General features: G+C 70.8%; 43 protein-coding genes and 1 pseudogene (1 of these 44 cut by a window edge). 32 read left to right on the forward strand and 12 right to left on the reverse strand.

Annotated elements, in window-relative coordinates:
• From ACWED2_RS26645 to ACWED2_RS26705, 13 genes are all read left to right on the forward strand, one after another.
• Window positions 1-60, forward strand: partial view of a hypothetical protein gene (locus tag ACWED2_RS26645; RefSeq protein WP_449693213.1) — the end only. It extends 207 nt beyond the left edge of the window; 60 of the gene's 267 nt are visible here — the last part of the coding sequence; the start codon falls outside the window, past its left edge; its stop codon occupies window positions 58-60.
• Window positions 41-292 carry an AMED_5909 family protein gene (locus ACWED2_RS26650; RefSeq protein WP_449693214.1) on the forward strand — a complete coding sequence of 84 codons (252 nt, stop codon included), beginning with the start codon at window positions 41-43 and terminating at the stop codon, window positions 290-292. Before ACWED2_RS26645 ends, ACWED2_RS26650 begins: the two co-directional genes overlap by 20 nt.
• Before the next feature lie 335 nt (window positions 293-627).
• On the forward strand, window positions 628-2,181 hold the full coding sequence (locus ACWED2_RS26655; RefSeq protein WP_449693215.1) for an FtsK/SpoIIIE domain-containing protein: 1,554 nt from the start codon (window positions 628-630) through the stop codon (window positions 2,179-2,181).
• Entirely contained in the window at window positions 2,178-2,564 is a 387-nt protein-coding gene (locus ACWED2_RS26660) for a hypothetical protein (protein ID WP_449693216.1), read from the forward strand. Before ACWED2_RS26655 ends, ACWED2_RS26660 begins: the two co-directional genes overlap by 4 nt.
• Window positions 2,564-4,168 carry a replication initiator gene (locus ACWED2_RS26665; protein WP_449693217.1) on the forward strand — a complete coding sequence of 535 codons (1,605 nt, stop codon included), beginning with the start codon at window positions 2,564-2,566 and terminating at the stop codon, window positions 4,166-4,168. The genes ACWED2_RS26660 and ACWED2_RS26665 overlap by 1 nt, the downstream gene beginning before the upstream one ends.
• Before the next feature lie 12 nt (window positions 4,169-4,180).
• Window positions 4,181-4,372, forward strand: coding sequence for a helix-turn-helix transcriptional regulator (locus ACWED2_RS26670; protein ID WP_449693218.1), 192 nt, complete (start codon window positions 4,181-4,183; stop codon window positions 4,370-4,372).
• Complete coding sequence (locus ACWED2_RS26675) at window positions 4,372-5,631, forward strand: tyrosine-type recombinase/integrase (RefSeq protein WP_449693219.1); 1,260 nt, start codon at window positions 4,372-4,374, stop codon at window positions 5,629-5,631. Before ACWED2_RS26670 ends, ACWED2_RS26675 begins: the two co-directional genes overlap by 1 nt.
• A 72-nt stretch (window positions 5,632-5,703) precedes the next feature.
• Window positions 5,704-6,066, forward strand: a complete 363-nt coding sequence (locus tag ACWED2_RS26680; RefSeq protein ID WP_449693221.1) for a hypothetical protein — start codon at window positions 5,704-5,706, stop codon at window positions 6,064-6,066.
• 59 nt (window positions 6,067-6,125) lie between these two features.
• On the forward strand, window positions 6,126-6,731 hold the full coding sequence (locus tag ACWED2_RS26685) for a histidine phosphatase family protein (RefSeq protein ID WP_449693222.1): 606 nt from the start codon (window positions 6,126-6,128) through the stop codon (window positions 6,729-6,731).
• Between the two features lie 73 nt (window positions 6,732-6,804).
• Window positions 6,805-7,386 (forward strand): transglutaminase-like domain-containing protein, encoded by a 582-nt coding sequence (locus ACWED2_RS26690; RefSeq protein WP_449693255.1) that lies wholly within the window; start codon window positions 6,805-6,807, stop codon window positions 7,384-7,386.
• A gap of 182 nt (window positions 7,387-7,568) precedes the next feature.
• The gene (locus ACWED2_RS26695; RefSeq protein ID WP_449693223.1) at window positions 7,569-8,582 is read left to right on the forward strand and encodes a hypothetical protein; all 1,014 of its coding nucleotides are present in this window, start codon (window positions 7,569-7,571) and stop codon (window positions 8,580-8,582) included.
• A 2-nt stretch (window positions 8,583-8,584) separates the two neighbouring features.
• The gene (locus tag ACWED2_RS26700; protein WP_449693224.1) at window positions 8,585-9,223 is read left to right on the forward strand and encodes a hypothetical protein; all 639 of its coding nucleotides are present in this window, start codon (window positions 8,585-8,587) and stop codon (window positions 9,221-9,223) included.
• Between the two features lie 73 nt (window positions 9,224-9,296).
• Window positions 9,297-9,950: an HD family phosphohydrolase gene (locus tag ACWED2_RS26705; RefSeq protein WP_449693225.1), complete on the forward strand. Its 654-nt coding sequence runs from the start codon at window positions 9,297-9,299 to the stop codon at window positions 9,948-9,950.
• On the opposite strand, the gene ACWED2_RS26710 is transcribed toward ACWED2_RS26705, so the two are convergent.
• On the reverse strand, window positions 9,947-10,597 hold the full coding sequence (locus ACWED2_RS26710) for a class II aldolase/adducin family protein (RefSeq protein ID WP_449693226.1): 651 nt from the start codon (window positions 10,595-10,597) through the stop codon (window positions 9,947-9,949). The two genes, ACWED2_RS26705 and ACWED2_RS26710, sit on opposite strands and share 4 nt — an antisense overlap.
• Before the next feature lie 635 nt (window positions 10,598-11,232).
• Window positions 11,233-12,204 (reverse strand): hypothetical protein, encoded by a 972-nt coding sequence (locus tag ACWED2_RS26715; protein WP_449693227.1) that lies wholly within the window; start codon window positions 12,202-12,204, stop codon window positions 11,233-11,235.
• 341 nt (window positions 12,205-12,545) lie between these two features.
• On the opposite strand from ACWED2_RS26715, the gene ACWED2_RS26720 reads away from it, so the two are divergent.
• Window positions 12,546-13,718 carry a DUF445 domain-containing protein gene (locus ACWED2_RS26720; protein WP_449693256.1) on the forward strand — a complete coding sequence of 391 codons (1,173 nt, stop codon included), beginning with the start codon at window positions 12,546-12,548 and terminating at the stop codon, window positions 13,716-13,718.
• A gap of 41 nt (window positions 13,719-13,759) precedes the next feature.
• Here the strand turns inward: ACWED2_RS26720 and ACWED2_RS26725 are convergent, their stop codons facing one another.
• On the reverse strand, window positions 13,760-14,140 hold the full coding sequence (locus ACWED2_RS26725; protein WP_449693228.1) for a hypothetical protein: 381 nt from the start codon (window positions 14,138-14,140) through the stop codon (window positions 13,760-13,762).
• 108 nt (window positions 14,141-14,248) lie between these two features.
• Between ACWED2_RS26725 and ACWED2_RS26730 the strand changes: the two genes are divergently transcribed.
• On the forward strand, window positions 14,249-16,966 hold the full coding sequence (locus ACWED2_RS26730) for a BTAD domain-containing putative transcriptional regulator (protein ID WP_449693229.1): 2,718 nt from the start codon (window positions 14,249-14,251) through the stop codon (window positions 16,964-16,966).
• A gap of 40 nt (window positions 16,967-17,006) precedes the next feature.
• Window positions 17,007-18,215 carry a DUF445 domain-containing protein gene (locus tag ACWED2_RS26735; RefSeq protein ID WP_449693230.1) on the forward strand — a complete coding sequence of 403 codons (1,209 nt, stop codon included), beginning with the start codon at window positions 17,007-17,009 and terminating at the stop codon, window positions 18,213-18,215.
• Here ACWED2_RS26735 and ACWED2_RS26740 read toward each other — a convergent pair.
• Window positions 18,212-18,874, reverse strand: a complete 663-nt coding sequence (locus ACWED2_RS26740) for an NADPH-dependent F420 reductase (protein ID WP_449693231.1) — start codon at window positions 18,872-18,874, stop codon at window positions 18,212-18,214. The genes ACWED2_RS26735 and ACWED2_RS26740 overlap by 4 nt on opposite strands.
• A 60-nt stretch (window positions 18,875-18,934) precedes the next feature.
• Here ACWED2_RS26740 and ACWED2_RS26745 point away from each other — a divergent pair, with 60 nt between their 5' ends.
• The gene (locus tag ACWED2_RS26745) at window positions 18,935-19,273 is read left to right on the forward strand and encodes a winged helix-turn-helix transcriptional regulator (RefSeq protein ID WP_449693232.1); all 339 of its coding nucleotides are present in this window, start codon (window positions 18,935-18,937) and stop codon (window positions 19,271-19,273) included.
• Between the two features lie 11 nt (window positions 19,274-19,284).
• On the opposite strand, the gene ACWED2_RS26750 is transcribed toward ACWED2_RS26745, so the two are convergent.
• The 3 genes from ACWED2_RS26750 to ACWED2_RS26760 are packed head-to-tail and all read right to left on the reverse strand — an operon-like array spanning window position 19,285 to window position 21,923.
• Window positions 19,285-20,160: a metal ABC transporter permease gene (locus tag ACWED2_RS26750; RefSeq protein WP_449693233.1), complete on the reverse strand. Its 876-nt coding sequence runs from the start codon at window positions 20,158-20,160 to the stop codon at window positions 19,285-19,287.
• A 3-nt stretch (window positions 20,161-20,163) separates the two neighbouring features.
• Window positions 20,164-21,009, reverse strand: coding sequence for a metal ABC transporter ATP-binding protein (locus ACWED2_RS26755; protein WP_449693234.1), 846 nt, complete (start codon window positions 21,007-21,009; stop codon window positions 20,164-20,166).
• 2 nt (window positions 21,010-21,011) lie between these two features.
• On the reverse strand, window positions 21,012-21,923 hold the full coding sequence (locus ACWED2_RS26760; protein ID WP_449693235.1) for a metal ABC transporter solute-binding protein, Zn/Mn family: 912 nt from the start codon (window positions 21,921-21,923) through the stop codon (window positions 21,012-21,014).
• A 190-nt stretch (window positions 21,924-22,113) separates the two neighbouring features.
• Between ACWED2_RS26760 and ACWED2_RS26765 the strand changes: the two genes are divergently transcribed.
• The 5 genes from ACWED2_RS26765 (at window position 22,114) to ACWED2_RS26785 (ending at window position 26,688) form a co-directional block, all read left to right on the forward strand.
• Window positions 22,114-23,214, forward strand: a complete 1,101-nt coding sequence (locus tag ACWED2_RS26765; RefSeq protein ID WP_449693236.1) for a LacI family DNA-binding transcriptional regulator — start codon at window positions 22,114-22,116, stop codon at window positions 23,212-23,214.
• 100 nt (window positions 23,215-23,314) lie between these two features.
• On the forward strand, window positions 23,315-23,806 hold the full coding sequence (locus tag ACWED2_RS26770; protein WP_449693237.1) for a beta-class carbonic anhydrase: 492 nt from the start codon (window positions 23,315-23,317) through the stop codon (window positions 23,804-23,806).
• 41 nt (window positions 23,807-23,847) lie between these two features.
• Window positions 23,848-24,783, forward strand: coding sequence for a glycosyltransferase (locus ACWED2_RS26775; protein ID WP_449693238.1), 936 nt, complete (start codon window positions 23,848-23,850; stop codon window positions 24,781-24,783).
• 9 nt (window positions 24,784-24,792) lie between these two features.
• Window positions 24,793-25,668, forward strand: a complete 876-nt coding sequence (locus ACWED2_RS26780) for an A/G-specific adenine glycosylase (RefSeq protein ID WP_449693239.1) — start codon at window positions 24,793-24,795, stop codon at window positions 25,666-25,668.
• Between the two features lie 63 nt (window positions 25,669-25,731).
• Complete coding sequence (locus ACWED2_RS26785) at window positions 25,732-26,688, forward strand: peptidoglycan recognition protein family protein (protein WP_449693240.1); 957 nt, start codon at window positions 25,732-25,734, stop codon at window positions 26,686-26,688.
• Window positions 26,689-26,754: 66 nt separating this feature from the next.
• Here the strand turns inward: ACWED2_RS26785 and ACWED2_RS26790 are convergent, their stop codons facing one another.
• A complete protein-coding gene (locus tag ACWED2_RS26790; protein WP_449693241.1) occupies window positions 26,755-27,501 on the reverse strand; it encodes an alpha/beta fold hydrolase in 747 nt (248 codons plus the stop codon).
• A gap of 75 nt (window positions 27,502-27,576) precedes the next feature.
• On the opposite strand from ACWED2_RS26790, the gene ACWED2_RS26795 reads away from it, so the two are divergent.
• The 3 genes from ACWED2_RS26795 (at window position 27,577) to ACWED2_RS26805 (ending at window position 30,153) form a co-directional block, all read left to right on the forward strand.
• Window positions 27,577-28,983, forward strand: coding sequence for a M1 family metallopeptidase (locus ACWED2_RS26795; RefSeq protein ID WP_449693242.1), 1,407 nt, complete (start codon window positions 27,577-27,579; stop codon window positions 28,981-28,983).
• A gap of 68 nt (window positions 28,984-29,051) precedes the next feature.
• Window positions 29,052-29,363, forward strand: a complete 312-nt coding sequence (locus tag ACWED2_RS26800) for an antibiotic biosynthesis monooxygenase family protein (protein ID WP_091318834.1) — start codon at window positions 29,052-29,054, stop codon at window positions 29,361-29,363.
• Window positions 29,356-30,153 (forward strand): SIR2 family NAD-dependent protein deacylase, encoded by a 798-nt coding sequence (locus ACWED2_RS26805; protein WP_449693243.1) that lies wholly within the window; start codon window positions 29,356-29,358, stop codon window positions 30,151-30,153. Before ACWED2_RS26800 ends, ACWED2_RS26805 begins: the two co-directional genes overlap by 8 nt.
• Here the strand turns inward: ACWED2_RS26805 and ACWED2_RS26810 are convergent, their stop codons facing one another.
• Window positions 30,154-31,170, reverse strand: coding sequence for an endonuclease/exonuclease/phosphatase family protein (locus tag ACWED2_RS26810; protein WP_449693244.1), 1,017 nt, complete (start codon window positions 31,168-31,170; stop codon window positions 30,154-30,156). It abuts the gene before it with no gap.
• Between the two features lie 105 nt (window positions 31,171-31,275).
• Between ACWED2_RS26810 and ACWED2_RS26815 the strand changes: the two genes are divergently transcribed.
• Window positions 31,276-32,259 carry an ATP-binding cassette domain-containing protein gene (locus ACWED2_RS26815; protein WP_449693245.1) on the forward strand — a complete coding sequence of 328 codons (984 nt, stop codon included), beginning with the start codon at window positions 31,276-31,278 and terminating at the stop codon, window positions 32,257-32,259.
• On the forward strand, window positions 32,256-33,062 hold the full coding sequence (locus tag ACWED2_RS26820; protein ID WP_449693246.1) for an ABC transporter permease: 807 nt from the start codon (window positions 32,256-32,258) through the stop codon (window positions 33,060-33,062). The genes ACWED2_RS26815 and ACWED2_RS26820 overlap by 4 nt, the downstream gene beginning before the upstream one ends.
• 111 nt (window positions 33,063-33,173) lie before the next feature.
• Here the strand turns inward: ACWED2_RS26820 and ACWED2_RS26825 are convergent, their stop codons facing one another.
• A complete protein-coding gene (locus ACWED2_RS26825; RefSeq protein WP_449693247.1) occupies window positions 33,174-36,332 on the reverse strand; it encodes a BTAD domain-containing putative transcriptional regulator in 3,159 nt (1,052 codons plus the stop codon).
• A 148-nt stretch (window positions 36,333-36,480) separates the two neighbouring features.
• Between ACWED2_RS26825 and ACWED2_RS26830 the strand changes: the two genes are divergently transcribed.
• From ACWED2_RS26830 to ACWED2_RS26850, 5 genes are all read left to right on the forward strand, one after another.
• Complete coding sequence (locus ACWED2_RS26830) at window positions 36,481-37,914, forward strand: M1 family metallopeptidase (protein WP_449693248.1); 1,434 nt, start codon at window positions 36,481-36,483, stop codon at window positions 37,912-37,914.
• A gap of 86 nt (window positions 37,915-38,000) precedes the next feature.
• Window positions 38,001-38,642 carry a pyroglutamyl-peptidase I gene (gene pcp / locus ACWED2_RS26835; protein WP_449693249.1) on the forward strand — a complete coding sequence of 214 codons (642 nt, stop codon included), beginning with the start codon at window positions 38,001-38,003 and terminating at the stop codon, window positions 38,640-38,642.
• A gap of 139 nt (window positions 38,643-38,781) precedes the next feature.
• Window positions 38,782-39,165, forward strand: coding sequence for a hypothetical protein (locus ACWED2_RS26840; protein ID WP_449693257.1), 384 nt, complete (start codon window positions 38,782-38,784; stop codon window positions 39,163-39,165).
• Window position 39,166: 1 nt separating this feature from the next.
• A complete protein-coding gene (locus ACWED2_RS26845; protein ID WP_449693250.1) occupies window positions 39,167-40,225 on the forward strand; it encodes a hypothetical protein in 1,059 nt (352 codons plus the stop codon).
• Complete coding sequence (locus ACWED2_RS26850; RefSeq protein ID WP_449693251.1) at window positions 40,218-40,679, forward strand: YbaB/EbfC family nucleoid-associated protein; 462 nt, start codon at window positions 40,218-40,220, stop codon at window positions 40,677-40,679. The genes ACWED2_RS26845 and ACWED2_RS26850 overlap by 8 nt, the downstream gene beginning before the upstream one ends.
• A gap of 1 nt (window position 40,680) precedes the next feature.
• Here the strand turns inward: ACWED2_RS26850 and ACWED2_RS26855 are convergent, their stop codons facing one another.
• Together ACWED2_RS26855 and ACWED2_RS26860 are read right to left on the reverse strand one after the other, a co-directional pair.
• Complete coding sequence (locus ACWED2_RS26855) at window positions 40,681-42,402, reverse strand: Hsp70 family protein (RefSeq protein WP_449693252.1); 1,722 nt, start codon at window positions 42,400-42,402, stop codon at window positions 40,681-40,683.
• 105 nt (window positions 42,403-42,507) lie between these two features.
• A pseudogene (locus ACWED2_RS26860) lies at window positions 42,508-42,900 on the reverse strand (NDP-hexose 4-ketoreductase); the annotation flags it as partial.

A 42,900-nucleotide genomic window follows, 5' to 3' on the forward strand; every position in this document is an offset into this window, starting at 1 on the left:
GACGACCTGGCGGCACTGCTGGAAGCCCGCGCGGGGAGGCATGAGAGTGCGGAGGGGTGAGCCGAAGACGCTGCGGGATGCCCACGAGGTCGTGATGGACCGCCGGCCACCCAACGACGCGAACCCGTCGGTGTGGCTGGCGTTCCGTCTCGGCAACGCCCGGCTGTACAAGGCTGTCGCCGATGTCGACCGGGGTCATCACCACGAGGCGTTGTACTGGGCCGGGTATGAGGAGCGGAAGGCGGGTGAGATCTCGGCAGAGCTGCAGGCGGAAGGAACGCCTGCTGAGTAGTCGCATGTAGACGACCGAAAAGTCAACAATACTAGCGAAAAACGCACGCAATGACGTGCGGTGATGAAACACGTCCTGATGTGGGTGCGTGTGATCCGTTAAGGCGCAGAAGCGGAAACCGGCTACCAACCTTGCCGCTCCTGCGCTGTCCACAACCAGCGGAAGTGAACAATGACAACGCTAAACGATGACAACGGGCGAGCGTCAACGGGGGTCACCCGAACGCGCTGCGCCTCTTGCAAACGATTCGCGAAACTCCTGCCCGGTGAGACCAAGTGCGCGCCCTGCTTGGGAATGCTGCCGCTGGACCTCGACGTGAAGCGGGGTGGTCGGTGATGTCTCCCGGCTTCGCGGTAGTGGCCCTGGCTGGGCTGGGACTCGGCGTGTGGTTGCTGCACAAGGTCGGTCGCGCCCTGGCGTCCGTGGTCGAAGGCTTGGCTGCGGCTGCGGTGGTGTTCGTGTCCCTGTGGTGGCTGTGCAAGGCCGTGGTCTGGATGCTCGCTCAGGTCGTGACCCGGTGGCGGACCAGTCTCGCCGTGATCGCGGTCTACGCCTGGTGCCAGCTGCTTGGCTGGCTCTCCCTGGCAGTCACCTTAGGCAGCGTCGCGGTGGTGCTGGTGACGTGGTGGGCGATCGGCCCTGTCTCGTTCGATCAGTGGTGCTGGCGGTTCCTGCGCTCCTGGTGGGCCCGCTGGGCGGTCTACGGCCGGAAGCTGCCGGAGTGGCTGCACGCCTGTGGCCTGTCGGTGCGGGACGAGGCGTTGCCGGTGGTGGTGAACGTGAACCTCGTCGGCCGTCGACGTGCGCTGTCTCGGTCGACGTCGAACCGGCCGAATGCGCGGCTGCCGAAGGTGCTCGGGGTTCGCTCTGGCGCGTCGTGGGATGAGGTGCGGGTGGAGCTGGTGGCCGGGCAGAAGCCGGAGGACTTCGACGACGCCGCCCGGGCCCTGGCCGTCGCGCGGAAGGTCGCTCGCTGCCAGGTCCGCGAGCTCGCCCCCAACGTCGTCTCGATCGACTTCCAGCGCCGCGACTTGCTCAGCGGCGGAGTGGCCGGCCCCCGGGTCCCGGACGGCACCGAGTCGACCGGCGTGGACCTGCGCAACGTCTGGGCCGGGCGGACCGAGTACGGCCGTGACTGGCGGGTGCCGCTGCTAGGCTCCGGCGCGCACTGCCTGACTGCTGGCGCCTCCGGGGCGGGCAAGAACTCGGTGATGTGGTGCCCGCTCGTGGCAGCCGCTCCGGCGATCCGGGCCGGGGTGGTGCGAATGTCCGGCATCGACCCCAAGGGCATGGAACTCGCGTACGGGCGCGGCATCTTCACCCGGTACGCGGTCGGCGGCAAGGACGCGGTCGAGCTGCTGGACGGCCTAGTGGAGGAGATGGAATCCCGCAAGCGCGCGTTCGCTGGTCGGCTGCGGACGATCCCGGTGTCGACGGAGTATCCGTTGGAGCTGCTGGAGTTCGACGAGATCGGCGCGCTCACGAAGTACACCGACCGCAAGACCCGTGAGGCCATTGTGGAACGCGTCGCCCTGCTGACCACCCAAGGTCGGGCATTGGGGATCTCGGTCCGTGGCTACGTCCAAGAGCCCACTAAGGACACCGTCCCGGTCCGGGAGCTGTTCACCCGGCGGGTGTGCTTGCGCGTGACCTCGAAGACGCACGTCGGGATGGTGCTCGGTGACGGCGCGTACGAGCGCGGGGCGTGGGCGAACCGCATCGGCGACTCGGAGGCCGGCGTGGGCTACGTCTGGGGCGAGGGCATCCGCGAGCCCCTGCGCATCCGGGCCGGGTGGGTCTCCGACGGCACCGTCAAGGCGCTGGAGGCGTACGTGACCAACGGGGGTATCGCGGATCTGCGACACGGCGGTGAGGGGGTGGCCGCGTGAACCGGCTGATGATCTTCCTCGACGCGATCCGCGACCACCTCGACTCCTACCAGCTGCCGCCTGCCGCGTCGGTCGACGTCAACGCCTGGTCCAGCCCGATCACGGTCCAACTGGATGTCGACGGGCTGCCGAAGGTCGCAAGGGCGTTGCTGGTGTGGAGCCAGACGCTCGAGGACGTCTCGGCTCGGCTGTGGCGGCTGGTCGACGGCAAGTGGGTGCACCTGTCGATCACCGGCCGGACACCCTGCAGCATCCCGGTCCTGGTGTTCGGCGTGGTCCGGTTCGAGCCGAGCACCTTCCCCGACCTGCCGGCCGGAGCGAAGCAGGACATGCCCGTCTACCTGCTGCGTGGCTGGTCCTCGCCCGGAGAGGTGGCGGCTTGATGACCGAGACACGCGCGGAGCGGATGCGGACCCCGCTCGCGGCTGACGTGATCCGGGCGACGGCGGAGAAGCACGGCGTCTGCGTCCGCCCATTCACGATGGAAGTCGGCGACACCGAAACCGGCGAACTCCGCTACGTCCCCGTCCCGTGCGGCTCCACCGTCGAATCGGTGTGCCTGCCCTGCGCCCGGAAAGCGAAGGCGCTGCGACAGGCGCAGTGCCGCGAGGGCTGGCACATGACCGAAGAACCCAACCTCACCGCCGAGCCACCCACGGAGGACCACAAAGAGCTGCTGACCTACCGCGCCGACCTGGTCGCGGCCTACCGGGACGTCGTCGAGCACGACCAAGCCGAGGCCGACGAGCTGCGGGACGAGGTCGCCGGGGTCGATGCGGAACTTCGGCAACTCGGGATGCGGGGCCGGCTGCCCGCCCTCGACGTCCCGACCAAGCGGGCGGTGAAGCGCTCGACTCGGCGTCGGCAGGACGCGCCGAACCTGCCTCGGCAGAAGGTCGCGAAGACCACCGTGGGCCGGGAGTTCGCGGGGAAGTTCCGGCCGTCGATGTTTGTCACGTTGACCTGTGACTCTTACGGCCCGGTCCGTGATGGGGCGCCGGTCGACCCGGCCCGGTATGACTACCGGCGGGCCGCTCGGGACGCGGTGCATTTCTCGGCATTGGTGGATCGGTGGTGGCAGAACCTGCGCCGGGTCGTGGGCTGGGACGCGCAGTACTTCGCGACTGTCGAGCCGCAGAAGCGCACGGCTCCGCACCTGCACGCGGCGATCCGCGGGGCGATCCCGCACGACGTGATCCGGCAGGTCACCGAGGCCACCTATCACCAGGTCTGGTGGCCTAACCACGACCAGATCGTCTACGTCGACCGGATGCCGGTCTGGGATCCGGACACTCGCGCGTTCTTAGACCCGGACACCCGGGAACCGCTGACGTCGTGGGATGACGCCGTGGAAGAGGTGGAGGACCCGGCGCACGTTGTCGTGTTCGGGCGGCAGGTGCACTCGAAGGGCATCCTTGGCGGGACCGAAGAGGCCGGCCGCCACATCGGCTACTTGACGAAGTACCTGACCAAGTCCACCGGCGAAGTCGTGGAAGCGGACACGGCGCGGCTGCGGGATCACCACGACCGGCTACACGCCGAGCTGTCAGTGACGCCTTGCTCGCCGCGCTGCGCGGTCTGGCTGCTCTACGGCGTCCAGCCCAAGGGAGCGGGCAGCAAAACCACCCCGGGCCACTGCAAGGGCCGGGCTCACCGCCGGACCACGCTCGGGCTACCGGGGCGTCGGGTGCTGGTGTCACGCAAGTGGTCGGGCAAGACGCTCGACGACCACAAGGCCGATCGCAAGGCGTTCGTTCAGCAGGCGCTGGCGGCGATCGGGATCGAGAAGCCACAACCGGACCCGGCCCGCTTCGTCTGGCGGAAGGTCGAGCCCGGAGACCCGCAGGTTCCACCCCGGCCACACCTGGTCATGCGCGCGATCGCCGAGCGGATCACGTGGAGGGCCGAGTACGACCGGGCACTACTCGCGGCCGCCGGACCACCGGGGAGTGATCCAGAAACTTCGGCAACTCAGCTCGCAGCTTGACCAGGGGGAACTATGAACAACTTCGAAGGCGCTGACCAGCTCTGGTCGGTTGAGGACGTCGCTGCCTATCTCCGTGTGCCGGTGAAGACGCTCTACCAGTGGAAGTGGCGGGGCGAGGGGCCGCCGGTGAGCAAGGTTGGCCGGCACCTGCGGTACGACTCCGCGTTGGTACGGGCCTGGGTGGCCGGGCTGGAGGCTGCCTGATGGGACACGTCCAGGACCGCTGGTACCGGCCGAAGAAGGACGATCACGGCCAGGTGGTGCTGAACGGGCGCGGCAAGCCGGTGCTTGAGAAGACCGACCTGTACGGCGTCGGGATGCGCTATCGGGTGCGGTACGTCGACCCGACCGGCACTGAGCGGAGCAAAGCCTTTGCGGACAAGCAGAAGCGCGCGGCCGACGACTTCCTGACCAAGGTCGAGCACGAGATGAATCAGGGGGCGTACACCGATCCGGACGCGGGAAAAGTGCCGTTTCGGCAGTACGCGGACAAGTGGCTCCGCACGCAGACCTTCGAGGAATCAACGCGCGAGTCAGTCGGCGTCCGGCTCAAGAACCACATCTATCCCCACCTCGGGGACAAGTACCTGGACATGGTGAAGCCGTCGAGCATCCGGGAGTGGGACCGCGCGCTGCAGGACGGCAAGCTCGCCGCGAGCTATCGGCAGGTGCTCTTCGTCCACGTGCAGAGCATCTTCAACGCTGCGATCGATGACGAGTTGATCAGAAAGAATCCGTGCAACGCGTCGTCGGTGCGGAAGCCGGTCATTCCCGCACGCAAGATCGTTCCGTGGACGACCGACCGGGTCCACGCGGTGCGCGGTGCCATCTCCGAGCGGTACAAGGTCACGGTGTCCCTCGGCGCTGGCCTCGGACTTCGGCAGGGTGAGGCGTTCGGCCTGGCCCTCGATGACGTCGACTTTGACAACGACGTCGTGACCGTCCAGCGGCAGGTGAAGTTCGTCTACGGCAAGCCGTGCTTCGGGCCTCCCAAGCGGGGCAAGATCCGAGAAGTCCCGCTGCCCTCGTCGGTCGCCCGGGACATAAAGGAGCACGCCGAGAAGTTCCCGCCGGTCGTCGTCACGTTGCCGTGGCAGCACCCCGGCGGAGAACTCGTCTCGGCGCGGGTCATCGTCTACTCGCGGGACCTGACCGCTGTGTCCCGGCCGGTCTACAACCAGTGGGCGTGGGGACCGGCCTTGAAGAAGGCTGAGGTTGCCCGGGTCAAGCGCGTCGACGGCTTCCACGCGCTGCGGCACTTCTACGCCTCCACGCTGCTGGACGCCGGCGAGTCCATCACCGCGCTCGCCGAACACCTCGGCCACAGCGATCCCGGGTTCACGCTGCGGACGTACACGCACCTCATGCCGTCGAGCAAGGACCGGACCCGGCGGGCCGTCGACAACGTGCTCGGCGTCCGGCCTGAACCCCCGGCACGGCCTGATGACGGCCTGGCGGCATGATCTAGGTCATGAACCGCAGGTGAGAGGCGGTTCCATACCTTGTACTACCAGTTCTGAGCGAGGACTCCGGACATGACCGACCCGACCGAGCTGTCCAAGGTGCCCGGCGTGATCCCGTACGTCGACCACCACAACGGACCGAGGCGGCTGCTCACCATCGAGATTCCGCACCTCGGCCACACCGTTCGCGCCTACGCGCCGATCGCGAGCATCGACGGACGCCAGTACGTCATTTCCTGGGGCGCCGTCTCCTTCGAGATCCCCGCCGACCGGAACGTGCACGTCAGCGTGCACCTGCACACGAACAGCGGGCACGATCACACGATCACCCCGTTCGCCTCGCTCGTCCTGTCGCAGCACCCCGCGCCGATGCGGCTGGTGGCCCAGTTCGTTCCCAGCCGCGGGCCGGAAGGGGTGCTGGTGCCCGTCGGGTGAGCCGCGTCGCCTCGTGAAACCCACTCACCCGAACGGCCCAACCATGAAACCCTGACCCGGTGCTGACCACCCGGTACCTCTTCCTCACCCGCCACGCGGAGGCGGCCCCGAACGGAAGACTCACCGAAGCCGGCCACCGCCAAGCCGTCCTCCTCGGCAGACGCCTCCGAGACGTCCCGGTGACGGCGATCCACCACGGCCCCCGCCACCGCACCACCGAGACCGCCCACCTCATCGCCGAACAGCTCCCCGGCGTTCCCGTGCACGTCGACAAAGCGGCAGACGACTTCGTCCCGTACACACCAAGGCGAGAAGAACTCCCGGAAACCTCCGGCGACCTCCTCCTCGCGTTCACCCGCCAGTTCCCGCCGGCCGACGAAGAACTGGCCGCCGAAGCCGAACGCCGGTTCACCGGCCCGGTGCCGGGAAGCGAGCCGAGGTACGAAGTGCTCGTCACGCACAACTTCCTCGTCGGCTGGCTCATCCGCGCCTCGCAGGACGCCCCACCCTGGCGCTGGCTCACCCTGACCCACGCCAACGCCGGCCTCACGGTCATCCGGTACTCCCCAGGCCGCCCCGCGGCCCTCCTCACCTACAACGACCAAAGCCACCTGCCCGCCGAACTCCGCTGGACCGGCTTCCCACCCGATTTCTACGTTCCGTAATCGACACACACAACAAGTGACCACCGCGGAAAACCGCTCTCGCCCGAATGGCCGAGCGTGTCAGGATGCGCGGATGAATCCCCCGCCGGCGCCCACGTCCGATCGGCTGAGCGACTACCTCGGCGCCGACGCCGTCGTCGATCACGGACACCCGTCGATCCGAGCGCTGGCCGGCGCGCTGCGCCCTGCCGGCGGCGATCCCGTCGAAGCCGCGAAAACCGCGTTCCTCTTCGTGCGCGACGAAGTCGAACACGTCATCGACGCCGCCGACCCGCGTGTCACCTGGCGGGCGTCGGACGTCCTGCGCGAGCGCGTCGGCATCTGCCACGCCAAGGCGCACCTGCTCGCCGCTTTGCTGCGCGCACAAGGGATTCCGGCCGGCTTCTGCTACCAGGAACTCTCCGCGCTGCACGGGCTGAATGCCGTGTACCTGCACGGCAAATGGTCCAGACTGGATGCCCGAGGCAACCGCACCGGGGCCGGCGGGGAGTTTTCGCTCGACGTGGAAAAACTGGCCTGGCCGGTCGACCGCACCCAGGGCGAACGCGATCACCCGGAGATCCACCCGGCCCCGGCGCCGGTCGTCGTGGATTTCCTGATGACCGCCGAACCGGGCCCCGGCTGGTACGAAAACGGGCTGCCGCGCACGCTTTGATCATGGTTTCCACCCTTTTCAGGAAACCGGCCGACCCGGTAAATTATTGCCGAGAGTGACCTCTGTCCGTCAGTCCTGTCCCCCGAACTTCTTATTTCGCGTACCCCGCGAGGCGCGTAAAGTGACTCCCCGCGCTCGAACAGACACTTTACGCATACGTCCGTTCGGGTGGCTCGAGGGAGGTGAAGCACGTGGCCGCGGCTGGCGGACGCCTCCGCCGTACCCCACTGCAGGAGATCTTCTGGACCAGGACGAGCCTGCTCCTCACGGTGCTCGTCGTGGTCGCCGGCCTGAGCCTGTGGATCGCCGGCCTGATGGACCCCGGCACCGGGAAGAACCTGGTGACGTCGCTGGGCACCGGCACCCTGATCTCGGCGATCGTCGGGTTCGGCCAGACCCTGATCACCGCCAGCGCCTCGCAGCAGGCGCTCGTGACGCCGGTGATCGAGGAAAGCCGGCGCGCGCTGGAGGACCTGAGCGCCGAATACCGCGCGCTGAACAAGGAGTTCTTCCCCACCGACGTGTTCGAGGCGACGACCGATCCCGATCCCGCGTTCAACCGCGCGCTGATGGCCGACCTCGACGCGACCCGGCAGTACTTCTTCCGCGGTTTTTCCGGGCGGCACGCGGCCGCCCGCCTGTTGCTTTCCCGCACCGAACGGGAACTGCGGGCCGTCATCGCCGATCCGCGCGACGCGAGCTCGATCAGCGGGCGCGCCCGCTACCTGCTCCGCCGCGAGGAAGCCGACGTCGACTACGAACAGATCCAGACCCGGCTCGACGAAGAGATCCGGATCGGGCTCGTCGGCCTCTTCCTGGCGCGCAGCCGGTGCGCGTCGGTCGACATCACCGTGGTCGCCGACCCGCCGCTGGACCGGCTCGAAATGTTCGACGACAGCGTGTGGGTGTCGCTCTACAGCGACGTCCGCGGCGCCACGAAGCTGTACCCGCGGTCCCTGCGATTCACCGAAGGTTCCTTTCTCTACAACATGGAACGCGCCGAATTCGTGCGCGTCTCGCAGTCCCGGACCGGCCGCCACTTCCGCATCACGTCCGCGACGACGCGGACGGATTTCCTGGCGCTGTTCGAGAAGATCACCGGATCCCCGTTGTCCGAGGAGCAGTTCCGCGAACTGGAGGCCAAGTTCCACACCTTCCGCGCGGAGTTCTCCGCAGTCGCCGAGCTAGGGAGCTGACCTTGCTCACCCGCCTGTCCCCCCTTTCCGAACTGGCCACCCGCCTGCGCACGGCCAGGTTCCCGATCGCCGCGGAGTGGCGCGTGGTCGACGGCTGGTTCCGGCCGTGGGCCGCCCAGCCCGGCCTGCGGGACGAGCTGCGCACGCAGCTGCGCACGCTGTCGACCCCGCAGGCCACCAAGATCCTGCGCTCGTCCCGGGAAACGACCACCCACTTCGCCTGGTGCCTGCTCGATTCGCCGTCCGACCCGTTTTCCTTCTGGCTGCACGAATACAAGGCGCAGCAGGATTGGCGGGAGGGGTACGCCGATTCCGTGCACAACCACAGGTACCACTTCTGCACCACGATCCTCCGTGGTGACTACCTGCACGAACGGTACGAGACGACGATCGACCCCGGCACCGGGCTGATCGCGTCCGCGCGGTTGCGCCGCCGGACGCGGTGCGCGGCCGGCGCGTGCGCCACCATGCTGGCCGACGAATTCCACCGGATTCCGGAAGCGGCCACCGGAACGATGACTTTCCTCGTCAAATCACGCCCGGTGAGCAGTTTCAGCCTGTCTTTCGACCCGGCAGGCGGAATCGGTCACCGTCACGTTCCGGCAGAGGCCCGATTGGGGGAATTGGCCGACCGCATCTAGCCACACACCGGCGTCAGCGGCGCTTACCATTACTCCACCCGCCTGAACACCACAGCCGGGATGGGAGAGGTGTATGCGCACGCAGGAAAGCACGATCGACCACGTGATCGTCGGCGCCGTCGAGAACCGGGTCCACCGGCTCTGCCGCCAGTACGCGGATCGGCTGCAGTTCCACGGCTGGCACCACGTGAGCTTCGTCCGCGCGAAAGCGGCCGGTTTTGCCCGGCACAACGGCGCCGACGTGGCGGTGGTGGAGGTGGCCGCGCTGGTGCACGACGTCAACTACCTGGTGCTCCGGAACTCGCCGGCGGCGGCGGGCCGGAGCCTGCGGCTGGAAATCCTCGCCGAATGCGGCGTCCCGCCGCGGATCGCGCGGTGGATCGACGAGATCGTCGACGAAGCGGAAATGGCCACCCGCGGCCGGCACATTTCCCTGGAAGCGCAGGCGCTGAGCGACGCGGACACGTTGTTCAAGGCGCTGCCGGTGACGCCAGTGGTGCTGGCGCACCGGTACCTGCGCGAAAACGGGCTGAGCCTGCGCGAGCTGGCGCACAAGATCGTCGGCGAGCAGTGCGACGTCCACGACGAGGGGTACTACTTCTACAACCCGCAGGCGGCGGCGACGTATTCGCACTGGGCGACGGCGAACCTGCGGCTGTGGCAGTGCATCAAGGAGGCGGTCGACGACCCGACGGTGGCGGAGCTGCTGGACGCGGTCGCGTCCTAACCCTGCCCGTAGCCCCGCAGCCGGTCGACGACGTTGGCGACCTCGGGCGGCGGCAGCAGGCTGGGCCGGCCGGCGCTCTGGGCGAGCAGCCACACGCGGCAGGCCCATTCGAGCTGCTGGGCGCGGTGGTAGGCGGCCTCGAGGCCGTCACCGTAGGTGAGGGTGCCGTGGTTGGCCATCAGACAGCCACGGCGCCCTTCGAGCGCTTCCAACACGGCGGCGGCGAGCTCCGGCGTGCCGTAGGTGGCGTAGCGCGCGACGCGTACCGAGGGCCCGATGGTGGCGATGATGTAGTGGATCGGCGGGACCTCACGCACGAGCGTGGAGACGGCGGTGGCGTGCGGCGAGTGCGTGTGCACGACGGCGGACACGGGCTCCCCGTCCGGGTCACGAACGTCCCAGTACACGGACAGGTGCATCGGCAGTTCACTGGTCGGCTTGAGCGCCCCGTCGACAACCTGCCCACCGAGATCGACGACCGGGATGTCACCGGGCGTGAGACTGGAGTAGGCAACCCCGGTGGGCGTGACGGCGACGAGATCCCCGGCCCGCATGGAGACGTTCCCGGAGGTGCCGACGACCAGGCCATCACCGACCATCCGGCGCGCATAGGCGCACACGGCGGCCCGCTCGGTCTCGAGGATCATGCGCAGGTCCCGTCTCGTGGGTGATCGGCAACTGCTGTGCAGATTGCCAGCCACCCCCGAGTGTCGGCCACCTCCCCGGCTGGGGGATTCACGCCCTTTGCCGGACGAAGGCCGGGCCGGGATTGCGGATGGCTCACGGCGCCTCGTGGTGTGGGTCAGGTGGGGATTCGTCGCTGGGGGCTGGGGCGGCCGAAGGTGGGGCTGTCCCGGGTCTCTTCGGCGGATGGGCTGTTTGGTGCCCGCCACCCCGAAGCCGGGATTGTGACTACGGCCGGCAGTGCCGCGTCAAGGCGGGAAAGCGTGCCTTGACCCGGCGCTGCCGGCCGTGTTGGGGCTTCGGATCGGGGTTGCGGGAGGTCTGGGTGGTGCAGGTCGGGCTTGCAGCCTGCCGCTCACGCCGGTAAGTCACCTGAAAGGGAGCCCCGACCAGCTCCCCGCCACTCCCAGGGGGGCGTGCCCAAGTCCAGTCTATCGGCTCTGACCGGCCAAAACGCCTGCTCCCGAGATCTGTGGACAACTCGACCCGATGTGGATAACCCAGCCTTTGCCGCCGGAGCCGGGCCTCGGGTCCCCGTCGTAACGCAGCCTTCCGGCTGAGGGGTTCCCGATCGAGGGATCCCGATCGCGCCGAGGGACTAAGCCTTCGCCGCCGGTGCGGCCGGGGCCTTCGGAGCCGGAGCCGGCTTGCGGTCCCCGTTCCCCACCGAAGCCGCCGAGGCCGCCGAGGCCGAAGCCGCCGAAACCGGAGCCGCGCCCGAAGAACCCGAAGAGCCCGAAGAGCCCGAAGAAGCAGCGTCCTCCGGCGGCGGCGCCAGCAGCCGCATGGCCTCCTTGACCGCCGCGTCCGTTGCTGCGATGCGCTCGGCCACCTTTGCCCTCAGGTCGAGGGCCAGCTTGCGGTTCTGGTCCGCCGTCGCCTGGGAGGCCTGGGCCGCCGCCAGCGCCGACTCCGTCTCGCGCTTCTTCTGCGCGAACTCCTCTTCGAACGCCTTCTTCCGCGCGGCCAGCTCCTCCGCCGCGACGCGGTCCGCCTCCTCGCGCAGAGCCGCCGCCGCTGCCTCGGCCGCCGCGTCCGCTTCCTTGCGGGCTCGCTCGGCCGCCGCCGCCTGCTCGACCCTCTTCGCGCCCGCCGCCGCGTTCAGCTTCTCGATCTCGGCCTTGGCCTCCGACAGCAGCCGCGCGCGCTCGTTCTCCGCGTCCTTCGCCAGCTTGTCGGCCGTGCGGCGGGTCTCGTGCGCGTACTTGTCCGCCTGGTCGCGGGTCGAGGCCGCGTCCGCCTCCGCCGCCGAGCGCAGGTCCGCGATCTCCTCCTCGGCGAGCTGCATCATCATCCGGACGCGCTCGGCCATCGCGCCCGCGCCGGACGGGCTCGAGCTCATCCTGGCCAGCGCGGCCTTCGTCTCGGCCAGCTCTTTCTGCGCGTACGCGAGAGCTTTCGTGAGGTCCGCGGACGTCGCGACGGCGTCGTCGCGGTTGCGGGACGTCTCACGCAGCTCCTTGGTCAGCCCGGCGAGGTGCTCGTCGACCTGGCGCTGGTTGTAACCGCGGACGCCCACGGCGAACTGGGCGGTCTTCGGGGCGGACTGGGGCTTCTCAGGCGCGACCATCGGGCCACCTTAATGAGCAAGGGTCCTTCGATGCGTACCGCCAAAAGGATGCATCACGGATATTGGAACCCCCGGTGACGCATGGCATCCTGAAGCCCGGCGCGAGAAGGCCACTGTGGACATACTCGCCGGCAGGAGACCGTGCTCACCGGCCGCGCTCGGACAAGCTGTTCGCCGAGCCGCTGGTCGCGCTGCCCACCGGCGGGCGGCAGTACCAGGAAGCTCATCGCGGTCACCGGTGGCCTGGTGGGTGAACTGCAGGTGCTCCTCCTGCCGCATTGACGCCGTGCCGATAGCGTGCGCGGGTGGACTTCGGCACGCACTGGCAGGTGTACGTCACCATGCCGGTCATCGCGGCGCTGATCGGCTACCTCACCAAGCGTGTCGCCATCGAGATGATGTTCCGGCCCCTGGAGTTCGTCGGCATCAGGCCCTTCGGCTGGCAGGGCGTGCTGCCGGCGAACGCCGAGCGGATGGCGGCCACCGCCACCGAGATGCTGACGACCACCCTCGTCGACCCGAAGGAGATCTTCGCCCGGCTCGACCCGGCGGAGGTGGCCAAGGAGATCGAGCAGCCGCTGCTGCGGGTCGTCGAAGACGTCACCCGCGAGGTGATGGAGACCTACCAGCCGCGGCTGTGGGAGGTCCTGCCGAACAGCGCGCAGCAGCTGCTGCTCAAGCGCGTCCAGGCCGAGGCGCCGAAGGCGATCACCAAGATCATGCGGGAGATCGCGGACAACATCGAGGACGTCCTCGACCTCAAGCACATGGTCGTGACGAACCTGGTCCGCGACAAAGCGCTGCTCAACCGGCTGATCCGGGACATCTCGCGACCCGAAATGCGGTTCATCGCCCGCTCGGGCATCGGCTTCGGGTTCGCCCTCGGCTGCGTCCAGCTCGTGGTGTGGGCGCTGACGAAGTCGCCGATCGTGCTGCCGCTGTTCGGCCTCGGCATCGGCTGGCTCACCGACTGGCTGGCCCTCAAGATGATCTTCCTGCCGCGCGAGCCACGCCGGTTCTTCGGCCTCTACACCTGGCAGGGCGTCTTCCAGAAGCGGCGCGACCAGGTGGCCGCCGACTACGGCGACATGATCGCGCGCGAGATCATCACCATCCCGAACCTCCTGGAAGCGGTGCTGCGCGGCCCGAAGTCCGACCGGCTGTTCGCGCTGATCACCCGTGAGGTGCAGAAGACGATCGACGCGCAGGCGAGCGTCGTCAAGCCGTTCGTCGCCATGGCCGTCGGCACGAAACGGTTCCAGGAGATGAAGCAGACGGCGGCCGCGAAGGCCGCGGAACGCGTCCCGGAGACGATCCGGCACGCCGAGGACTACGCGATCAACGCCCTCGACGTGCGCAACACGATCGTCGACCGGATGAAGAAGCTGAGCGCGCTCGAGTTCGAGCAGCTGCTGCGGCCGGCGTTCCGGCAGGACGAGTGGAAGCTGATCGCCGTCGGCGCGGTGATCGGCGGGCTCGTCGGAGAACTGCAGGTGCTCGCCCTGCTCGGGTAGGGGCGGCCGCCCCGGAAGGGGGCCGGGGCGGCCGCGGCCGGTCAGCCGATGACGGCCTTGAACCAGGTGTAGGCGGCCTTGACCTTCTTCAGGATGATCGCGTCGACCGCCGCGACCCCGGTCCGCCAGCCGGTGCTCGCCGAGCACGTCTCGTAAAGCTTCTGCAGGTTGTCACCGTGCAGCTTCGTGCCGGCCCGCAGGGCGTACCCGTCCAGCTTGCCCTTGACCCTTCCGTGGTGGGAGCTGATGAACTTGATGACGCCGTAGGAGCACTGGCTCGGCTTGGTGACGCAGGAGTGGAGGCCGCTCCACGACGTCGATTCCGCACCGTAGGTGACCGCGTTCGCGGTGCCCGGAACGGCGAACGTGAACAGGCCGTTGGAGAGCACGCTCACCACGAACGCGACGGCGGTTCGCTTCATCGTGTGGAGCAAGACTTCGTTCCTTCCGATGTGGACCCCGGCGGGACTTCCGTACCGTCCTCGGCCGACCTGGCAACGGGATGGCAGATCGGTGGCAGACTGCGGCGCGTGGAAATCCGGTTGCTCGGTCCGCTCGAAGTTCTCGACGATTCGGGCGCACTCACGCGAATCACGTCGGCACGGCAACGGGTCATTTTCGCCGCGCTCGCCATGCAGCCGGGGCAGGTCGTCTCGGCGGAGAGCCTGGTCGACTGCCTGTGGGGCGAAGATCCGCCGGTCACGGCCCGGGAAACGGTGCACAGTCACGTCACGCGGCTGCGGAAGAGGCTGTCCGCAACGGACCGTGCGCGGATCGTGACGCGGGCGCCCGGCTATTCCTTGGACGTCGCACCCGGCGACGTCGACGTTTTCCGCGTCCGCGAGCTGCACAAGGCCGCCCTCGAATGCGACGATCCGGAAAAGGCGGTCATCCTGCTCGGTGAGGCACGCGGGCTGTGCCGCGGCGAGCTGCTCGCCGACGTCGGTTCGGAGTTGCTGCGGCAGCGCCACGCGGCCGCCTGGGAAGAGTTCCGGGGTCAGCTGACCGAGGCGTGGATCGACGCCGAAGCCGCCGTCGGCAACCACGCCGGGGTGCTCGGCGAGCTGCGGGCGCTGGTCGCCGAGCGCCCGCTGGCCGAACAGCTCCGCGGCCGGCTGATGCTCGCCCTGCACGCCACCGGGCAAACCGCCGAAGCGCTGCGCGAATTCCAGGAAGCGCGGCGGGCGCTGATCGACGGCCTCGGCGTCGAACCCGGCCGGTACCTGCGCTCGGTCCAGCGGCAGATCCTGACCGCCGGCGGAGAAGCGGCCGAACCGGCACCGGCCCGGTCCGCGGTCCCGGCCGAGCTGCCGCACGCCCGGCGTGGCTTCGTCGGCCGCGCGCCCGAGCTGGCCGAACTGGCCGCGGCGACCGGCGAAGCGGGCATCGTCGTCGTCCACGGCATGGGCGGGATCGGCAAGACGACGATGGCGGTCCACTGGGCCCACCACGCCCGCGACCGTTTCCCGGACGGCCAGCTGTACCTGGACCTGCGCGGCTTCGACCACACCGAGGCGCCGATGCGGCCTGCCGAGGCGCTGCCCCGGCTGCTGCACTCCCTCGGTGTCCCACCCGGCTCGGTCCCGGCGGACGTCGGCGAGCAGGCCGCCCGGCTGCGCAGCCTGCTCGCCGACCGCCGGACGCTCCTGCTGCTCGACAACGCGGCCGACGCGGAGCAGGTCCGGCCGCTGTTGCCGGGCGGCCGCCGGTGCGTCGTGCTCGTCACCAGCCGCACGCGCTTGAGCAGCCTGGTCGCGCGGGAGCACGCGGCCGCCGTCCGGCTCGGGCCGTTCCGCCCGGCCGAGTCCGCCGACCTCCTGGCCGGGTACCTCGGCGCGGCCCGGCTGCGCGACGACTCCGGCGGCGTCGCCGCGCTCGCGGCCTACTGCGGGCACGTCCCGCTGGCGTTGAGCATCGTCGCGGCCCGCGCGCTGGAGGAGCCCGGCGTTTCGCCCGCCGAGCTGACCGCCCGGCTCCGGGCGGGGCAGCGGCTGGACGCCTTCGACCTCACCGGCGAGAACCTGCGCACGGTGTTTTCCTGGTCCTACCGGGCGCTGAGCCCGGCCGCGGCGCGGCTGTTCCGGCTGCTGGCGGTGCACCCCGGCCAGACGGTGAGCGAGGCGGGCGTGGCCGCGCTGGCGGGCGGGGAGCCCGGGAAAGCGCTTGCCGAGCTGTGCCGCGCGAACCTCCTCGACCGGGCTGGGGACGGCCGCTACCGCTGTCACGACCTCCTGCGCGACTACGCCGCGGAGCTGGCCGCCGAAGACCCCGAGGAACGGCTCGCCCGGCAGCGGGTGCTGGACTGGTACCTGCACACGACGGTCGCCGCCGAGCGGCTGCTGCGGCCCCACCGGCCGCCCTTCGAGCTGGTCGAGCCGGTCACCGCCGTCACGCCGGTGGCGTTCCCGGACCACCGCGGCGCGATGGGCTGGTGCGACGCCGAACAGGCCAACCTGGTCGCGGCGATCGACGGCGCCGCGGCCAACGGGCTGCACGAACACGCCTGGCAGCTCGCGCTCGCCGTGTCGTCCTACTGCTACGCGGGCAAACGGCGGCGCGACTGGCTCGAGACCAGCGAGGCCGGCCTGCGTTCCGCGCGGCAGCTCGGCGACCCGAAGGCCGAAGGCGCGCTGCTGGCCAGCCTCGGCTCGGCGCACGCGGTGAACGGCCAGTACGACGAGGCCATCGCGTACTTCCGGCAGGCCCTCGAACTGCACCGGGCGACCGGCGACGACGACCGGGCGCCGGTGACGCTGAACAGCTTGGCCGTCGCGTACGCCGAGACGCGTCGCTTCGAACCGGCGCTGGCCGCGTTCACCCAGGCCGGTGAGCTGCACCGGGACCGGGGCAACACCCTCGGCGAGGCGCTGGCCCTGATGAACATCGCGCTGGCGAACAGCTCGCTCGGCCGGCTGGAACCGGCGACGGCCCGCAACCGCGAGGCGCTGGCCGTGTTCCGGCGCCGCGGCGACCGCTACCACACGGCGATCTGCCTGGCGAACCTCGCGGAGACGTACGCGCTGCGAGGCGACCACCGCCGCGCCGTCGACCGCTACCAGCAGGCGATCGCCCAGCACGTCCTCGCCGGCAACGACTACGGCCGGGCGCGGACCCTGATGAACCTCGGCCGCTCCCTGGCCCGGCTCGGCGAACCGGACCAGGCCCGCGACTGCTGGCGGAGCGCGCGAGCCGTGTTCGAGGAACTCGGCGACCCGCAGGCGGCGGAGGCTTCGGCGCTCATCGGGTAGCCGGTACGGTTTCGCTCTCGGGACCGTGAGGGAGGCCGGAATGGACGCTGTCCTGCACGACCTCGCCCTGCACTGGCCGCTGTACGCGGCGATGCCGTTCGTCGCCGCGCTGATCGGGTACGTCACCAAGCGCGTCGCCATCGAGATGATGTTCCGGCCCCTCGAATTCGTCGGGATCCCCCCGCTGCTCGGCTGGCAGGGCGTGGTCCCGAAGCACGGCGGGCGGATGGCCGCCGTCGCCACCGAGCTGCTCACGGCGAACCTGCTCGACCTGCGCGAAGTCCTCGAGCGGATCGACCCGGTGATCATCACCAGCGAGCTGGAACAGCCGTTGCTTCGCGCGGTCGACCACACCGCGCGCGAGGTGCTGGCCGAGCACCACCCGCGGCTGTGGGAGGTCTTGCCGACGCTCGCGCAGGAGATGCTGATCAAGCAGGTCCAGGCGTCGGCCCCGCGGCTGGTGCGGGAGTTCCTCGACGACGTCCGCGAGAACCTCGACGAGGTGCTCGACGTCCAGCACATGACGGTCCAGCGGCTGACGCGGGACAAGAAGCTGCTCGTCCGGCTGATCCGCGAGACGTCCCGCCCCGAAATGGCGTTCATCGCGCGGATGGGCATCTACTTCGGCTTCGGGCTGGGCCTGGTCCAGACGATCGTGTGGGCGTTCACCCGCGAGCCGTGGGTGCTGCCGGTCTTCGGCGGCGTCATCGGGCTGTGCACGGACTGGCTGGCGATCAAGCTGATCTTCGTCCCCCGCGAGCCGGTGCGCGTGGGCCGGGTGATCCTCCAGGGCAAGTTCCAGCGCCGCCGCGCGGAGGTGGCGCGGCAGTACGGCGAGCTGATCGCGAACGAGGTCCTGACGGTCCAGAACCTCCTGGACGCGATCCTGCGCGGCCCCCGCGCCGACCGCCTCGCGGCCCGGGTGGAACGCCTGGTGTCGGAGACGGTCGACGCGCAGATGCCGTTGGCCTGGACGGTGGGCGGCACCCGCCTGCGCGAGATGAAGCACGCGGCGGCCCGGAAGGCACTGGAACAGCTGCCGGACACGGCCCGGTACGCCGAGGGGTACCTCACCGAGGCGATGGACGTCGCCAAGGTGATCGAGCAGCGGATGCTGGCGCTGACGCCGCTGGAGTTCGAGGGCCTGCTGCGGCCGGCGTTCCGCCAGGACGAGTGGAAGCTCATCGCCGTGGGCGGGGTGATCGGCTTCGTGGTGGGCGAGCTGCAGGTCCTGCTGATGCTCGGTTAGGCCGGGCGCACGTCCGGGACCGCGAAGCGCGGGTTGGCGCCGGCCGCGACCACGCGCATCACGAAGCCGGCGGCTTCCTCGGCCTGCCGGGCGGCGGCGAGCCCGCCCAGTACCGCGGTCCGCGCACCGAGGTCACCGATCAGCTCGGCGGTCCTCTCCAAGGCACCCGCGTCGTCGCCGCAGATCGCGACCACCGGCGAGGCGTCCACGTCGCCGGAAAACGGCCAGGACACGCCGGCGAACAGGTGCAGGGCCTTGACCACGTGGGCGCCGGCCGCGAGACGGGCGACGAACTCGGCAGCCGATCCGGTTTCCGGGAGCAGACGCCCGGTCGCGTAGTCCACGGCGTTCGTGCAGTCGATGACGGTCGTCCCCGACAGCGTCCCGTCCGGGCCGCCGACGAGCTTCAACGCCTCCCCCAGCCCGCTCCAGGCGACCGCCACCACGACGACGTCGGCGTCCGCGAGCCGGCCCGGGTCGGCTGCCGTGGCGACGGCGCCGATCTGCTCCGCGGCGGCCTTCGCGCGGTCGGCGCCGCGGCCCGTGACGACGATCGAGTGCCCCGCGGCCGCCCACGCCTTCCCCAGTGCCACAGCGAGGTTTCCGGTTCCCAGCAGTCCGACGTCCACCATGGTCTCCTTCGTTTCGTGAGGTCTCATGGCCACGCTAGGAGCCCTTTTCCTACCAATCGGTAGGGACGGGAATGCGAGACTGTGGCGGTGAACGAACAGGGCTGCGAGACCTTCGTTTCGGACTGTCACGTGCGATCCGCGGTCGAACTCCTCACCCACACATGGGACCCGGTCGTCGTCTCCGCGCTGCGCATGGGCCCGACCCGGCGCAGCGCCCTGCTGGACCGCATCGCCGGAGTGAGCGACAAGGTGCTGACCGAGTCGCTCCGGCGGTTGGCCGCCCGCGGCCTGGTCGGGCGAACGCCACGAGAACCGGGGCGCGACGCCGCCGTCTACGAACTCACGGCCTTGGGCTCGTCCTTCGCCAACGGCCCGCTGGCCCACCTCGCCGAGTGGGCGGCGGAGAACCAGGCGGAACTCTCGTAGGGAAGTGCGCTTCAGGCCGCCGCGACCAGGGCCGGTTCCACCGCGCGGACCCGGGTCCGGCGGTCGCGCTGCCACGCCAGCACCCGGCACACCACGTAGATCAGGAACGAAATCGCCGTCACGAACGCGCTCACCGGCAGGCCGGGCGCCAGGGACAGCACGATTCCGCCGACCGCCGACACCTCGGCGAACACCACCGAAAGCACCGTCGCCTTCCACGGCGAAGCCGTCACGCGAGCCGCCGCCGCGGCCGGCGTCACCATCAAGGCGACGACCAGCAGCGAGCCGACCACCTTCACGCTCAGCGCCGTCGAAACGCCCACCAGCAGCGCGAACACCACGGTCAGCGTCTTCACCGGGACCCCGCGCGCCACGGCCACGTTCCGGTCCACCGAAGCGAACAGCAACGGCCGGTAGACCAGCCCGAGCACCGCCAGCACCACCACCGACGACACCACGAACAGCGTCAGGTTCGTCGAATCGATCGTGATGATCTGGCCGGTCAGGATCCCGAACTTGTTCCCGGACCGTCCCTTGTAGAACGACAGGAACAACACGCCCATGCCCAGCCCGAACGAGAGGATCACGCCGATCACCGAGTCGCGGTCGGCGTCACGCGCGCCGAGGATGCCCAGCAGCAGGGCCGCCACCACCGCGCCGATCAGCGCGCCGTACTCGACGCCGATGCCGAGCAGCAGGGCCGCCGCGCCGCCGGTGAACGCCAGCTCGGACGTGCCGTGCACCGCGAACGACATCCGCCGCATCACGATCAGCGGGCCCAGCACCCCCGCCACCAGGCCGAGGATCAACGCCGCCAGCAGGGCGGTCTGCACCCCGGAAAGCTCGGTGATCAGCTCCCAGGTCTTGCCGAAGTCCAACAGATCCAAGACTCAGCCCACTTGCTCTTCGACGTCGTGTTCGTGGTGGTGCGGCTCGGCCTCGCACAACGCGCTCTGCGCGCCCGCGATGTGGATCTGGCCGCCGACCTCGAGCACCTCGACCCGGGTGCCGTACAGCTCGGACAGCGTCGCCGTGGTCATGACCTCGTCCGGCTTGCCGATCCGGAACTGGCCGTTGACCAGGTACAGCACCCGGTCGACGAACGGCAGCACCGGGTTGATCTCGTGGGTCACGAACAGCACCGCGGTGCCGGCGTTGCTCCGCCGCTCGTCGATCAGCTCGCTGATCGCGCGCTGGTGCGCCAGGTCGAGCGAGAGCAGCGGCTCGTCGCACAGCAGCACCTCGGGGTCGCCGACCAGGGCCTGCGCCACCCGCAGCCGCTGCTGCTCGCCGCCGGACAGCCGGCCGACGGGCTGCTTCGCGTACCGCGTGGCCCCCACGGCCTCGACGGCCGCAGCGACCTGGCGACGCCGGGCTGCCATGCCGGCCAGCCCGAAGCCCCAGCGGTGCCCGTCGAGGCCCAGCCCGACCAGGTCGACGCCGCGCAGCGTCAGCGACTCGTCGATCGCGCGCTGCTGCGGGATGTAGCCGACCTTGCGGTTCGCGCCGCCCGGACGACCACCCGCGATCTCGACCGTGCCCGCCGAGAGGTCCTGCATGCCGAGCAGCGCCTTGAGGAAGCTGCTCTTGCCGGAGCCGTTCGGGCCGAGCACGGCCAGGAACTCGCCCGGCTCGACGTCGAGGTCCAGCCCGGACCAGAGGGTGCGCGGGCCGAACGCGAGGCCCGCCCCGCGGACCCGGACCGCGGGGCGTACGTCGTCTGGAACCGGAGACATGGCTACTTCAACGCCCCAGCCAGCTCGTCGACTTCCCCGGTCATCCAGCCAATGTAGTCCGTCACACCCGCGGGGAGCGTTTCGGTCACGCCGACCACGCCGATCCCGGCGTCCTTCGCCTGCTTGACGACGTCCTGGGTCAGCGGCGTGACCGTCTGCTCGTTGTTGATCAGCGCCTTGACCTGCTTGGTCTCGATCAGCTGCTTGTACGCGCTCACCGCGTCGGCGGGGACGTCGGTGTCGTTCTCCACCGCGTCCGAGAACGCCTTGGGCGTCGCGTCGGTGATCTTCGCGCTCGCCAGCAGGTAGTGCGCCACCGGCTCGGTGACGACCACCTTCGTGCCCGGGTGGGTGGTGCCCAGCTCTTCGAGCCGCTTCTCGAGCGCGTCGACCTTCGCCTTGAACGCGGTCGCGTTGTCGGTGAACTGCTGCTTGGCCGCCGGCTTGAGCTCGCCCAGCTGCGCGGCGAGCTGGTCGGCGATCTTGTCGACGCCCGGCAGGTCGTACCAGACGTGCTCGTTCTCGTCGCCGGTCGCGGCGATGTCGTAGGCGACGAGCTTCTTCGCGCTCCCGGCCTGCTCGGTGAGCTTGCCGAAGAACTCGTCGTACCCGCCGCCGTTGGACAGCAGCAGCTGCGCGCCCTTCGCCGCGAGGGCGTCGTCCGCCGTCGTCTCGTACGAGTGCGGGTCGGCCGACGGGTCGTGGATGATCGACTTGACCTCGACGTTTTCGCCGCCGACCGCGGTGGCGACGCTGCCCCAGACGTCGGTCGACGCGACGATCTTGATCTTGCCGTCGCCGCCGGCCTGCGCGCCGCCGCCGTCGGAGGACGTCCCGCCGGAGCACGCGGCCAAGGCGAACACGGACAGGGCCGAAGCGGCGGCGAGCACGCTCCTGGTGCGACGGGAACTCATCTGAAGGACTCTCCCTGTAGGGCACTGAGACGCTAATGGAAACCGTTGTCAGATTCACCTTACCCCATCCGGATGACTTTCTGGCCATGGGATCGCGTTTTGGTGTATGCGTCTTCGCGCATGCGGATCGAGACATCGACCACGCGGGGTGTCTCTTCAGGAAACCGATCTGAACCGTTACGGTTTGCTGATGGGACGTCCTATTCGCACCCGGAGGCAGGCGACACTGGCGTCGCTCGCGGCGGAGCTCGGTGTGTCCAGGACCACGGTGTCCAATGCCTACAACCGGCCGGACCAGCTGTCCCCGGAACTCCGCCGCCGCGTCCTCGAGACCGCGCGGCGCCTCGGCTACCCGGGCCCCGACCCGGTCGCCCGCTCCCTGCGCACGCGCAAGGCGGGCGCGGTCGGCCTGCTGCTCACCGAGAACCTCTCCTACGCCTTCCGCGACCCCGCCGCCGTCGGCGTGCTCGAAGGACTGGCGCTGGCCTGCGAAGACGCCGGCGTCGGCCTGCACCTGGTGCCGGCCAGCCCGGGCCGCGAAGACGTCGCCGCGGTGCACCGCGCGGGCGTCGACGGCTTCGTCGTCTACTCCGTACCGGACGACGACCCGCACCTGGCCGCGGTGCTCGAGCGGCCGGTGCCGACAGTGATCATCGACCAGCCGAGCCTGGAGGGCATCGACCGCGTCGGCCCGGACGACGCGGCGGCGGTCGGCAAGATCGCCGAGCACCTCGTGACGCTGGGCCACCGGCAGGTCGGCGTCATCTGCATGCGGCTCGCGCGCGAGCGCAACGACGACTTCGTCTCGGCGACGCGGCAGAGCGGCGCGCACTTCCACGTCCAGCGCACCCGGCTGGAGGCGCTGGCGGTCGCGTTCTCGGCGGCGGGCGTCGACTGGGCGGGCGTCCCGGTGGTCGAGCGCTTCGACCACACGGTGGACGACGGCGCGTCCGCGGCCCGCCAGCTGCTGGACGCGTACCCGCAGATCACGGCCGTGATCTGCACCTCGGACATCCTCGCGATCGGCGCCATGGCCGAGGCCGAGCGGCGCGGGCTGCGGGTGCCGCAGGACCTGACGGTGACCGGCTTCGACGGCATCGCCGAGGCCGAGCGGATCGGGCTCACCACGGTGCACCAGCCGGTGCTGGAGAAGGGCAAGACGGCCGGCCGGCTGCTGCTCAGCTCGGGCGAGCGGAGCGCGCCGAAGGTGATCACCCTGCCGACCGAGCTGCGCGTCGGCCGGACGTCGGGGCCGCCGCGGACCATCGAGGAGCCGTGGTTCGGCGGCTGACCTCGTGAGATTGCTCTTAGCGCATTGCTCATCGGGGTAGTCACCCGGTCAAATGGAGTGGTACGCCCGCGCCGCGGGGCCACTGGCCGGAAGGTGACCGATGACCTCGATCGACGTACTGCTCAAGCGCAACCAGGAACTCGGCGAGGTGACGCCCGGCGACCGGTCGTCCCCGAAGCCGTCGCTCCAGGTGGCCATCCTGACCTGCATGGACGCCCGGATCCGGGTGTTCGAGCTGTTCGGCCTCCTGCAAGGCGAGTCGCACGTCCTCCGCAACGCGGGCGGCGTGGTGACCGACGACATGATCCGTTCGCTGGCCCTTTCGCAGCGCAAGCTGGGCACGCGCGAGGTGCTGATCGTCCAGCACACCGAATGCGGCCTCTCGATGGTGACCGAGGACGACTTCAAGGACGAGCTCGAGACCGACACGGGCCTGCGGCCGACGTGGTCGGTCGAGGCGTTCCGCAACGTCGAGAACAGCGTCCGGACGTCGGTGGAGCGGGTGCGGCGCAGTGCCTACCTGCCGCACACGGAGACCGTGCGCGGGTTCGTCTACGACGTGAAGACCGGGAAGCTCACCGAGGTCAAGTAGCATTCCCAGCCAGATGTTGCCGACATCTGGATGGGGACGGCATGCGCATTCTGTTCGCCGGGCTGGCGTCGGCCGGCCACACGTACCCGATGGTCCCGCTCGCGGTCGCGGCGCGGGACATCGGGCACGACGTGCACTTCGCCGTCGGCGAGCATGTCCACAGGTCGCTGCGGGGGCTGAACCCGTTCCGGCCGGCGGACTCGTTCTACGAGATCTACGCCGAAGACCTCGAGCCGGACCTGAAGCGGCTGCGTCCGGACCTGGTCGTGCACGGCTGGGGCGTTCCGGAGGTGGGCCTCGCGGCGGAGCGCGCCGGGATCCCGTCGCTCTGGCACGGCTTCGGCCGGATGTTCCCACGTGCCATCGGTTTCGAACGCCCCACCGGGGGAGTGCACCTCGACATCTGCCCGCCGTCGCTGCAGGACTCGGACTTCCTCGCGACCGCCGAGCGCATCCCGGTGCGGCCTGTCCCGTTCGCCGAGCCGGGCGACTTCCGGGGGCCGTTGATCTACCTGACCCTCGGCACCGCCTTCGGCACCCCGGAGGTGCTCACGACCGCCATCGAAGGTCTGGCCACGCTCGGCACGGACGTCGTGGTGGCCACCGGCGGAGTGCCGCTCGGGCCGCAGCCGGCCCACGTGACGGCCCGTGCCTGGGTACCGCAGGCAGCGGCGATCTCGCGGGCGGACCTGGTCGTGCACCACGGCGGCAGCGGCACCACGCTGGGCGCGCTCGCCGCGGGCGTGCCGCAACTCGTCCTGCCGCAGGGCGCCGACCAGTTCGCCAACGCCGACGCGCTCGTCGCCGCGGGTGCCGCAGTCCGCCTCCTGCCCGGCGAACTGAGCGCGGACGCCGTCGCCGAACAGGCCCGGAAGGCGTCCTCCTGCCGGGCCGCGGCTCGTGCGATCGCCGAAGAGATCGCCGCCATGCCGTCGCCGGACGAGGTCGCCCGCGAGCTGCCGAAGCACGCGAAGTAGCCTCCCGGCGTGGCTGTGGACGCTGACGTACTGCTCGACTGGTTCTCCGCGCACGGCCGGGATCTCCCCTGGCGCGAGCCCACCTGCTCGGCCTGGGGTGTCCTGGTCAGCGAAATCATGCTCCAGCAGACCCCGGTCGTCCGGGTGCAGCCGATCTGGCACGAGTGGATGGCGCGGTGGCCGGTGCCCTCGGCGCTGGCGGCGTCGTCGCAGGGCGATGTCGTGCGGGCCTGGGGCAAGCTCGGCTACCCGCGCCGGGCGCTGCGGCTCCATGACACAGCCGCAGTGATCGCCAAGGAACACGGCGATGTCGTTCCGTCCGATGTGGACACTCTGCTCGCGCTGCCCGGGATCGGCGCCTACACCGCCCGGGCCGTCGCCGCGTTCGCCTACGGGCGGCGGGCACCGGTCGTCGACACGAACGTGCGGCGGGTCGTCGCGCGGGCGGTGCACGGGGCCGGGGACGCCGGGCCGGCGTCCAACACCCGGGACATGGCCGACGTCGAGGCGCTGCTGCCGGCCGAAGACGCGCCCGCGGCGAAGTTTTCCGCCGCGATCATGGAGCTGGGCGCGCTGATCTGCACCGCGCGCGCCCCGAAGTGCGCGGACTGCCCGATCTACGACGAGTGCGCGTGGCAGCACGCCGGACGGCCCGAGTACACCGGCCCGGCCAAGCCGGTGCAGCGGTACGCGGGCACCGACCGGTACGTGCGCGGGCGGCTGCTCGACGTCCTGCGCGGCAGCGAGGGACCGGTCGAGAAGGCTCGCCTGGACCAGGTGTGGCACGACGGCGGCCAGCGGGACCGCTGCCTGGATTCCCTGCTGGTCGACGGCCTGCTGGAGCAGACCCGCGATGGCCTCTTCGCCCTACCGGGTGAACACTGACGCATTACAACCAAAGTTGGTCAATAGTTGTCATCGGCGCGATGCGGAGTTACCGTTTTCCGCATGGTCACTGTTGACCGCCGGACCCTGCTGAAGGCGGGGGTGACCGCGACCGCGGCCGGCGCACTGGGGATGACGACCACGGGGACGGCCGCCGCGGCCGTGGCGGAACCGGCGATCCACCCGACGTCCGAGTGGGGCGCCCGGCCCGCCGACGGCACCATCGTGGTGGAGAACCACAAGCCGACGTACATCGTCGTGCACCACGCGGTCGACCCGCCGATGAACGACGACTTCTCGCTGGAGCGCGCGTTCTACGTCTCGCGGTTCATCCAGAACCTGCACATGGACAGGAACGGCTGGATCGACAGCGGCCAGCAGTTCACGAACAGCCGTGGCGGCCACATCACCGAAGGCAGGCACCGCAGCCTGGAGATCCTGCGCGGTGGCACCCGGCACGTGCAGGGCGCGAACGTCGGCAACCACAACAGCGAGGTCATCGGCATCGAGAACGAGGGCCTCTACAGCACGGTGGACGTGCCGCCGGCGCTGTGGAACTCGCTGGTCTCGCTGGTCGCCTACATCGCGAGCCAGTACGGCATCGCGCCGGAGTTCATCAAGGGCCACCGCGACTTCAACTCGACGGAATGCCCCGGCCAGGTGCTCTACAACCGGCTGCCGGAGCTGCGGACCGCCGTCGGCCACGTCCTCGGCGTCTCCGTGGCGCGGTCCGAAGCCGAGTGGCCGCTGCTCAAGCCGGGTGACACCGGCCGGAAGGTGCAGCTGGCGCAGCAGTTCCTGCGCGCCTCCGGCTTCGACGTGCCGACCGACGGCGTCTTCGGAAGGTCCACAAAGGACGCCGTGGCCGCGTTGTCCGTTCAGGCCGGATTGCCGCGCCACACGTGCACCGCGACCGAGGTGACCGACGAAACCGGCTTCCTCGGCGCCGACGTGTGGCCGCTGATCGTCCCCTCGGACCGGTCGACGGCGGCCTGGCGAGCGGATCTGACACGCGCGTGACCAGGAGGTCGGTGCGCCGGGCTCAACGACGCGCTCGGTGTGCCGTCCTTCTGCTCACGCGCGGTTTCAGCGGTTCATGACCTGGCTGAGGAAGGCCTCGACGGCGCCGCGGTAGGTCTCCGGGGCCTCGTCGTGGGGCAGGTGGGCCGAACCCGGCACCACCAGGTGTTTCGCGTCGGGCACCCGCGAAGCGACTTCGGCCTGCTGACCGGGCGGCATCGCGGTGTGCTCGCCCTCGACGAGCAGCAGCGGGCAGCGGATCGCGTCGACGACGTCCCAGTAGTCCCGCCGGCCCCATTCCGCCGCGATGACGTACAGGTCCTCGAGGTCCGCGACCAGGTGGAACCCGTCGGAACGCTCCTCGACGCAGTCCGCGAAGTAGTCACCCGCGTCGCCGAAGAACGCCCGGACGTGGTCGAGCGAGGAGAACGGGACCGGCCAGCTCTCGAAGTACCCGCGCCAGGTCTCGACGGTCCGGCCGCGCTGGTCCGGCGCGAAGTCCTCCGACACGACCGCGCGCACCAGCTCCGGGTACCGCGCGGCGGTCGCCCAGGCGTGCAGCCCGCCCATCGAGTGCCCGATGAGCACCGCGGGACCGGCGTCGAGGGTCCGCAGCGCTTCGGCGATGTCGTCCGCGAAGCGCTCGGTCGTCCACGGGCCGACGCGCGGGGCGTTGCCGTGGCCGCGGGCGTCGAGGCCGTACACCGCGCCGTAGGGCCGGAGCCACTCCGCGACCCGCCACCACGTCCGCGCGCGGCCCATCAGGCCGTGGAGCAGAACGATCGGCACACCGCTGCCGCCGAAACAGAGCACGCGGCCACCTAACCACAAAACCCCTGGTGCGGAACGTGACCAACCGATCGCAATCCATCACCTATGGTGGTGGGTGTGCGCCGCCGACTGACCGCCCTGGCCGTCTGCGCCGCGGTGATCCTCGCCGCGGCGTGTGGCGGCGACGCCGTCACCCTGCCGCCTCCGCCGCCACCGATGCACCCCGCGCCGGGCGCGTCCGGCGCGGGCGATCCCTACTACCCGGACGACGGCAACGGCGGTTACGACGCGCTCGCCTACCAGGTCGACGTCAAGTACGACCCGCCGAGCGGGCACCTCGACGGCGACACCACGGTGACCGCGAAGGCCACCCAGGACCTCAGCCGCTTCGACCTCGACCTGCGCGGGCTGGACGTGCACAGCGTCGAGGTCGACGGCAAGCCGGCCACGTTCTCCCGCGAGAAGGCGTTCGAGCTGGTCATCAGCCCGCCGTCGCCGATCCGGGCCGGGACGACGTTCCGCACGCGGGTCCGCTACGGCGGCGACCCGGCCAAGACCCCGCGGGACGGCGGCAGCGAGAACGGCTGGAAGCACTCGGCCGACGGCGGCGCGTACATGGTCGGCGAGCCGCACTCGGCGGCCTTCTGGTACCCGGCGAACGAAACCCCGCGGGACAAGGCCACCTTCACGCTCACCGCGCACGTCCCGGCGGGCTGGACGGTGGTCTCGAACGGCCGCGAGGGCCCGCCGGGCACCTGGACCGAGGTCAACCCGGTGGCGACCTACCTGACGACGATCGCGATTGGCAAGTTCGGTGTCGACAGATCGACATTGCCGGATGGCACACCGGTGGTCTCGGCGTACGCGCCGGGCGCCGAGGCCCGCCGCGCGATCGGCGATCGCCTGCCCGAGGTGCTCACCTTCCTGACCGGCAAGTTCGGCCCGTACCCGCAGTCGGCGGCGGGCGGGATCTTCCTGAACGAGGACGTCCCGTTCTCGCTCGAGACGCAGACCCGGCCGACGTACGCGAAGTGGGCCGACCTGCCGACGCTGGTGCACGAGAACGCCCACCAGTGGTTCGGCGACTCGGTGTCCGTGCAGAGCTGGTCCGACATCTGCCTGAACGAGTGCTTCGCGTCGTACTCGCAGTGGCTGTGGGCCGAACGCGAGGGCCAGAACCTGGACGACCGCTACCGCGCGGCCATCGAGATCACCCGCGGCAGCACGGACTTCTGGGCGCAGAAGCTGGTCGGCATGGGCCAGGGCCAAGAGTTCGAAGGCGTCTACAACAAGGGCATCCTGGCGCTGCACGCCCTGCGCCGCGAAATCGGCGACCCGGCGTTCGCCAAGCTGCTGCGCGAATGGCCGGTCCGCTTCCGCCACGGCAATGCGACCTGGGCCGACTTCGAAGCCATGGCGACGCGGATCGGCGGCAAGGACCTCCGGGCGTTCTTCGACACCTGGTTCCGCGGCACGAAGCTCCCCGCGGACACCGACCTGTTCCCCGGCTCGCTGCGCAGCTGAGCTGCCCGGCAGCGACCGCGTCCGCGCACTGCGCGGGTCACACGCGAGAGCCAACTAGGCTGGAGACCATGAGTGTCGTGAAGATCAACGCGATCGAGGTCCCCGAGGGCGCCGGCCCCGAGCTGGAGAAGCGGTTCGCCGCGCGCATGCACTCCGTCGACGAGCAGCCCGGCTTCCTCGGCTTCGAGCTGCTGCGGCCGGTTTCCGGCGAGACGCGCTACTTCGTCTACACGAAGTGGGAGTCGGAGGAGCACTACCAGGCGTGGGCGAAGGGTGGCCCGGCCGCAGCGGCGCACTCGGGCGAGCGGGCCAAGCCCGTGTCCACCGGCGCCAACCTGCTGGAGTTCGAGGTCGTCCTCGGTTCGCAGCCAGGTGAGTGAGCAAGCCGCGAAGCTGCTTGACGGCGCCGGCGCGCTCCTGATCTGCGCCGGCGCCGGCATGGGCGTCGACTCCGGGCTGCCGGATTTCCGCGGCGGCGAAGGCTTCTGGCGCGCGTACCCGCCGTACGCCCGGCTCGGGTTGCGGTTCGAGGAGCTCGCCGACCCGCGGCACTTCGCCGACGACCCCGAGCTGGCCTGGGGCTTCTACGGGCACCGGCTCTCGCTGTACCGCCGGACCGTGCCGCACGACGGCTTCCGCCTGCTGCGGGAGTTCGGCTCGAAGCTGCCGCACGGCGTCCGGGTCTTCACGTCCAATGTGGACGGCCAGTTCCAGAAAGCGGGCTTCGAGCCCGTCGCCGAGGCGCACGGCTCGATCCACCACCTGCAGTGCCTCGCGGGGTGCACGGACGACATCCGGCCCGCCGACATGGACGTCCTGATCGACGAGGAGACCATGCGGGCGGTGCCGCCGCTGCCGTCGTGCCCCCGCTGCGGCGGCCTCGCCCGGCCCAACATCCTGATGTTCGGCGACTTCTCCTGGATCCCGGACCGCAGCCAGGCCCAGCTGGACGAGCTGACGGCCTGGCGCCGCACGGCGCGCGACCTCGTGGTGGTGGAGCTGGGCGCGGGCCAGGCGGTGCCGACGGTCCGCCGTTACGCCGAACTGGCCAGCGCGGCGACGGGCGCACTGATCCGGATCAACCCGCGGGAACCGGAGATCCGCCACGGCCGTGGCGTGTCCATCGCCGCCGGCGCGCTCGAAACGCTCGAGCGGCTGCTGCCCCGCTGATCACGGCAGGCGGACCTCGGCGAACACCGCCCGGTGGTCGGAGCCGTCGACGTCGAACACGCGGTAGTCCAGCACCGCCGCGCGGTTGTCCACCGCCACGTGGTCGATCGTCACCACCGGCAGGGACGACGGCCACGTCGGGGCCAGGCCTTCGCCGCGCTCCTCCGCCGCGTCGCGGTAGCCGCGGGCCAGGATCGTGCGGTACGCCGCGTGGTCCAGCGTTGCGTTGAAGTCGCCCGCCAGGATGCGCAGGCCGTGCTCTCCCGCCGGGCCCGAAAGGTCCTTGATCTCGCGTTCCCACTGAGGGGTGTCGACGTCCGGGGAGATCGGGTGGACGGCGACGATCTCGGCCACCACGCCGTCGCCGAGGTCGGCCTCCGCGCCCGGCTGCTTGGCCGCCGAATCCCCGGTCAGGTTGACCTCCTTCAGCGGGAAGCGGGCCGCGATCCCCGAGCCGAACGCACCCGGCGCGGGGTGCAGCACCCGGTGCGGCAGCAGGTCGAACAGCCCGGCCGCGGTCAGCCGGTCGACCGCGGACGGCGTCATCTCGACCAGGTTCAGCACGTCGATCCGCTGCTCGCGCACCAGGTCGACGACGGCCTTCGGGTCGGCCCGGCCGTACAGCAGGTTCGAGGAGAGGACGCGCAGGGTCTTGCCGTGCACGTCGCGCGGTTCGCTCGCCGACGTCCGCGGCAGGACGAGGAGGGCCAGCGCGAGCGCCAGCACCAGCGCGACCCCGCCGGTCCACCACCGCCGCAACGCCAGTGCGAGGACGCCGACGAGCACGCCCGCGGCCGCCGCGTACGGCGTCAACGACAGCGCGACCAGCGTGTACCAGCCGCCGTCGTAACCGACCAGGCGCAGTGCCGCCAGCATCGCCAGCGGCACCACCGGGACCACCAGCAGGCCCGTGACCAGCGGATACCTCCGCCGCGACCGCGTCTCTTCGGCAATCACCATGCTGCCGAGTATGCCCAGGCCGGCGCCGCGCGGCCGCTGCCCCGACAACTCCTCCACAAGATCTCCACCAGCGCCTGCCAGCCGCTGACAGCGCGCTGTGCGCGGCCTACCAGCGCCACCGTCCACAGTGCTTCCCGGAAGCGACAGTGAAGGAGGACGCCCATGTCGCACGCAATCCAGGCCGAGGGCCTGGTCAAGACGTTCGGGGAGACGAAGGCGCTGGACGGGGTGGACCTCGAGGTCCCGTTCGGCCAGGTGGTCGGGGTGCTCGGGCCGAACGGCGCGGGTAAGACGACCGCCGTCCGGATCCTGGCCACGCTGATGAAACCGGATGCAGGCAGAGCGACGGTCGGGGGCTACGACGTGGTCGCCGACCCGGTCCGGGTCCGCAGCCTGATCGGGCTGACCGGGCAGTACGCGTCGGTCGACGAGGACCTGAACGGCATCGAGAACCTCGTCCTGATCGGACGGCTGTACGGCTACTCCCGCGCCGACTCGAAGGCCCGCGCGACCGAGCTGATCGAGCGGTTCGAGCTGACCAAGGCGGCCAAGCGGCCGATCCGGACGTTCTCGGGCGGCATGCGGCGGCGGCTCGACCTCGCGGCCAGCCTCGTCGGCCGGCCCGAGGTGCTCTACCTCGACGAGCCGACCACCGGGCTCGACCCGCACGCCCGCAACGAGGTCTGGGACGTCGTCCGTGGCCTGGTCGCCGAGGGCGCGACGGTGCTGCTGACCACGCAGTACCTGGAAGAGGCCGACCAGCTGGCCGACAAGATCACCGTGTTCGACCACGGCCGGGTCGTCGCCGACGGCCGGGCCGACGAGCTGAAGCGCCGCGTCGGCGGGCAGACGCTGCAGGTCCGGCCGACCCAGCTGTCCGACATGGACGCCGTCAACCGGATCCTCGGCGACCTGTCCGGCGTCCGGCCGACCCGCGACGACGCGACCGGCCTGCTCACCGCGCCGGTCAACGACCCGGTGCTGCTGTCCACTCTGGTCCGCAAGCTGGACGAGGCCGGGATCACCGCGGACGAGCTGGCGCTGCGGCTGCCCAGCCTCGACGAGGTGTTCCTCGCCCTCACCGGGCACACCGCCGAACAGTCCGCCGCCGACAAGGACAAGACCCTCGAAGGGAGCCTGGCATGACGACGCTGGCGCTCGACCGCCCGGCACCGCCGCGGCACATCAGTCCCGGCAAGGGGTTCCAGCACGCGCTTTCGCTGGCGTGGCGCGGCATCCTGAAGATCCGCAAGAATCCCGAGCAGCTCGCCGACGTCACCCTGATGCCGATCATCTTCCTGGTGATGTTCGTCTACCTGTTCGGCGGCGCGCTGTCCGGCTCGACCGACGCCTACCTGCAGATGGTGGTGCCCGGCATCATCGTGATGAACATCCTGCAGGCGTGCCTGACCGTCGGCGTGCAACTCAACACCGACGTCACCAAGGGCGTGTTCGACCGGTTCCGCAGCATGCCGATCGCCCGCTCGGCGCCGCTGATCGGCGCGGTGCTCGCCGACGTCGTGCGGTACGTCGTCTGCCTGGCCGTGCTGATGATCGTGGCGACGATCATGGGCTACCGGATCGCGACCAGCCCCGGCGAGTTCGCGGTGGCGATCCTGCTGGCGCTGGCGTTCGGGCTGAGCTTCTGCTGGGGCTCGGTGTTCGTCGGCATGCTGATGAAGACGCCGGGCTCGGCGCAGGCGCTGATGTTCGTCTTCATCATGCCGCTGACGTTCGGCAGCAACGTGTTCGTGCAGACGTCGACCATGCCGGGCTGGCTGCGGGCGTGGGCGGACATCAGCCCGGTCAGCCTGATGGCGAACGCGCTGCGCGGCCTGATGAACGGCGGCGCGGTGGCCGGTCCGCTGGCCGGCGCGCTGGCCTGGATGGCCGGTGCCGTGGTCGTGTTCTTCCCGCTGGCCACCTGGGCCTACCGCCGGCGGGTTTGAGGGCGCGGAGACACGGGGGTGTTCCGCACCAGGGGAAGCTGAAGGGCACCTTCCGCGCATCGGATGCGTGGAAGGTGCCCTTCGGCTCGTCGGGCGGGAGGAAGGCGGTCTTCAGCCCAGCTCGGCCAGGAGCCAGTTGATCGTGTCCGTTTTGGGCAAGGAACGGCCGGCTTCGTAACGGGAGTCGTAGTCCGGGAGCGCCGCGCGGAGGGTGTCGATGAGCGCCCGGAGCTCGGGACTGCCGAGGTCGAGCCGGCCGCGGATGACGGCGGAGGCGGCGAGCACCCGGACCGCCGTCTCCGGACGGCCCTGCCGCTCACGGATCATCGCCAGCAGCTCGACCGCCCCGGCCAGGTCCGGCATGTCGCCGCGCTGCTTCGTCGCCCGGATCGCGATCGCCGCGTGCGGCTCGGCGTCGTCCACGCGGCCCTGGGCCAGCAGGAGCCGCGCCTCGAACGAGTGGATGAACTCGTCGCCGATCCCGCCGGGGAACCAGTCGTCGCCGCCCATCGCGGCCACGCGGTCCAGCAGCGCCCGCGCCTCGGCCAGCCGGCCGGTGCGCAGCAGCAGCTCGAGCCTGCCGAACATCAGGATCGCCCGGTGCTGGAGGTTCGTGATGCCTTCGCCGTAGCGCTCCGCGGCCTCCTGGTCGCGCCAGGCCCCTTCGAAGTCGCCGGTGCGCGCCCGCTCGACGGCCAGCCGCCACCAGTGCTGCACGGCGTCCTCGTAGGACCGCAGCTCCATCGACAGGGCCAGGCCCTGCTGGTAGATCTCGATGGCCTTGGCGCTCTCACCGTTCTGAGACAGCGAGTACGCCTTGAAGCTCAGCGTCATCGCGATGCCCCACCGGTCGCCGACCGACTCGAACCCGGCGTGGGCCAGGTCGCGCGCCCGGTCGGCGCCCTCGACGTCGCCCGCGTCTTCGAGCAGGAAACTCTCGACCCAGTGCCCGCCGGCGCGGGTCCACGGGTCCGCGTGCTGCTCGGCCCGGCGCACCTCGCGCTCGGCGATCTCGCGGTCACCGCCGAGGAACGCCAGCATCGGCAGCGCCACCGCGAGCCCCGGGTAGCGGTTCACCGCTTCGGTGCGCACGCATTCGTCGACCAGCCGGAGGATCTCGGGCTGGTCCGACCGGACCGGGATCGCGTCGATGAGGTAGCAGAGCGCCCGGTAGGCGGCCGAGACCGTCGGCGGCAACCGGTCGCCGAACTCGAGGGTCTCGCGGACCAGTGCACCGATCCGCCCGCTCTGGCCGAGAATCGTGAGGTACCAGAACATCCCGTCCAGCAGCGCCACCGCGTTGTCCACATCGGACATTTCGATCGCGCCGCGCAGCGCGGATATCATGTTGACGCTCTCGGCCTCGTACCGGTCGATCGCCTCCAGCTGGGCCGCCGTGCGCAGCGCCGGTTCCAGTCCCTGGGCGAGTTCGCCGTAGTAGCGCGCCATCGCCCGGCGCGTCCGGTCGTGCTCGCCCGAATCCACCAGCCGCTCGGTGGCGTAGGCGCGCAGGGTCTCGAGCATCCGGTACCGCGGCTCGCCACCGGTGTCGATGGTGTCCACTATGGACTTCTCGACCAGGCTGCCCAGCACGTACGGCACGTCGGCCGCGGGCAGCAGCTCGTCCGCGCACACCGCTTCGATCGGGGCGAGCTCGGCGCCGCCCGCGAACACCGCGAGCCGCCGGGCCAGCACCAGCTCGGGCTCGGCCAGCAGTTCCCAGCTCCACTCGACGACCGCGCGCAGCGTCCGCTGCCGCGGCAGGGCCGTCCGGCTGCCCGAGGTGAGCAGCCGGAACCGGTCACCGAGGCGGCCGGCGATCTGGGCCACGGTCATCGACCGCAGCCGCGCCGCGGCCAGCTCCAGCGCCAGCGGCATCCCGTCGAGCCGGCGGCAGATCTCCCCGACTTGGTCCACGGTGGACTCGTCGAGCACGAAGTCGGGGCGGACCGCGGCGGCCCGGTCGAGGAACAGCCGGGTCGAGTCGAGCTCGGCGGCCTCCGCGGGCGCGGCGCGTTCCGCGGGCACCGGCAGCGGCCCGAGCGGGCACAGCGCCTCCCCGGTGATGGCCAGCGGCTCGCGGCTGGTGGCCAGGATCCGCAGCCGCGGCGCCCGGTGCAGCAGTTCGTCGGCCAGCCGCGCGGCGGCGTCGACGACGTGCTCGCAGTTGTCCAGCACCAGCAGGGCTTCCTCGCCGCCGAGCACCTCGACGGCCTGTTCCACCGGCTCCGGCTGGCGGCGGTTGATCTCGGTCTCGGCGCGGATCTCCCGCACCTCGAGCGCACCCAGCAGGGCACCCGGGACGTCGTCGGGGTCACGGACGCCGGCCAGCGCGGCGAACCAGACCCGGCCCCGCTGGTGCGCGGGGTGCCGCGACGCCGCTTCGGTGGCCAGCCGGGTCTTGCCCGCCCCGCCCGGCCCGGTCAGCGTGACCAGCCGGGCACCGGCGAGGAGCTCGGCCAGCAGCTTGAGCTCGTCGTCGCGGCCGACGAACGTGGTCAGGCGGGTCGGCAGCCGGTCGGCCACCGGTGCCGGCGGCGCGAACTCGCCACGCAGCGCGGCGACGTGGATCTCCTGCAGCTCGGCCGAGGGGTCGACGCCGAGCTGGTCGGCCAGCGTGCGGCGGATCCCGGCGTAGACGGCCAGCGCCTCCGACTGACGCCCGGCGGCGCACAGCGCGCGGATCCGCAGCCCGGCGAGCCGTTCGCGCAGCGGGTCGGCGTCGGCCGCCGCGGTCAGGTCGGCCAGCACCCCGGCGTGCTCACCCAGCCGGATCAGCGCTTCGAACCGGTCTTCGGCCGCCTCGGCCCGCAGCTCGGTGAGCCGCCGCGCCGGCGCTTGCGCGAACGGCGCGTCGAGGACGTCGGCCAGCGCGGCGCCCTGCCACAGCGCGAGCGCCTCGGTGAGCCGGGCGGCGGCCTGCCCGGCACGGCCCGCGGCCAGTTCGCGGCGGCCCTCGGCCGCCAGGCGTTCGAACCGCTCGGCGTCGACGTCACCGGCCTGCACCGCGAGCCGGTAGCCGCCCGGCCCGGATTCGACGGCCACGGGCAGGGCCTTCCGCAGCCGCGAGACCAGCGACTGCAGGGCGTTGGCCGCGTCGGCCGGTGGTTCGGCGCCCCAGAGCCCGTCGACGAGCGCGTCGGCCGGAACCGCGCGCCCGGCGTCCAGCGCCAGCCTGGCCAGGAGCATGCGGAGGCGGGCACCGCCGATGTCGATCGGCGTGCCGTCGTCTTCCGCCGCCCGCAGCGGCCCCAGTAGCGCAACGCGCATGCGTCCAGCTTTCCAGACGTGGCGCCGGCGCCGGGGCGGGCCGACGGAAGTGCTGATTATCCGGACAAATCCGGCATGGTCTCCCGGACCACCCGTTCGTGGCGATACGTTGCGGACGATGCCCATCCAGATACGGACAGGAGCGTTCATGAGGGGACAGAAACCGGTCGTGGTGGCGGCCGCCGTGGTCGCCAGTCTCTGCCTCGGCACCGGTGTCGCCGCGGCCGGCGATGGCTGGGGTGCTCCGAAGCCCGGCAGCGACGGCGCCGGCGACAGCTACTACCCGCAGGACGGAAACGGCGGCTACGACGTCGCCGACTACAACCTCAAGATCGGCTACGACCCGGCGTCGCACCAGCTCACCGGGAACCAGGAGATCGCCGCGCGGGCGACGCAGTCGCTCAGCTCGTTCAACCTGGACTTCAAGGGCCTGACCGTCGACTCGGTGAAGGTCGACGGCCGGGACGCGGCGTTCAGCCGGACGGGGGACCACGAGCTGGTCATCACGCCGTCGCGCGCGCTGTGGCGGGGCCAGCGCTTCCAGGTCAAGATCGCCTACCACGGCGTGCCCGCGCCGATCGTCGACCCGGCGCTCGGCAACAACGGCTGGCAGTTCGCCCAGGCGGGCGGCGCGTTCGCCGCCGGCGAGCCGAGGTCGGCCACGACCTGGTACCCGGTCAACGACACCCCGCTCGACAAGGCCACGTTCCACCTGGCCGTCACCGTGCCCGACGAGTGGGGCGTGATCGCCAACGGCCGCGAGAAGCCGTCGTTCAAGACGCCGAACGGCACGACGCACGTTTGGGTCGAAGAGACCCCGATCGTGCCGTACATGACGACGGTGGCGATCGACAAGTGGACGTTCGACCGGCAGAAGCGCAAGGACGGCACCCCGATCGTCAGCGCGTTCGCCCCCGGCGTCCCGGACTCCACGAAGCAGGCCGAGGCGCGACTGCCGGAGATCCTCGACTTCCTCGAGTCGAAGTTCGGCAAGTACCCGATCGACGCGGCGGGCGGCATCTTCCTCAACGAGCAGATCGGCTTCTCGCTGGAGACGATGAGCCGGCCGATCTACTCGGCGGGCTGGGCGGGCACGGTGCCGACGATCGTCCACGAGAACGCCCACCAGTGGTACGGCGACTCGGTGGCGGTCGCGCACTGGCGCGACGTCTGCCTCAACGAGTGCTTCGCCTCCTACGCCACCTGGCTGTGGGACGAGGCGAAGGAGGGCGTCGACCTGAACAAGCAGTACGCCGACAACGTCAAGAAGGCGCCGACGCGGCTCTGGGACGGCAAGCTCTACGACATGGGCCAGGGCAAGGAGTTCACGTACGTGTACTCGAAGGGCCCGATGATGCTGCACGCGCTGCGCAACTACATCGGTGAGCAGGCCTTCTCCTGGGTGCTGAAGACGTGGCCGTCGCTGCACCGCGACGGGAACGCGAGCATGCAGGAGTTCCAGCGGTTCACCGAGTTCGCCGCCCACCGGAGCCTCCAGGGCTTCTACGACGCGTGGGTGTACGGCAGCGGCAAGCCGGCCGACCAGTACCTCTACCCGGGTGGGCTCAAGCCCGCCGCCTGAGCACCGTCGTCGAGGCCACCCTGTGGACGTAGGGTGGCCTCGACGTGTGTTTCGGTCCGTTGTTCCGGTCCGTTCCGGGAGGGGACATGGCCAGGGTGCTGATGACGGGGTTCGCCCCGTTCGGCGGCGAGTCGGTCAACCCGTCGTGGCAGGCGGTTTCGCTGGTGGCCGCGCGCCGGGACGACGTGGCGGCGGTGGAGCTGCCCTGCGAGTTCGAGGCATCCCTGCCCGCGCTGCGGCGGGCTCTTTCGGAACACCGGCCGTCGCTGGTGGTGTGCGCCGGCCAGGCGGGCGGCCGGGCCGAGGTGACGCCGGAACGGGTGGCGATCAACCTGATCGACGCCCGCATCCCGGACAACGCGGGCGCCCAGCCGGTGGACACCCCGGTCGTCCCGCACGGCCCGGCGGCGTACTTCACGACCTTGCCGGTGAAGGCCTGCGTGGCGGCGATCCGCGCGGCCGGCGTCCCGGCGTCGGTGTCCCACACGGCCGGGACGTACGTGTGCAACCAGGTGTTCTACGGGCTGATGCACCTGCTGGCCACGGACTTCCCGGAGGTGCGCGGCGGCTTCGTGCACGTCCCGTTCAGCCCGGAGCAGGTCGCGGCGGCGGGCAAGCCCGAGGCGTCGCTGAGCGTGGACCGGATCGCTCTCGCGCTGGAAGCGCTGGCGGACACGGCGTTGCGGGTGACCGAGGACCTGCCGGTCAGCGCGGGCGCGGAACATTGACCGCGCAGCGGATCGGCACCGGGACGAGCAGCGTCCGGACGTGCGTCGTGATCTGACGCACACCGTCCGCAAAGCCCCCTTTCGGGCGATCGAACGGTGGTTGCATGTCCGGACGCGCAGCCCCAAGAAGAGGTGAGTGATGATCGGATTCGAGACCGACCTGCAGGACCTGCGGGACTCGGCCCGGGCCCTCCAGGGAGCGGCCGATGCCGCGGAAGCCGCGTCGCACGGCCTGCGCGACGCCGACGTCCCGGTCAAGTCCGACGGCGGCGGCGGGTTCTTCGGCGGTCTCGGCGCGATGTTCCCCGCGGACAACGCCTTCGGCCGGACGCTCGGCATGCCGGCCGTCGCGGCGGCCTACAACGACCACCTGGCGAAGATCCAGCAGCTGGTCGCGCGGCTGCACCAGACCACCGCGGACACCAGCCACGCGCTGATGCGGGTCGCCGAGCTGTACGAGAAGGCCGACGCCGACTCGAAGCAGCACGTCAACCGCGCGGCCGCCGGGCTGGAGGGGAACTGACGTGGACGGTTACTTCGACACCGGGCTCGACGCCCAGCCGATGTCCGGCGGCGACGATCGCCGCCCCGCGCTCCTGGAAGGCGTCTCCGAGGACCTGAAACAGGGTGCGAACGACGCGCTCGACGCGCTGGAGATCCTGCGGATGACCGACTGGATCATCGGCTTCATCCCGGCCGACGGCGGCTTCGAGAAGATGCAGGACGACGTCGCCGCCGTCTACCGCGAGTTCTCCGACGCCGACATCGACCACGACTCGGCCGAAGGCCTGCAGCACCTGATCATGAAGCACGACGCCGTCTGGAAGGCACTGCAGCGCGACTCGGGCCCGAAGCTCGACGACGCCCGGCAGTTCCTCGACGTCTGGCGCGGCTCCGCGGCCAACGCCGTCAAGGCCTACCTGAACGACCTCGCGGACACCTTCGCCCAGGTCGAAACCAAGATCACCGTCCTGGAGGCCGACCTCGTCGCCGCGCGCGAGGCCATCGCGTCGGCCCGGCAGGACCTGAACAACCTCGGCTACACGTTCAAGAAGACGGCGGAGGACTACCAGAAGTCGCAGGAGCGCAAGCGCGAATCGGCCATGTCGAAGGTGCTGGCGGCGACGTTCGCGGGCGCGGTCACCGGGCTGCTCACCGTCGCCACCGCCGGCGCGGGCGCCGCGGCGGGCACGGCGATCTTCACCATGGCCAACGGCGCGATCGTCGCCGGGAACGCCGCCGGCGGCGCCATCACCGCGGTCGTGGCCAACCAGGCCGAGATCACCGGCGACAACGGGTACGACCTGTATGAGAGCTTCATGGACAGCGCGGGCAAGATCCGCGATGGCGCCGCCGACGCGGCGCAGACGCTGGCCGACCGCATCGGCGACGAAGCCGTCGACCTCCCGAAGATCCCCGACGCGCCGGACGTAAGCCCGGGCTCGAGCTTCGACCCCGACAACTTCGAGACCGACCACACCTCGCGGCAGACCGAGAAGAACGTCCGCGACGCGAACGTGGACATCGCGTCGGACGGCCAGGTGTCCAGCGGCGCCACGCACGTCGGGAGGCTGGATGGCTGACGGCCCGGACCGCGACGCCCTCCTGGCCGAACTGTCCGCGCTGTCGGCGACGGCGACGTCCGCCGACGGCGCGGTTTCGCTGTCGGTCAACACCGACGGCGTGCTGACCCGGCTGTGGCTCACCGACGCCGTCTCGGCGATGTCGCCGTCGGAGATCGCGGACGCCGTCCTGCGCACGTACGCCGAGGCGCAGCGCGAGTCGGCGAAGCGGACGGGGCAGCTGCTGGCACCGCTGGGCAGCGGCGGCTACCTGATGGACCGGCTGCGCTGGCGCGTGCAGTTCGAACCGGCGCCGGAGGCAGCGCCCGCCGCGCCTGTCCCTCCGGCTGCCGAGCCGGACGGCAAGGTCCTCAAGGACCGGTCTTCGGACACCCCGGCCGAGCCGCCACCGGCCGGGCCGGTCGCGGACGACGACTGGTACGGCCGCGGCATGCGGCTCGACCGGGCCTGGTGAATCAGGACGGCTTGAGCTCGCGGGTGAAGAAGGCCACCAGGTCGGCGGTGCTGCGGGTGTCGAGCGAGGTGTAGAGCCCGGCCGCCCGGCGGTCGTCCGAGCCGAAGAGGACGATCCCGGAGTAGCTGCCGACCCCGGCGAGGTACCGGCCGTGCAGCCCGCCACCGTCCCAGGTGCCCGCCACGGTGTTGCGGGCACCCACCTGCAGCTTCGCGTTCGCCTCGATCTCGTCGACGGTGACGCCCTGGTAGTAGCTGACGACGTTGCCCTTGCCGAACCCGCAGGTGACGGCCGTCTGGGCGTGCACCAGCTTCCCGACCGAGTCGGCGGGCCGGCAGGTGGTGCGGTCCGGGACGGTGCCGGCCAGCGAGCGCGTGCAGGGGGTGAACCCGGCCTGGTCGCGCTGCGCCGTCGTCGTGCAGTCCACTGTGGACTGGGCGGACCCGCTGTTCGCGGCGAGGACGACGACGGTCACCGCGATCGCGACGACGAGCACCGCGATGCCGATGAGCAGGGCTTTGTTCCTCTTCCGCGGTTGCGGTTCCGGCGGCCGCGGCGGCGGCGCGTACTGCGGCGGCCGGGCGGCTTGCTGCTGCCACGGTTGCGGCCGCGGCGGCACCACCGGCGGGCGGACGGGCGCGAACGCGGGCACGGTGAGGTCGGTGGTGGTGCCGAGCGGGACGTGGTGGAGCCCGAACGCGACGGCCGTCTCGGGCTGGTCCTGCGTGGTCGGCGCGACGCCGAGCTGACGGCCGAGCAGGGTGGCCAGCAGCGGCATCCGGCTCGGCCCGCCGACGAGGTAGACACCGGCGAGCTGCGCGGGGGTGAGGCCGGCGCGGCGGATCGTGGCGGCGAGCAGTTCGGCGCTGCGCAGCAGGCTGGGCCGCACGAGCGCTTCGAGCTCGTCCCGGCTGACCAGGACGTCCCCGAACGGATCGGCCATCGGCACGTGGGTCTGCGCGTGCCGCGAGAGGCTTTCCTTGGCGTCCCGGACGTCCTGCAGCAACGCACGGCGCGTCCGGCGGTCGGCGGTGGTCTGCGGACGCAGGAGCCGTTGCCACTGCGCCGGATCGGCGTGCGAGACGGAGCGTCCGATGTGGACGAGCAGGGCCTGGTCGATGTCGAGGCTGCCGAGATCGGGCAGGCCGTCCTCGGCGAGCACGGTGAACCCCTGCCGGGTGACCCCGACGACGGCGCAGTCGAAGGTGCCGGCCCCGAGGTCGTAGACCCCGATGGGCCCGCCGGCCCGGCTGCCGAGGCTGGCGTAGTGCGCGGCGGCGGCCACCGGTTCGGGGATCAGCCGCACATCGGCGAGCCGGGCCTTCGCGGCGGCGGTCAGGAGGACGTCCTGCCGGCTCGCGCCCCACCCGGCGGGGTGAGAGATCCGGGTTTGCGCGGGCGGGTGCCCGAGCTGCCGTTCGGCCTCTTCGCCCATCCTGCGCAGGACGGCGGCGAAGGCGTCGGCGACGTCGAGATCGGTGTCGCCGAGCCGGATGCGGCCTTCGTCGATGCGCCGCTTGGGGTTCGGTTCGAAGCGGCTGGGATCGAGCCGCGCCCGCCGTTCGGCGTCCTGGCCGACGACGAGCAGGCCGTCGTCGTTGACGTAGACGGCGGAGGACATGGTGACCGAGCCGTCGACCTCGATCGCCCGGGGGCCGCGCCCGAAGGCGGAGAGCACGCCGACCGTGCTCGAAGTCCCGAAGTCGATCGAGAGCACGTCCACGCGGATTCCCCTCCCAAGGTCCGCGGGCATCGTCTCATGGGCCCGGAAAGCCGAAGGGCGGCTCCCCGCTCGGGGAACCGCCCTCCTGCCGTACCTACGCGACGATCACTCGCCTTCGGCTTCGCCGCCCTGCTCCTCGTGGCCCGCGCCGATGCTGACCGGCGGGGCGTCCGGGATCGACGACGGACGACGCTCGCCGCGGAACGTGAACCGCGCCTGGTCGTCCTTGTCCTCCGGGTTGCCGCTCCAGCCTTCGACGTCGACCAGGATGATCTGGCCGGGCTCGACCTCGCCGAAGAGGATCTTCTCCGACAGCTGGTCCTCGATCTCACGCTGGATCGTGCGGCGCAGCGGCCGCGCACCCAGCACGGGGTCGAAGCCGCGCTTGGCCAGCAGCGACTTGGCCTTCGCGGTGAGCTCCAGCTCCATGTCCTTGGCCTTGAGCTGGGTCTCGACCCGGCCGATCATCAAATCGACCATCTGGATGATCTGTTCCTG

This window comes from Amycolatopsis sp. NPDC005003 (assembly GCF_053600695.1).

Bases quoted from the DNA above. Each gene is read 5' to 3' on its own strand.
- ACWED2_RS26650 (WP_449693214.1), top strand. From the start codon at position 41: ATGAGAGTGCGGAGGGGTGAGCCGAAGACGCTGCGGGATGCCCACGAG.
- ACWED2_RS26655 (WP_449693215.1), top strand. From the start codon at position 628: ATGTCTCCCGGCTTCGCGGTAGTGGCCCTGGCTGGGCTGGGACTCGGC.
- ACWED2_RS26665 (WP_449693217.1), top strand. From the start codon at position 2,564: ATGACCGAGACACGCGCGGAGCGGATGCGGACCCCGCTCGCGGCTGAC.
- ACWED2_RS26670 (WP_449693218.1), top strand. From the start codon at position 4,181: ATGAACAACTTCGAAGGCGCTGACCAGCTCTGGTCGGTTGAGGACGTC.
- ACWED2_RS26675 (WP_449693219.1), top strand. From the start codon at position 4,372: ATGGGACACGTCCAGGACCGCTGGTACCGGCCGAAGAAGGACGATCAC.
- ACWED2_RS26680 (WP_449693221.1), top strand. From the start codon at position 5,704: ATGACCGACCCGACCGAGCTGTCCAAGGTGCCCGGCGTGATCCCGTAC.
- ACWED2_RS26690 (WP_449693255.1), top strand. From the start codon at position 6,805: ATGAATCCCCCGCCGGCGCCCACGTCCGATCGGCTGAGCGACTACCTC.
- ACWED2_RS26705 (WP_449693225.1), top strand. From the start codon at position 9,297: ATGCGCACGCAGGAAAGCACGATCGACCACGTGATCGTCGGCGCCGTC.
- ACWED2_RS26710 (WP_449693226.1), bottom strand. From the start codon at position 10,597: ATGATCCTCGAGACCGAGCGGGCCGCCGTGTGCGCCTATGCGCGCCGG.
- ACWED2_RS26715 (WP_449693227.1), bottom strand. From the start codon at position 12,204: ATGGTCGCGCCTGAGAAGCCCCAGTCCGCCCCGAAGACCGCCCAGTTC.
- ACWED2_RS26720 (WP_449693256.1), top strand. From the start codon at position 12,546: ATGCCGGTCATCGCGGCGCTGATCGGCTACCTCACCAAGCGTGTCGCC.
- ACWED2_RS26725 (WP_449693228.1), bottom strand. From the start codon at position 14,140: ATGAAGCGAACCGCCGTCGCGTTCGTGGTGAGCGTGCTCTCCAACGGC.
- ACWED2_RS26735 (WP_449693230.1), top strand. From the start codon at position 17,007: ATGGACGCTGTCCTGCACGACCTCGCCCTGCACTGGCCGCTGTACGCG.
- ACWED2_RS26740 (WP_449693231.1), bottom strand. From the start codon at position 18,874: ATGAGACCTCACGAAACGAAGGAGACCATGGTGGACGTCGGACTGCTG.
- ACWED2_RS26755 (WP_449693234.1), bottom strand. From the start codon at position 21,009: ATGTCTCCGGTTCCAGACGACGTACGCCCCGCGGTCCGGGTCCGCGGG.
- ACWED2_RS26760 (WP_449693235.1), bottom strand. From the start codon at position 21,923: ATGAGTTCCCGTCGCACCAGGAGCGTGCTCGCCGCCGCTTCGGCCCTG.
- ACWED2_RS26765 (WP_449693236.1), top strand. From the start codon at position 22,114: ATGGGACGTCCTATTCGCACCCGGAGGCAGGCGACACTGGCGTCGCTC.
- ACWED2_RS26770 (WP_449693237.1), top strand. From the start codon at position 23,315: ATGACCTCGATCGACGTACTGCTCAAGCGCAACCAGGAACTCGGCGAG.
- ACWED2_RS26775 (WP_449693238.1), top strand. From the start codon at position 23,848: ATGCGCATTCTGTTCGCCGGGCTGGCGTCGGCCGGCCACACGTACCCG.
- ACWED2_RS26785 (WP_449693240.1), top strand. From the start codon at position 25,732: ATGGTCACTGTTGACCGCCGGACCCTGCTGAAGGCGGGGGTGACCGCG.
- ACWED2_RS26800 (WP_091318834.1), top strand. From the start codon at position 29,052: ATGAGTGTCGTGAAGATCAACGCGATCGAGGTCCCCGAGGGCGCCGGC.
- ACWED2_RS26815 (WP_449693245.1), top strand. From the start codon at position 31,276: ATGTCGCACGCAATCCAGGCCGAGGGCCTGGTCAAGACGTTCGGGGAG.
- ACWED2_RS26820 (WP_449693246.1), top strand. From the start codon at position 32,256: ATGACGACGCTGGCGCTCGACCGCCCGGCACCGCCGCGGCACATCAGT.
- ACWED2_RS26825 (WP_449693247.1), bottom strand. From the start codon at position 36,332: ATGCGCGTTGCGCTACTGGGGCCGCTGCGGGCGGCGGAAGACGACGGC.
- ACWED2_RS26830 (WP_449693248.1), top strand. From the start codon at position 36,481: ATGAGGGGACAGAAACCGGTCGTGGTGGCGGCCGCCGTGGTCGCCAGT.
- pcp (WP_449693249.1), top strand. From the start codon at position 38,001: ATGGCCAGGGTGCTGATGACGGGGTTCGCCCCGTTCGGCGGCGAGTCG.
- ACWED2_RS26840 (WP_449693257.1), top strand. From the start codon at position 38,782: ATGATCGGATTCGAGACCGACCTGCAGGACCTGCGGGACTCGGCCCGG.
- ACWED2_RS26850 (WP_449693251.1), top strand. From the start codon at position 40,218: ATGGCTGACGGCCCGGACCGCGACGCCCTCCTGGCCGAACTGTCCGCG.